Consider the following 57,671-nt stretch of genomic DNA (forward strand, 5'->3'; position numbering starts at 1 on the left):
GTTACCTGTTCGCAGAGCTTTCAACAGGAGAATCTATCGTGGTGCACCAACCCGGCCAAACGGATGTCAAAATCGGCGACGGGCTCCGCGCTGCAGTAAATTCCGATGCATTATTCGTCTTTGATAAGGCCAGCGGGCAAGCATGGTACTAAACGCTAGGGCCGTTTTTCCCGGCCTCTTATTCGCAGCGATGGTCGCAATGGCCGCGCAATTCTTGTCAGAACACTACGGCGCCCCGGTCATGTTGATGGCCATCCTGCTAGGCATTCCGTTTCAATTTCTATCAACCGAAGAACGCACTTCGGTCGGGATCGCCTTTGCGTCACGCCGCGTATTGCGGATCGGGGTGGCTTTGTTGGGGGTGCGCGTCAGCGTTGATATGGTCGCAGAGATCGGTTTTGCCAATGTGGCGCTCGTTGCATCTGGGGTGGCGTTGACCATTCTCTTGGGGTTAGTGCTTGCCCCGCTCTTTGGCCGTAGCCGTTCCTTTGGCTTCTTGGTCGGCGGTTCAGTCGCAATTTGCGGCGCGTCAGCAGCAATGGCGATCGCGTCCTTGTTGCCCAAAGGCGAAAATACAGAACGCGATGTGACCTTTACTGTGGTATCGGTCACGCTCGCCTCAACTGTGGCGATGATCGCTTATCCGATATTGATCAGCGCCATGGGCATGGATAGCCAATCAGCGGGGGTTTTCTTGGGTGGGACCATCCATGACGTCGCGCAGGTTGTCGGCGCCGGGTATTCCGTGTCGGAAGAAACGGGCGACATTTCTACTTTGGTCAAACTGTTCCGGGTCGGTATGCTGGCGCCTGTGGTTTTCATTGGCGCGTTATTCCTGCGTCAATCCGGTCAAGGTGCAGAAGGCGTGCCGCTTGTCCCGGGCTTTGTAATTGGGTTTTTGGCACTTGCGGCGATGAACTCCTTTGGGTGGCTTCCTGACTTCGCTATCCAAACTGCCGATACGGTGTCACGCGCATGTCTTGTCACCGCTGTCGCGGCCGTCGGGATGAAGACATCGTTCGAAGACTTGCGTTCCGTGGGCAGATCAGCGCCATTGATGATCTTAATCTTGACGGTCGCGCTCGCAGGTTATGTTTTAATTGGGCAGCATACCCTGCTTTGATTTCAGCCCGAAAGATGGGCTTCAATACAGGGTTTACGTTTTTATGATGCCGGGGCAAAGCGGCACCAAAATGATCACCCCTAACCGACTGAGGTGATCAAAGATCATCTGACATGACGCTGCAAGCCATTCGACAAAGAGGGCATTAGTACGTTTTTTGCAGCGAATGGCAGGCTTGAGCCCAAATTGACAAGGTTTCTGCAATGCAGCTAATGTCTGCTATCAAGGTTAGTGCAAAAATTTGACAACCACCTGAGCTTTTAACAGGGTTTATCCATGAATTCTAAAACACTTACTTCTTCGGCATTACTGTGCTTTGCCTTGGTTTGCGCCTCATCTGCCAAGGCAGACGAACCCACAATAGATGAAAGTTGCGAACTTCTTATCCAGTTTCTACCTAATGATATCCAAGATATTCCAATAAACCAATGTGAAAGCCCAACAGAATCTCAAACAGTGGTTACGGCCGCGTTAACAGTTCCCGCAAACCGTGTGTTAGATGTTCAAAGAATCCTGATTTCGTCCTACGGGATGGAGCCTTTGCAGTTCGTTTGTTGTGGTTACGAAACGTCCCCCGTTACAGTTGCACTTCCGGCAGGCCATCCACTTAGACAAAATACCCCAAGAGGAGTATATCGCGACATTTTACTATCGTTCTCCGCGCCCGGAATTTCAGATAATAACAAAGGCAACGAGTTCTTGGACGTGGGGCAAGCTGATGCCATATTGCGACTTCGACTTGTGGACTACTAGGTCTGCATCTCCCAGAAGCAGCCATTGGCGCAACCGCAGCGAATTCACGCTTTGTCCGCATAGCAGACTTCGACCACTGCTGTTTGAAGGTCATTTTGGGTGTCGGTTGCATATAGTTTGCCATGACGTAAGTTAGTGATCAAGGGTGTTGGGTTGGCTGGCTGCCTGCAGTCGGGCACACATTCGCCCCAAACACCCGAGGAACGACGATGACGCGACCGCTTTGCAATCCAAACAATTGCCATCAACATTGGCTGCTAGACACGGTACATCGCGGCTACTTGCAGATGGATGCACAGCGACAGTTCGACTTTTTTCGCCCAAGTTTGCGATCTTCCGGCGGGTTTTATGTGCTTGATCTGGACGGCGCGCCGTTGGACAGCACCGTACAAGAATTGCATACAACCGCACGCATGGTGCATTCCTTTGCGCTTGGGCAGATGGCAGGGTCCGCGGGTTGTGCCGCTGTGGTTGATCACGGTTTGAAATACCTCAATTGCCACCATCGCGACGCCGACTATGGCGGCTATGTCTGGGCGTTAGATGGCGATGACATCCATGATGGGCGTAAGCTGGCTTATGGGCATGTGTTTGTTTTGCTGGCCGCATCTTCCGCGCATATGGCGGGGCATCCGGAGGCGATGGCCATAATTGATGATGTAACAAAGGTGCTTGAAACGAAATTCTGGCAAGACGATTTCGGCTTGTTCGCAGACGAATGGAACCGCGATTGGACCCCGTTTTCGACCTATCGTGGCATGAACGCCAATATGCACGGAGTTGAAGCCTTGTTGACCGCATATGAGGCGACGGGTCGTACCGCTTATTTGGACAAAGCAGGCCGCATTTTGGATTTCTTTGTCGGGCAAATTGCCCCGGCGAACAAATGGCGACTGGCCGAGCATTACACCAAAGATTGGCAGATCGATTGGGCCTATTCTGAGAACCCGATGTTCCGCCCAGCCGGCACCACGCCGGGGCATTCGTTTGAATTGGCGCGCCTGTCTTTGCAATACTGGGATCTGCGCGGACGGCCAGAGGGAGGCGCGGTGAATGCAGCGCGTAACCTCATGCAAGCTGCACTTGATGATGCATGGGACCCTGAACGCGGCGGGTTGATCTACACGCTAAACCACGACGGAACCCCTGCGATCAAAGACCGGTATTGGTGGCCCGTTACCGAAGCCATTGGCGTTTTGGCAGCCTTGATCAAGCTGGACCCGACCACGGCAGATGAAGACTGGTATCGCAAGCTATGGCAATTCGCGGATAACCATTTCGTCGATCACGCGCGTGGCGGTTGGTATCCTGAAATTGATAGCGCAGGCGTGCCGACGGATGCGCAGTTCAAAGGGAAGCCTGATATTTATCACGCTGTGCAAGCATCTCTATTTGCATTGGCACCAGGTATTTCGAACATGGCAAAGCCGCGGGCCTAAACAAAAGCGGCGCCCCACAAATTGTAGCGCCCCGCTTTGTTGTCTATTTTGCAAAGACCGCAGGCAACCAAAGCGACACCGCAGGAATAAACGTCACCAAAACCAAAGCACCCAAAAGCGCCAGATAGAACGGCCAGATAGACTTCAGGGCCGACTCGATTTTAATTTTACCAACAGCGCAACCGACGAACAAACATGTCCCTACGGGTGGGGTACACAGGCCAAGGCCAAGGTTCACCAACATCATAATACCGAACTGTGCCGGATCCATTCCGAGTCCTACAGCTATGGGCAAAAAGATCGGCGTGCAAATGAGAATCAATGCCGCCATGTCCATGATCATCCCTAACATCAGCAAGATCAGGTTAATCATTAGCAGAATGATGATCGGATTGTCCGAAATCGTGATCAGCGCTGAGCTGAGCAACTCGGGCACCGAATAGATTGCGAGCAGATACGCAAAGGATTTGGCGAATGCGATCAAGACCATGACCATGGACGTCGTGCGCACCGTTCCGACAACGGACCGTTTAAACGAATCCAAGCTGAGGCTTTTGTAATAGAACTTGGTCAGCAACAACGCATAAATCGCGCCAAATGCACCGGATTCGGTCACAGTGAACCATCCCGACAGTGTACCACCAACGATGATCACCGCCGTAAAAAACCCAGGGATTGCGTCAAACGCGGTACTGCGGACGGTATTCCAGCCAGGAAAGGGATCAGCAGGATAGTTGTGCTTGATCGACAAAATGTAGGCCGCGATGGCGATGCATATGCACATCATAACGCCTGGAATGACGCCTGCTAGGAACATCTTGGACACAGTCACGCCGCTGCCAGCTGCCACGACATAAATGATCATGTTGTGGCTTGGCGGAATCACGATCCCTGCGATGGACGATGTCACGGTGACGTTAACGGCAAAATCTGGCCGGTAACCGCGTTCTTTCATCACTGGCACAAGGATTGAACCCAGAGCAGAAATATCGGCAACGGCAGACCCAGAAATGCCACCAAATAACATGCTTGAGAAGATGTTGACCATGGCGAGGCCGCCTTTGAAATGCCCTACCAGCGCCTGCGCCAATTTGACAAGGCGTGTCGCAATGCCGCCGTGCAGCATCAACTCCCCCGCAAAGACAAAGAACGGGATCGCCAGCAATGACTTGGCTGTGATGCCAGCAGTCGCCTGTTGGAACGTCGTCAAAAGACCGAAGCTATCGTACCACATTGCGGACGCAGCAGCGATACCCATTGCAAAGGCGACAGGCAGACCAATAACGACACCGGCGCCAAAAACGCCTAACAAAATGAGCAGGCCCATACTATAAGTTCTCCGTTTCGATCGGGTCGTTTGAGAATGGCTCTTCGGGCAACCATGTGGAAAATGTCAGGATGCGCGATATGGCGCGCATGCCCGCAAATATAAAGATCAGCCCGCCGAATATGCAGATAGCCGCTGACCGGATGCTTTCGGGAACGTCAAGCATCGGGATGAGTGAGTCCCAACCAAAGGCGACCCAACGCCAACTGGACACCATCATAACGAGCCCAAAGGCGGCAACGATCAAATCAATACTCACAATGAGTACTTTTTGAATCATTACAGGCATCATGTCGCGAAAAACTGTCACGCCGAGGTGGGTGTTATTTCTGACGCCGGCTGCGGCGCCAAGAAAGACGATATAGCAGATCAGAACAAAAGAGAGTTGTTCAACCCAGGTCGGGGAATCGTTAAGTACCTTTCGGCCAAACGCCAACCAGAAGTACGTCACGATCAGGATGACCAATGAGATTGAGGCGATAAAAATGCAGAGCTTTTCGACGGCTCCAAGCACCTTTTCGATCCAGTTAAGAACCGCTCTACGGCTAGACATACTCGCCTCGTGTGTTGTTTTGATGGGGAATTAGGAAGGGCGGCTCGCGTGAATATCGCAAGCCGCCCAAAGATGTGCCGCGCTTATTCAGCGTTGCGGATCAGGTTTACCAGATCAGTCAGGTCAGGGTTTTCTGCTAGGAAGCCTTCGTATACTGGCGCCATTGCGTCTTGGAATGGGCCTTTGTCAGCAATCGTGTTGACGACTGTTCCGCCAGCTTGAACGATTTCCATAGAAGCCGCCTCACGTGCTTGCCACAGTTCACGCTGCAAGATTGCAGAGTTGTGACCAGCTTCTTTCAGGATTTCCTGCTGCTCAGCAGACAGACCATCGAAAGTGATCTTGGACATGCACAGGCACTCAGGAATGATCAGGTGCTCTGTAAGCGAGTAGTAAGAAGCAACTTCAAAGTGACTTGTTGATTCATATGATGGCGGATTGTTTTCCGCACCGTCAACAACGCCAGTCTGGATCGACTGATACACTTCGGCGAATGCCATTGGTGTTGCGTTGCCGTCCATTGATTCAACCATCTGAACGAACAAATTGTTGTTCATAACGCGAATTTTCAGACCTTCTACGTCTGCAGGCGTGTTGATTGGACGGACAGAGTTATAGAAAGACCGTGCGCCAGCATCGTACCAGCCCAGTGGTTCGACACCACGGGCGCGCATGCCTTCAGAGATGGCTTCGCCAACTTCACCGTCCATCATTTCATACATCGCTGGGATGGATGGGAAGATGAATGGCAGTGAAACAACGTTTGCTTCTGGAACAGACGTGCCGAACGGGCCGAGGCTGAATTCACCGAAGTCGATGACGCCAAGACGCAGCTGTTCGATCGCATCAGGCTGGCTGCCCAAAACGCCGTTGTGGAATGTTTTTGCGGTCAATTCACCGCCGGTGCGTTCTGCAACTTCGGCAGCGAATGATTCCATCGCGATAGAAACCGGATAGTCTTCGACGTGGATGTTCCAGCCGCGCAGCTCTTCGGCTGAGGCCCCAGTCGCTGCAAGTGCAAGGCAGCTGCCAAGAACGGCACTGCGAAGTGTGAATGATGTCGTCATGTGATCCTCCCAGATACAAATATGGTTTGCGCCCCCCACCGGCACGGAAAAGAATCCGTCCGATTGCGCCAACAGGTATACTAGTATGCTCTTAGCGAAGCGGTGTCAAACAAACCGTTGCAAAAACCCGATTTGCGCAGCAAAATCCTTGTTAAGCAGTGCCGCGCGCGGGGCGATCATTCACTTTGGTAAAGATCATACCGTCAAGAAGTTCTGCTAAATCCGGACGCGCAGAAGGGCCATTCGAGATTGCAACAATCACAAGGCTACCGTCTGGACGAATCACAAAGATGCCCGGTTCAGCAAAGCGGCGATCTGTTTCGCCGCTCGACAACGGGTCAGACATATAGACGCCAAGCTGCGTCATATGGGCTTCTGATAGGTCATATCCGATATCAAATTCCCAGCCAAATTCGGCCTGATCAGCCGCAGCTTTTTCAAGGGGATCCGCAGATACAACCGCGATATCAAACCCTGCATCGGCCCACGCGCCGCGCATGTCGTTCAAAGTGTTCAGATACTTTTTGCAGCGCCCGCAATGCTTACCGCGATACACAACAAACAAGGTCCAGTTCTCACGCGGGCCACCGACTGTCAGCGTGCCGCCACCGAGTTTAGAAAATGACATTGACGTAAGAATGCTACCCGCGATTGGTTTTGGTGTTGGCATCTGATCTACTCCCCTTTTTTCTGATCACATAGCGGAGCCTAGCGGGTCAAGCTCTGGGATACCAGTTCACAAATTCAGTCAAAATTCACATTCTCGTTTAGGGCTCGAAATAATCGGGCTTATCTTTAAAAATCGCATCGATTGTCGCATCAAGCCGCGCCAGGTGAATGCGCCCGATTGCGACAGCCCCTTCGGCATCAGCTGCGGATACGCGCTCAGCGATTTTTGTATGATCGTCAAGCAGCTCTGGCATCCGATCCTCTTTTGATAGGCTCAGCATACACAGGCGATCAACGTTCGCTTTTTCGGCTGAGATAAGCTCAAACGCAAAGTCGACCTTGGCCGTTTTGCACAGAATGTTATGGAAGGCATAATCAAGCTTGCCAAATTTTTCGTAGCTTCCGGCCTCAACCGCTAGCGCCTGTTGCGCAAGATTCGCGTCAAGCGCAGTCTTCGTGGCAGCTGTGGCATTTTGAGCAGCACGGCGCATGACCTCAGATTCAACGCTCATGCGGACAAACCGCGATTTCGCGATTTCGCGGCGCGAGAAACGCTTCACCTCGGTTGCTTTTTGCGGCTGGATTAGCAACAGCCCCAAATTCGCCAATCGGCTGAACGCATCGCGCACTGGCTGGCGCGATACGCCAAATTGGGCCGCAATTTCCGCTTCGGAAATTTTGTCTCCGGGCAACATCTCAAGATTGTTGATCGCACCATAAAGCGTTTCAAAGACGACATCGACGCTCGTCTTGCGTTCTTTGGTGCGGGCTGTTGCTGTCATCGTCTTGTCCTCCGGTTCGGAAAGGGAATAACTTGAGTTTCAACAATTGGCCAGAGTTTCGCTGGTCGGCACATGGAAAGCTGAGGCATTTTCCCCGCCATCACATTAGCTAGCGCAAATATCGCGCATTATAGGTATCCGCCCCGCGCAACCGTTACTGTTGCTAGCCCCAAAACTCCCTCCCAAGAATTTGTGTAGTGGCTGCGCATCACAACCGCCCACGCAGCGATACTAGTATGTCACCGTCTCAAAAGCGAGCCTTCTATTTTTACTTGCAGAATTGGAATCGAAAGCGACATTTGTTTGTTACAGAAGTTTCATATCTGGGGCTACGAATTCAATTGACCTGCGACTAATTACTCCAATATTCATGAAATATGGAATCATTACTTACAGATCGCCTTTCTACCCTTAGCCACCCGCAACGCATGGCGGTCTTTCGGTTGCTCATGCGTCGGTGTCCAGATGCTTTGCCTGCGGGTGAAATCGCATCGGTGCTTAACCTCAAACCGAGCACGGCATCGGTCTATCTTTCGGCCTTGACCAAAACCCAACTGATCACGCAGCAGCGCAAAGGAACGCAACTGCTTTATTCCGTCAATCTGGCAACGGCCCGCGATGTTGTTGCTGGCCTTTTCCTCGATTGTTGTCGCGGACGGGCAGATCTTTGCCCGCCATCTTACTCAGATCTTTTAAATGGGCTTCCTCAAATGACTGACAAAAAATTCAATGTGTTGTTCGTATGTACGGGCAACTCAGCGCGATCCATCTTTGCCGAAACAATTTTGCGGGATATGGCTGGCGATCGGTTTACGGCCTATTCGGCTGGCACGATGCACCGGTCTGAACTGAACCCGCTTGCGGTGGAAATGCTTCAGGCGAAAGGCCACGACATTTCGTCGCTTCGGTCTAAAAATGTAAACGAATTCCAGCAAAACGACGCGCCAAAGATGGATTTTGTTTTCACCGTCTGCGACCAGGCTGCCAACGAAGAATGCCCAACATGGCCCGGTCAACCAATATCAGGGCATTGGGGTATGCCCGACCCGGTAAAGGCCGAAGGCACCGAAGCCGAGAAACGGCTGGTGTTCCATCAGACCTATGGCGCGCTGCATAATCGGTTGCAGTCTTTCACAGCATTGTCACTAAACCTGTTGGATCGTGCCGCATTGCAAAAACAAGTCGATGACATCGGCAAACTTGAACAAGAATAGGACGATCAAAATGGTGACTTACGCGTTGAACGGATTGGGCCGCATGGGCAAGCTGGCCTTGCGCCCATTGATTGAAAGCGGTGCCGAGATTGCATTTATTAACGACGCGCTAGGCGATCCGACGATGCACGCGCATTTGTTGGAATTCGATTCCGTTCACGGGCGGTGGCCAGCCACATTCGCCGCTGATGACAGTGCGATCACGATTGATGGCATACGTATTCCGGTCACAAACACGCGCGACTTGGCAAGCCTGCCACTTGGTGGGGTGGATGTGGTGATTGATTGCACCGGCGCGTTCAAGACTGAGGCCAAGCTTGCCCCCTATTTCGCTGCTGGCGTTCAAAAGGTTGTTGTATCTGCACCCGTCAAAGACGGGCCAACGGCCAACATCGTTTACGGGGTGAATGACGACATTTATGACCCTGAAACTCACAGCATCGTTACCGCAGCCAGTTGCACAACGAACTGCCTTGCCCCTGTGGTGAAAGTACTGTTGGAAAATATCGGGATCAAGCACGGGTCAATCACCACAATCCACGATGTGACCAACACCCAAACCATTATCGACCGTCCAGCCAAAGACATGCGGCGTGCGCGATCGGCCTTGACCAACTTGATCCCAACTACCACAGGGTCAGCGACAGCAATCACACTGATTTACCCAGAGTTGGCCGGCAAATTAAACGGCCACGCTGTACGTGTGCCCCTGTTGAATGCATCTATTACGGACTGTGTGTTTGAAATGGCGCGTGAAACCACAGCAGAAGAGGTGAATGCTTTGTTCAAAGCTGCCGCTGAAGGCCCGTTGCAAGGAATTTTGGGCTATGAAACGCGACCTTTAGTGTCATCAGATTACACTAACGATCCGCGCAGCAGCATCATTGATGCGCCATCCACAATGGTGGTGAATGGCACGCAACTGAAAATCTATGCTTGGTATGACAATGAATATGGTTACGCGAACCGACTGATTGATGTGGCGCTGATGGTCGGTAGCAAGCTGTGACACGCCCCACCGGATTTGCCGCCTATATGGTTGTGACTGCCGCCTATTGGGCGTTCATGCTGACAGATGGCGCGTTGCGGATGTTGGTGCTTTTGCATTTTCATACGCTTGGATTTTCGCCCGTGCAGCTGGCCTATTTGTTCGTGCTGTATGAAATCGCGGGTGTTGTGACCAACCTCTCTGCGGGATGGATCGCGGCACGGTTTGGGCTGACGGCAACGCTTTATGCGGGTCTAACACTGCAGGTTTTGGCACTTTTGGCGCTCGCGCAGCTGAACCCGGCTTGGGGGATCACCGCGTCTGTTGTGTTCGTTATGTTGGTCCAAGGGTTGTCTGGGGTCGCCAAAGACCTTGCCAAGATGAGCTCAAAAAGTGCCGTGAAAATCTTGGCGCCTAGCGAAGGCGCGGGGCTGTTTCGCTGGGTCGCTGTGCTGACCGGGTCCAAGAACGCGGTGAAAGGTGCCGGGTTTTTGCTGGGTGCCGCAGTGCTGGGGCTATTTGGCTTTGTGCCATCTGTACTGGTCATGGCGGCGATTTTATTTGTGATCTTGATCGGCGCTGTGATCGGGATGCCCACAGGCCTACCCGTCGGGCGAAAAGATGCGAAATTCACCGAAGTTTGGTCCAAAAATCGCAATATCAACTGGCTGAGCGTCGCGCGGATGTTCTTATTCGGCGCGCGCGATGTCTGGTTTGTCGTTGGCATTCCGATTTATTTCTATGCTGTTTTATCTGACGGCAGCCATGACGGGAACCGCAATGCCTTCTTTATGATCGGCACATTTATGGCAGTTTGGACGATCCTTTACGGGCTTGTCCAAGGGGGCGCACCTCGCATTTTGCGCGCGGCAACAAGGTCTGAGACTGAAATGCTGGCTCAGGCAAAGCGCTGGGTGGCGATGTTAATCGTGGTCCCCGCGCTATTGGCGGCTTTGGTTTGGATCACGCCGACGCCTTCCACTCCGCTCACAGCGACAATCATTGTCGGGTTGTTGATATTTGGTGCGATCTTTGCGGTGAATTCATCGCTACATTCCTATCTAATCCTGAATTTCACCGATGCAAAACGAGTCACGATGGACGTCGGATTTTACTATATGGCGAATGCTGTCGGGCGGTTGATCGGAACGGTTTTGTCAGGGCTGACCTATCAAGTCGGCGGATTGCCATTGTGTCTTGGCGCTGCCGCCGCAATGATTGGGCTAAGTTGGCTTGGAGTCGCACAGTTGCGACCCACCCAAACCCATGAGGCGCAGACATGAATATTTTTGAAAAATACCTGTCGATCTGGATTGGCTTGGCGATGGTCGGTGGGATTATTCTGGGCAATATCGCGCCGGGGTTGGTTAGCGGGGTCGCGGCGGCGGAATTTGCCAGCGTGAACCTTGTCGTTGCAGTGCTGATTTGGGCGATGGTCTATCCGATGATGGTCGGGGTTGATCCAAAATCGCTACGCGACGTCGCCAAACAACCACGCGGGCTATTCATCACCCTCGTGGTCAATTGGCTGATCAAACCGTTCACGATGGCCTTGTTAGCGGTGTTGTTTTTCAAATATATCTTTGCACCTTGGATCCCCGAAGAAGACGCGACGCAATATATTGCGGGGCTGATTTTGCTCGGGGCGGCCCCCTGCACCGCGATGGTTTTTGTCTGGTCGCAGCTCACCAAAGGCGATGAAACATATACGTTGCTGCAAGTATCCGTGAACGACCTGATCATGGTGATCGCCTTTGCGCCGATTGTTGCGTTCTTGCTGGGGGTCACTGATATCACCGTGCCTTGGTCGACGCTGGTCTTATCGGTTGTGCTGTTTATCGCGCTGCCGCTTGTCGCAGGCCTGATCACACGCGCAAAATTAAAATCTGAAACGGCAATCGCGGTGTTTCAAACCAAAGTAAAACCCTATTCCATCGTCGGCTTGATCGTGACGGTGATGATCCTTTTCGGGCTGCAAGGGCAGGTGATTGTCACTAAGCCGCTGATCATCGTGCTGATCGCAGTGCCGATTATTCTGCAAAGCTACGGCATTTTTGCAATCGCTTATGCCGCTGCTTTCGCGATGAAAGTCCCGCACCGTATCGCAGCCCCTTGCGCGTTGATCGGCACTTCAAACTTCTTTGAGCTCGCGGTTGCGGTCGCAATCAGCCTGTTTGGGCTGCATTCCGGGGCGGCGTTAGCCACGGTTGTGGGCGTGCTTGTCGAGGTGCCTGTCATGCTGACACTTGTTGCATTCGCAAACCGCACCCGATCACGGTTCGCAGCCTGATTCAAATAAAAATGCCATTATTCGTGACGATCTTAGGCCACGTCTATCTACGAAAATCCAGACTCGTGTTCATTACTTTAGCGTGATTCTATCGGCATTTCTTGAAAAAAATACCCCGAATACCCTCACCCTAGGTGTGCATTCATTTTCTAAATCTAAATTGCCGCTGGCCCTTGTCGTAGTTAAATTTCTGACGCAGATTATGCTTAATTGATTGTAATACAAAAGAAAAATTACGTATCGCATCAAAGTTAATCGTCAAGGTGTATATACCTAAGGTTGCAAAGATTTATGTTGAGCGATTGGATTAACTGATATACTAGTATGACATTCATACCTTGGGAGGGGGATTGAAATGTCTGCGCAAATCGCCAATCCACCTGTGGGTATGCCAAGCGCAGCGCGCTTGCAGGATTTGCTTGATGGGGTGGCACTTGATGCAGCCAAACCGCTTGCGTCACAGATCTATGAATTGCTGCGCAGCTTTATCATTTCGATGAAACTCACGCCCGGCTGCGCCCTTTCCGAAAAAGAGATCGGTGCGCTGCTGAACGCAAGTAAAACGCCCGTACGCGAAGCCATCATTCGGCTGGAAGGCACGGGGCTGGTCAATATTGTTCCGCAAAGCGGAACCTATGTCGCACCGCTAAATGTTGAAGGCTATATTTCGGCATGCTTCACCCGCCTGCACTTGGAAATCGGCGCAGTCCGCGCGGCCGCTAAATCAAAAGGACGGCACGCATTCGTTTCGGTTTTTGAAGACCTTTTGGCCCAGCAGCAATCAGCCTGGGACAAGGACGATTTTGAAGCGTTCTTTCATCTTGATGAAGCATTGCACAAAGAATTCTTTCGCGCAGCAGAGGTTCCTGACGTTTGGGAAACCATGCGCCGCACGCAAACAGACGTGTACCGCGTGCGCCACTTGCGGCGCATTCGAAATATTCGCAACGGTGCGAAGGTCATCGCGGACCACAAGGCAATTATTGGCGCAATTCTGGACGGCGATGCGGATGGCGCGCAGGCCGCGCTCATTGGGCATATCGGGTCGCTTGAGGAAAAAATTAAATCCTTGGCTGATCAGCCAGAGTTGATGCGCACCATCGAAATTCTAAACACAACGCGCCCACGTTCGCGGCGCAAAAAAACGAACCTGTCGGGCTCCGAACAGGTCACGGAGGAAACATGTCAGGCGTCGTACTAGAAAAAATCGTCAAAAAATATGGCGCATTTGAAGTTGTCCACGGGATCGATTTGGAAATCGCGTCGCAAGAATTTGTTGTGTTGGTGGGGCCTTCGGGCTGCGGGAAGTCCACGACATTACGGATGATTGCTGGGCTAGAGGAAATCTCTGGCGGCACATTAAAAATTGGTGATCGCGTGATGAACCGTGTGGCCCCCAAAGACCGTGATGTAGCGATGGTGTTCCAAAACTACGCGCTTTACCCGCATTTATCTGTGTCCGAAAACATCGCCTTTGGCTTGCGTATTCGGAAGGTAAAAAAGGAACAAATTGCTGAATCAGTGTCTGATGTTGCGGGCATTTTGGGATTGACAGATTACCTTGATCGGCGCCCGGCTGATTTATCGGGTGGGCAACGCCAACGTGTTGCAATGGGACGTGCGATTGTGCGCCACCCCGAAGTCTTCTTGTTCGACGAACCGCTGTCCAACCTTGATGCCAAATTGCGCACGCAGATGCGCGCCGAAATCAAACGCCTTCACAAGCGTTTGGGCGTAACGAGTGTTTATGTTACCCATGATCAGGTCGAAGCCATGACATTGGCTGATCGGATTGTCGTCATGTGCGACGGTCGGATCGAACAAATCGGCACGCCGATGGATCTGTTTAACAACCCGATCAATACTTTTGTCGCGGGCTTTATCGGCTCTCCGCCAATGAACCAAATTGATGCAACACTGGCTTATGATGCCAACGGACCTTTGGCTGAAATCGATGGCGTCTCTGTCCGGCTACCAGACATTCCAGGGCTAGAGCACAGCGAAGGTCGCAAAATTGTCGTCGGCATGCGCCCCGAACACATGTCGATTGCCCCGATTGATGGCGGCTCAAAATTACCTGTGACTCTTGATCTGATCGAGACCCTAGGGTCCGAGGCGCTGTTACATACGATGGTGTCTGACAAACCCTTTGTCGCAAAGGCGGAAACCAACGGCAAAGCGATGGAGATTGAAGATGTCACCGCGCTCAGCATTGCGGCAAGCGATATCAAAGTCTTTGACGGCGAAACGGGCATGGCCTTTGGCCACCCGGGCGCAGCATAAGGCGGTCTGGATATGGCAGATCACACCACTAGAATGACCCGGATCGTGGACCATCTACGCGCCAATTGGCAAATTTACGTCCTGTTGGCGCCGACAATTATCTGGTTCTTGGTTTTCTTGTATCGCCCGATGTACGGGCTGCAAATTGCGTTCAAGGACTACAGCGTTTTTCGCGGGATCGAGGGTAGCCCTTGGATCGGGTTTGAACATTTCCACACTTTGTTTGGCAGCGACCAGTTCATTCGGGCGTTAAAAAACACGGTCATTATCAGCATGCTGACGTTGGTGTTTGGGTTCCCGATGCCAATCATCTTGGCACTGATGTTTAACGAGGTTCTGAACCAAACCTACAAGAAGACAGTGCAGACGGTTGTTTACCTGCCGCACTTTATCTCGACCGTGATTATTTCAGGCATCGTGATTACTGCATTTTCGCCGTCTTCGGGCGTGGTCAACACGGTGCTTGATTGGCTGGGTTTTGATAAGATCTATTTCTTGACCAAACCCGAATGGTTCCGCCCGATCTTTATCGGGTCTGGCATTTGGCAAGAGGCTGGGTTTAGCTCCATCGTGTTTCTGGCCGCCATCGCCGGGGTGAACCCTTCACTGTATGAAAGTGCCGTGGTGGACGGTGCGTCGCGCTGGCAGATGATGTGGAAAATCACCATTCCATCAATCATGCCGACGATCATCATTATGCTGATCATTCGCATCGGTAACCTGCTTGAGGTCGGGTTTGAGCTGATCATCCTGCTGTACCAACCCGCCACCTACCAAACCGCCGATGTCGTGAACACCTACATCTACCGACAAGGTTTGCAGGTCGGTCAATATGATCTGGCCGCTGCGGCGGGTCTATTTAACGCTGTTGTTGCCTTTGTTCTGGTGATGACCGCGAACACAATTTCCAAGCGCTATTCGCGCACATCACTGTGGTAGGGGAATAGAAAATGGCGAACATGAATCTCTATTCGCGCGGTGACAAAGGCTTTGTCATAGCCAACATGATCTTGATTGGGCTGTTCGCGCTGTCAACGCTGTACCCGTTCATCTATATCGCGTCGCTATCGCTTAGCTCTGGGTTTGCAGCGCAAGCGGGAACCGTGGTGCTGACACCTGTTGATATGACCTTTGCCGCCTATGGCAAGGTTCTGTCTGAACCACAGTTCTGGATATCGTATCGCAATACGTTCATCTACACGATTGGCGGCACGGTGATGAGCCTGATCATCATCATTCCGGGCGCTTACGCTTTGTCACGCCCCCAACTTTACGGTCGCCGTTTTTGGAACCTGATGGTGGCATTCACCATGTGGTTTAACGCCGGACTGATCCCGTTTTTCTTGAACATGCGCGACCTACACCTGCTGGATAGCTATTTCGGGATCATCATCGCCTTTGCCTGCAACGCGTTTAACATCATCTTGCTGCGCAACTTTTTTGAAAGCATCCCTGCATCCTTTGAAGAAGCTGCACGCATGGATGGCGCGAATGATTTTCAGGTACTGCGCAAGGTCTACATCCCGCTGTCCAAACCCGCGATCGCGACAGTCACGCTGTTTTGCATTGTTGCACGCTGGAACGGGTTCTTTTGGGCGATGGTTCTGTTGCAAGACGAACAGAAGATCCCGCTGCAGGTCTATCTGCGCCACGTCATTACTGAACTTTCAGATGACGAACAATTTGCGGCAACACTGATCGACGCGCCTTATTCGGTTGATACCGTCACGGCTGCGATTGTTGTCTGCTCCATCATTCCGGTTCTGCTGATCTATCCCTTTGTTCAGAAGTATTTCAACAAAGGCATCCTTTTGGGAGGGGTGAAAGAGTGATCCGGATAACGACGTCGAACGAAACTGCATAATTGGAGGTAACTATGCGTAAAATGAAACTGGCTTCGGCCATCTTGATGACCACGGCGATTGCGCCAGTGGCACATGCGGACGGGCATCTGCAAATTGTGGATGAACCCCTCGAGCTGACGATCCACATGCACTGGCCACGTGCACAGGGCTACAACGAAGAATATCCGGTCGAATTGGCTGCCCGCGAGATGACAGGTATTCACCTGCTTGACGCGACTTCAGGCAAGAACACAACTGACCACAACGAAGCGATCAACCTGCTGTTGGCGACTGGCGATCTGCCTGACATCGTTGGCGGCCACCGGATCAAAGATGCGGTCAACCAATACGGCCCCGAAGGCGCATTTGTACCGCTGAACGATCTCATCGAAGAACATGCCCCACACATCAAAGCATTCTTTGACGAACGCCCCGACATTGCCCAAGCGATTTCATCGTGGGATGGCAACATGTACTACATCCCCTATCTGCCCGATGGTAAGTTCGGCCGCGCTTACTTCATTCGCCAAGACTGGTTGGACACGCTTGGTCTAGAACAGCCGCAGGACGTGAACGAATTGTATGACGTGCTGGTTGCATTCCGCGACAATGATCCAAATGGCAATGGCCTAAAAGATGAAATCCCGATTTTTCAGCGTCAGTGGGAAGAACTGATCCGCTATGTGACCCTCTGGGATGGCCGTTCCAGTGGCTCTGACACCTATCATGACTTTATGGTTGTGGACGGCCAGTTGCAGCACCCTTATGCGACCGAGGGCTACCGCGACGGCATGGCGCATTTGGCCAAATGGTACGCCGAAGGCTTGATCGATCCAGAAATCTTTACGCGTGGGTCCAGTTCACGTGACTATCTGTTGTCTGAAAACCTTGGTGGGATGACCCACGATTGGTTTGCGTCAACATCAGGCTACAATGCGTCGCTTGAAGGAACGGTCGAAGGCTTTAACTTTGTGCCTTACTTGCCGCCCGCATCTATCAGCGGTGTGCGTATGGAAGAACACCGCCGCATTCCGTTCAAACCCGACGGTTGGGCGATCAGCCACACCAATGAAAACGTCGTTGAGACAATCAAATACTTTGATTTCTTCTTCACTGAAGAAGGCCGTTTGTTGTCGAACTTTGGTGTTGAAGGCGACACATGGAACATGATCGACGGCGAACCAGTCTTTACTGACGAGGTTCTGAATGGCGGCATCGCGGTGAACACGCAGATGTACGAAGTCGGCGCACAAATCCAGCGTGGTTACTGGCAGGACTACCGTTACGAATGGCAGTGGACAGCAGAAGCCGCCCGTGAAGGGATTGAGCTTTACGACGCGAATGATCTGCTGATCGACCAATTCTTGGGTGTGGCGTTCAACGAAGATGAACAACGCATTTACGATCGGAACTGGACCCAAATCCAAACCTACATGCTGGAACGTCAACAGGCGTGGATTTTGGGCACGGGCGACATCGAAGCTGACTGGGACGACTACGTCGCCCAGCTGGATCGCATGGGCTACAACGACGTGATCGCAGTGATGCAAGCCGCATACACACGTCAATACGGCAATTAAGTTTCCTCCCGGACTGTCCGCCACATGTTGGCGGGCAGTCTAAACCCTTTTGAAGACTAGGACGAATTTCGATGGCTACGCGCACCACTCAAGCAGCATATTTAGACGAACCCCGTGCGGGGCGGCTCAACATTCAATACGCGCCCGATGGACAAAGCGTGACTGAAAACCCGCCCCGGTTTACATGGCTGCCCGTTGTCGCAGACGAGGCCCATTATGTCGTGCGCGTGTCCACTGACCCAACATACCCAGCCGCGAAAACGCAGCAATTCGAAGATATCGCGCTGAATTTCTTGACGCCCGACGTCGTCTTTGAGCCGGGCAATTATCACTGGTCTTACGCCGTTTGGGATACCCAATCAAACACTGTGGCCACACAATGGAGTACCTCGCGTAGCTTTGAAGTTGCAACCGACCTGCCCCAAGTACCCTTGCCAAACCGCGTCGACCGCTATGCAAACGCCGATATGGCGCATCCGCGTCTGTGGCAAAGCCCAACTGGGCTGAAACAATTTAAAGAAGACGTGGCGAAGGACGCAGATCATTGCACATGGTCCACGTTCTACGAAAAATCTGTCCTTCCATGGATGGATCGCCCTGTGATGAAAGAACCCGCAGGCTATCCCAACCATCAGCGTGTCGCGCCCATTTGGCGCCAGACCTATATCGACTGCCAAGAACTAATCTATGCGATCCGTCATTTAGCGATTGGTGGTCATGTCACCGATGATCCAGAAATGATTGCCCGCGCCAAAGAATGGTTGCTTGAGGCCGCAAACTGGGACACGGCTGGCGTCACATCGCGCGGGTATACCGATGAATGGGCGTTCCGCGTGACCGATGCTTTGGCTTGGGGGTATGACTGGCTCTATAATGATATGTCGCAAGATGAACGCGACACGGTCCGCGCGGCGCTGTTGATCCGTACCCGCGAAATCGCAGATCACATCATCAAGCACGCTAATATTCACCTGTTTCCATACGACAGCCACGCGGTGCGTGCGGTGTCGGCGGTTCTAATCCCTGCTGCGATTGCCATGCTGGACGAAGAACCCGAAGCCCGTGAATGGTTGGATTATTCGATTGAATTCCTCTTCACCGTCTATTCCCCTTGGGGTGATGCCGATGGTGGCTGGGCCGAGGGTCCACACTATTGGATGACCGGCATGGCTTACCTGACCGAGGCGGCAAACCTGTTGAAACTGTTTACCGGGATCAACCTATATGAGCGTCCGTTCTTTCAGCATACCGGCGACATGCCGCTTTACACCAAAGCACCTGACACGCGCCGCGCAACGTTTGGCGACGATAGCACGATGGGTGATCTGCCTTGCCTGAAAATTGGCTATAACCTGCGCCAGTTTGCTGGGGTCACCGGCAATGGCGCCTACCAATGGTATTATGACGAGATCAAGCGTAACGATCAGGGCACCGAAATGGCGTTCTATAACTACGGTTGGTGGGATTTCAATTTTGACGAAATGCTTTACCGGACCGACTGGCCCGTTGTGGATGCCGTGCCACCGTCTGACATTGATAAGCTAAAGTTCTTTGAAGGCATTGGTTGGACCGCGATCCAACACCGGATGGATGACCCGACGCAACATATCCAATTTGTGATGAAGTCCTCCCCGTTTGGGTCGATCAGTCACAGCCACGGCGACCAAAATGCGTTCTGCTTGGCGGCATACGGCGAAGATTTGGCTGTACAGTCGGGCTATTACGTCGCCTTTAACAGCACCATGCACCAAGAATGGCGCAAACAAACCGTGTCAAAGAACGCGATCTTGATCAACGGCAAGGGGCAATATGCGGGCCGCGACAAGTCGCTGCAAATGCAATCCACAGGCAAAATTACCGCCGCCGAGGAACGCGACGACCACGTCTATATCAAAGGCGATGCGACGGAAGCCTATAAGCTGATCACACCAGAGATCACCAAGGTTGAGCGCGAAGTGTATTTTGTGCGCGACAGCTATTTTGTGATCGTCGATAGTATCGATGCCTCTGAAGAAGTGGAAATTGAATGGCGGTTGCACGCAAACAACGCCTTTGATCTAGGCAAAAATTCTTTCCGTAACACTGGTGAACGCGCCGGATTTTACGGGCAGGTCATTTGGTCCGAAGGCACCACGCCAACCCTGACGCAAACCACCGGGTATCCGGGCGTCGATATGTCGGAAATCAAAGACCAACACGTTGGGTCATTCCTAAGTGTAAACTACACGAAATCGCGACGTCACCGGGTGGCGACATTACTTGTCCCTTACCCCAAAGATGACCCCAAACGGGTCTTTCATTTCTTGGATGACCAAGGCTATGACTGCGATCTGTATTTCACCGACGCGGACGAGAATTCGTTCAAAGTCGTCATGAAAAAGCTAGCCAGCACCGGGATATGATCCCGAAGGCATACCTACAACGCGGCGGTTCTGGATTATCAGAAACGCCGGTAAATTTTTAAAACTGGAGAGAAAAATGAAACTTCAAGGCAAAACAGCAATCGTAACGGGCGGCGGTCGTGATATCGGGCGCGCATGTGCGCTGGAACTCGCGGCACAGGGTGCAAATGTTGCGATCAACTATCATTCCAGCTCTGAAGGTGCGGATTCTGCGGTCGCAGAAATCAAAGCCGCTGGCGGCAATGCATTTGCCCTTCAAGGCGACATGACAAGCGAAGCAGACGTCAAAGAACTAGTCGCGAAAACAGTTGCTGAATTTGGCAAGGTCGACAATCTCATGCACGTCACAGGCGGCATCGTTGCGCGCGTTCAAATGAATGACATGACGCTTGACCACTGGAACAAAGTGATGACGTTGAACACAACATCGTTCATGTTGGCTGTGCGCGAATGCCTGCCACATATGGGTGCGGGATCTTCAATCGTGGCAATGGCGTCCCAAGCAGGCCGTGATGGCGGCGGACCGGGTTCCAGCGCTTATGCGGCTTCAAAAGGTGCGGTCATGACATTGACACGCAGCATGGCCAAAGAATTGGGTCCAAACATCCGCGTCAACTCTCTTTGCCCAGGTATGATCGACACTGATTTCCACAATGTGTTCACCAAACCGGAAGTCCGCACACATGTTGCGAACGTAACACCGCTAAAACGCGAAGGTCTTTCCGAAGATGTCGCCAAAGCCGCTGTGTTCCTCGCATCTGACGAAGCTGCGTTCATTACCGGCACAAACGTTGATATCAATGGCGGCATGCTGTTCTCTTAAGAACGCCATAAACGACTAAAACAGCCCCGTTTCATGGGGCTGTTTTCACCAATGCGGGCCATAGGGCCTTTGGATATCACTGCAATGCAGTCGCTCACACCCAGCACAGGTACAGTCTTGCAAATGGCTTGGCCATTGACGCTTAAGGCGATGATGCTGCACGGCATTATCGTGATTGACGCCTATTTAGTGTCTGGTTTGGGTGAACAGGCGCTCGCAGCGATGGGATTGGCTGCATCGTTGGGCGGGGTGTTGCTTGGTGTGCTTTTTGCCTTTTCAAGCGCGACGCAAATCCGATTGGCGCAAGCCTTTGGGTCGGGCAGGCCGGTGGCGCTTAAAACCGGGTTTTACGCGGGTATCATCATTAACCTTGTGATGGCGTCGATTGGATTGGTCTTGGTACTGATCTTTGGTGACCGGATCATCACTGCGTTTGCGCACACCCCAGACATCGCGACCCAAGCCCAAGCCTACTTGCACGTCTTTCTACTGGTGGTTTTGATAGAGGCTGTCGGCCAGTGTCTGGGTAGTTTTTTCAACGGTTGCGGCAATACAAAGACCCCGTTCTATAGCTATTTGATCGCATTGCCTGTGAACGTGACCGTCAGTGTGGTTCTGATCCATGGGCTTTATGGGTTGCCCGAACTCGGTGTGGTTGGCGCGGCCGTGGGGACCGTCGTTGCCGCTGTCACACGCACCATTTTTATGGGGGTGCATTTTTATAATGACACCTGTGGGTACCGCGATGTGGCAGGCTGGCTACACGCGACCCTATTTATCTCACTCAAACGGCATCTGAAATTTGCCGCCCCGATTGCGGGCACATTTGTCAGCATGACGTTGGCGACCAACGTCTGCGCGTTGATCTATGCTAAGATGAACATCAACGCCTTTGCTGCGATGACACTTATTGCGCCTTGGGTTCAGGTTGCTGGCACCTTTGGGATCGCGTGGGCGCAAGCAACGGGCATCACCGTCGCCCAATTGCTTGCCAAAGACACACCAGGCGACGCGCTTGACGAATTTCTTAGCCGCGCGTGGCGCATGGCCTTTGTCGCGGCAGGCGTCGTGTCGGTGACCTATCTTATCTTATGTCTCGCGTCGGGCCGCCTCTATGCGGACCTCCAAGACGAAACGCGGGCCGCATTGTTCAGCTTTCTGCCTGTTTTACTGCTTTTGCCGTTCCCCAAGGGATCCAACGCGATCTGCGGGCAATCGCTGCGGGCGGGTGGCGATACCCTGTATGTAATGCATATTTTCATTGTCGGGTCATGGTTGTGCAAAGTGCCGCTAACGGTGCTTTTTGTTGTTTACCTTGAATTACCCGTGTTTTGGGTCTTTTCGCTGTTCCTCGCCGAAGAGCTTGTCAAATTTCCTTTGTTCCATCTGCGGTTTTACAGCGGGAAATGGAAATTAGGCGGGAAAGACGACGAATAGCGATCCCCATACAAAGATGGCGTTTACGCAAATTTCACTCCGACGCTGTAGCTTCACTTTATAGCATGTGCTCGCTGGCTGCGCGTGTTGTGTGAATTGAATGCAAGAGGCGAATTCTTGAATGCATACTCTTTCGTCTACGAACAACCCTGCCGGATCAGCGGTTTGAGGATACAATGTTTCATTACGTAGATCGTTCAACGCGCACGCAAGAACCCTATGTTCTTTTGCTACAAGGGCCGGTCGGTCCCTTTTTCCGCGACCTCCAAGAGGAGCTAAATGCACATGGCTTTCGCACGAAACGTGTCACATTTAACGCAGGTGATGAACGGTTTTCAGCGGGCCAAATGACCCAGCCGTTTTCAGGCTCGCTTGATAACTGGGCGCAATTTTTTGACGCTGAAATGCGTCAGAATTTACCAGACTTCGTTGTGATGTTTGGGGTGATGCGGCCGGCCCATCATATCGCGCGGCAAATTACCGCGACCTATGGTGTCCGGGTAATTTGCCTAGAAGAAGGGTATTTAAGATCCGGATATGTGACCTGCGAAATTGGTGGCAACAATGACAGTTCACCTTTGTGCCAATGGGCCCCCGGTCAAGACTGCGCGGGCGATTATCCCGCGCCAGTAACGCCACCAAACGCCTATCTTAAAATGTGTTTTTGGGCGGCGCTATATTACATGCGCCGTGATTTTCGGGCAACCTGGTACCAGCAATCTCTTTTTCACCGCAAACGCGAAGGGGTGTTCAGCCTCGCATACACATGGGCCAGCCATGCCGTGGTGCGCGGCATAGCGCGGCACACCAGCGGCCCTTTGTTACGCCGCCTTCGGGGAAAGCTGCGCAAGAATTTTGTACTGGTCATTTTGCAAGTCCCAAGCGATAGCCAGCTTTTGTATGCCGCGCGCGGTTGGTCGAATGAAAAATTAGTACAAGAGACGCTCAGCGCATTTCGGCACACGCACACCTCAGAAACCCTCGTATTTAAACTTCATCCATTGGACCGGCAGGCGCGTCAAACCCAACGGCTCATTAAAAGAACTGCACGGGATCTGGGGATAGAAAGTCAGGTACACATCCTCAAATCTGGCGCAATTGGCGATATTGCAGCCCATGCGTCGGGCATGATCGTGATCAATTCCACCTCCGCATTTTCGGCATTGCGTCACAATATCCCAATTCTCGCGATGGGCGATGCCATCTATCGTCATGACGCCGTGGTGACAGTGGGAAACAGCCCATATGACATTTGGGAATTCCTGAACGACCGCAGTGTAAAGCCCGCAGATAATGTGGCGATGTTTTTGCGGGCGGTGAAAGCCACGGCCCTTTTACCCGGCGACTTTTATTGCATTACCGGTCGCCATGTCGCGGCCGCCGCGATTGCAGACAAACTCAAACAAGAATTACAGCAAACATCGCGACCGATACCGGCAGCCATTCGATCGGGTGCGGCCTAATGGGCATCGGCGCAAGTTTCACAAATTCATCATCACGTTTTTCGCACCGTTTTTCGGCGGTGTCACAGGCGCATAAAAACTAAGGAACCGAATGTCGTATATCACCAGACCTGATCAAGAGGCCAAGCCGCATAACCTTTTTGACGTTGTTCACAAGGCGTTAGAAATCGAAGCATCAGCGCTACTGGCATTGCGCCGATCGCCTCCAGCGCAGCTTTGCGACGCGGCACAGTTGATTCACACTGTGCGCGGTCCGCTTGTCATCGCCGGCGTTGGCAAAAGCGGCCACATTGCGCAGAAGATCTCAGCGACATTTCGATCGCTGGGCAAGCAGTCTATCTTCCTACACGCCGCAGAGGCGAGCCATGGTGATCTTGGCGCTATCGCCACCGACAGTGTTGTCTTAGTGATATCAAATTCGGGCGAGACCGCAGAATTAGGCGACTTGCTTGCCTATTGTGCCAAATACCGCGTGCCGGTGATTGGCATCACCGCAGACGCGCAAAGCACCTTGGGCAAAGCGAGTCAAATTGTGATCCCACACGGCAAATTGAAAGAGGCTTGTTTGCACGGGCTTGCCCCAACGACATCAACCACAGTGGCTTTGGCCATCGGCGATGCATTGGCCGTGGGCGTCAGCCATCTGTCCAATATTGCGCCACATGACTTCCGTCGTTACCACCCCGGTGGTAAGCTGGGCGCGCAATTGCTGAAGGCCGAAGATCTCATGCATCGCGGGGACGCTCTGCCGATCGTTGCCCCCGATGCTAAGATGCAAGACGTCGTCATCACAATGTCCAGCAAAGGGTTCGGTGCCGCGATTGTCTGTGAAGATGACGTGCTGATCGGTCTCATTACGGATGGCGATATGCGTCGAAATGTGAACCGGCTCTGGCAATCATGTGCCAAAGATTTGGTGCTTGGTAGCCGATGACAGTCTCACCGGATATCCCTGCCTCTGTGGCGCTCGCACTGATGAGCAAACAAGCGATTACAGCTATCTTGGTGGTGGATCGCGCGTCTAAATTACTGGGGTTGCTTCAGATTCATGATTGCGTCCGCGCTGACGTCGGGGGGCAACCCGTCATTGTCTTCGCGTTCAACGAACCCCGGTTGCATGGTGGAATCCAAGAATATCGCAAGCGTGCTTAGGATTATCTGAGGATCATTTTTGGGCATCATGAGTTTGAGCCCACGCGCCATCGCGATCATACCCATCGCAAGTTGACGTGCAGGAGCGCGCAGCTTCAGTTGGCGCGCATCGGCGGATTTTTGGACGATATGTGCCATCTTGTCCGCTTGTTCATCGAACAATGAATAATAGCTTTCTGCGAAGGTCGGATCGCGCAATGCATGCAGGCTAATCTCCGCTTCGAGCTGCGCTCTTTCGCTTGATCCACAGATTTCGCGCAACCATTGTGACGCCTCGCTGACTATTTCTGTGGTCGATTTTGAGGTATCTCTGCTCAGAACTTCCATTGACGCGTAAGCGTATTGGAACTGGCTGCGCATGATCTCAAGAACAAGGTCATTTTTGTTTCGAAAGTTTGAATAGAAGGCACCTTGCGTGTACCCCGCTCGCGCGGCGATATCGCGCACAGAAGCGCCAGAAAATCCGTTTTGCGCAATCAATTCAGCGCCAGCCTGGGTGAGGGCGTCGCGTGTTTGTTGTTGGGATGTGGTGCGTTTAGATTGCTTTGCCATGGGCAGTCAGATAGCAGTTGTAATCTGAATGTTCCAGCGCTATGTCGCCCAGATAGCAATTGTTATCTGATGCGGGCTGTCGCGCGGATTGCAAAGACCATGATGATGAAATGGACATACCTATGCGCCGCATTCCCGTATTTGTTTTGTTTGCAGGGCTGTTTTTCTCAGCCCCAGTTGCCGCTGATGAACCGCTGGTCGTTTCGGTCGTCACCACGCAATCTTCTGTTTCGACCCGCAACATTGCCCTCACCGGCGAGATTGTAGCGCGCGATGCGCTTGCGTTGTCATTCCCAAGCGGCGGACGCATCGACAGTATTGATGTGCACGAAGGCGATGTTGTCGAAGCTGGCGCCATCTTGGTGCGCATTACGTCTATTCAGCAAGAACAAGCCCTGCGCGCAGCACGTGCTGGCGTTTCAACAGCGACAGCAGATCGGGATCAGGCAGACGAAGATTTGCGACGCCAGGAAGCGCTGCTCGAACGGGGGGCCACGACCCGCGTGGCCCGTGATGCCGCAGCCGATCAAACCCGCGTCAAAGAGGGCGTACTTGCCCAAGCGCAAGCAGACCTAGAGCTAGCAGAAAAGGCGCTGGAAGATGCCACGATTGTCGCACCGCAGGCGGCCACAGTGACTGCCCGACTTGCGGAACCCGGACAGGTCGTGGGTGCGGTTCAGCCGGTGGTGGAATTGGCTCTGGGTGGCGCTGTTGATGCCGTGTTCGAAGTGCCCGAAAGCCTCTTTACTGGCACGACCTCGATCGGGGGTGTGTCCCTTGCCCCATTGGATCACCCTGATCAGATTTTTTCTGGCACCGTTCGCGAAGTCTCGCCATTGGTTGACCCTGCGACTGGAACCGTCGCGGTGAAAGTGCAAATCGACGAAAAGCCATCAGGTGTCGAATATGGTGACCCTATCCGTGGCACCACAACGGAAGCCATTTCCGACCGGATCGTGCTGCCATATCGCGCGATGTCCGCGTCCCGGCTTGGCCCCGCCGTTTGGGTGGTTGATCCTGAAACCATGCGCGTTTCGTTGCAGCAAATTACAGTGGATCGGTTTGAAACAGGCAATATCCTTGTCTCAGATGGATTGGCTGACGGTGTTTTGGTCGTCACGGCCGGCGCTCAGCTTTTGTACCCTGGCCGGTTAGTGCAGGCTCAAGCGGAGACAAACCAATGAAACGATTAGCGCTGTTGATCACATTTGCCGCCCACCCAATGTTTGCGGAAACTGCACCCGCAGCGTCAGATATCGTGTCCGATGTACCGCGCCCAGTGGTGTCGATGCATGTGGGAAATGGCAGCGTCCAAGAGACAACCTATATCGGCACGGTCGCAGCCGGAAATGAGGTCGCACTGGGATTCCCAATTAGCGGCACGTTGGTCGAACGCCGCGTTGATTTAGGCGCATTGGTCGCAAAAGGCGAAATCCTTGCGTCACTTGACCCCAAAGACCTACAAGCCGAGGTCCGTAGTGCAGAGGCTGGCGTGCTGGTCGCCCAGACAAACTTGGGTTCCGCAGAACAGGCTTGGAACCGTGCAGTTGAACTCGCCGAGCGCGGTGTCGATTCTGAGACCCGCCAAGAAGACGCGCAGCGTACACTTGTTGCCGCGCAAGCCGGGCTTGAACAAGCACAGGCCAACCTTGCGGGTGTGCAGGATAAACTTGATCTTGCGGTCCTGCGCGCGCCCCAAGACGGGGTTATCACAGGCGCTTACCAAGAGGTTGGCGCATCGGTGTCACCCGGGCTAGAGGTCTTACGCCTTGCAAATACGGACGAACGCGAAATTGTCGTGGATATTAGCGAACAAGGCCTCGCGACGCTTGAAATCGGCACGGTTTTTGACGTGGCGCTTGTGGCCAATCCTGAACTGACCACCACCGCGCGACTGGCACGAGTTGACCCCGTCGCGGAAAGCCTCACCCGGAACCGCCGCGTGCATTTGGTGTTGTCAGATGCGCCCGCGGGGTTTCGGTTTGGCGCGCTTGTCCAGCTCCAAGCAGTCGGTGACGGCACGACGCTTATCTCGGTGCCTCTGAGCGCGGTTCTACATCCCGACGCAGATGCCGCCGTATGGATCGTCGACCGTGACCAGAATGTCGTGAACCTGCGCACGATCAGCTTAGGCGCACAATTTGGCGATCACGTCAGGGTGGTATCAGGTATCGAACCCGGCGATGAGGTCGTCTTGCGCGGCATTCATTCTTTGCGTGAAAATCAAACCATCGGCCGGAGTGTATCGCAATGAACCGTTTTAACCTGTCCGATTGGGCACTATCGCACCGGTCTTTTGTATGGTTTTTGATGATTGTTTCGGTCGTTGCGGGGGCGATGTCATATGTGAATATTGGCCGTGAAGAAGACCCCAATTTCGCCATCAAAACGATGATTGTCTCGGCAGCCTTGCCGGGCGCCGACGTGGAACAGACGCTATCACAAGTTACCGACCGTATTGAAAAAAAGCTCGAGGAATTGCCAGAGCTTGATTTCACGCGCTCGGTGACTGCTGCGGGGCAGGCGATTGTTTACGTCGAACTTCTTGCGTCGACTGATGCCGAAGAGTTGCCACGCATCTGGCAACGTGTTCGAACTATGATGAGCGATATCAGTGGTGATTTCCCTGAAGAATTCCTTGGCTTCCAGTTCAACGATGACTTTGGCGATGTGTTCGGCAATCTTTACGCCTTCACCTATGACGGTTTCACCCCGCGCGAAGTCCGTGACTATGTCGAATTGGTGCGCCGCGAAATTCAAGGGCTTGATGACGCGGGTAAGGTCGAAATCTACGGTGTGCGCGACGAAGTCATCTATCTGGAAATTTCAACAGAGCGGATGGCCGCGCTTGGCATTAACCAAGAAACATTACAAGCGACGCTTGCTGCGCAAAACGCGATTTTGCCTTCAGGTGTGATTAAGGCCGGTCCAGAACAGGTGCTCGTGCGGATCGACGGGCAGTTTGATGACGCGCAAAGCATCGCTGACATTAACCTGCGCGTCGGGGACCAGTTTTTCCCGCTCACCGATATTGCCGATATCCATCGTGGCTATGAAGATCCACCTACTGAACTGTTCCGCTACGAAGGCCAAGAAGCGATCGGTCTGGCCGTCGGCATGCGCGTCGGCGCGAATATTGTCGAATTTGGTGGTGAACTGGACGCGGTGATGGCCCATGCGATCACGCAGTTGCCCATCGGGATTGATATCCACCAAGTTGCCAACCAACCGCATGTTGTGAATGGGGCCGTGAATCACTTTCTACAAGCGCTACTTGAAGCGGTTTTGATCGTCCTCGCCGTTAGCTTTGTCAGCCTTGGTATGCGCGCCGGATTCGTGGTCGCGCTGACCATTCCACTGGTGCTAGCGATTACATTTGTGATCATGGAATACACCGGTTTCACGTTGCAACGGATTTCGCTCGGGGCGTTGATCATCGCGTTGGGTTTGCTGGTGGATGACGCCATGATCGCCATTGAAACGATGATGTCGCGGCTAGAAAAGGGCGAAAGCCTTGTTAAATCTGCGTCTTATGCCTGGACGTCGATTGCCTTCCCAATGCTGACCGGCACCTTGATCACGATGGCGGGCTTCATTCCGATTGGCTTGAACTCCTCGGCGGCGGGCGAGTTTACGTTTTCGCTGTTTGTTGTGATTTCGGTCTCTTTGTCGATCTCATGGATTGTTGCTGTGCTGTTTGCGCCGCTGATTGGTGTGACATTACTAAAAGAAAACATCGGACATCACGAAGTCAAACCCGGTCGTTTCCGCCGCGCTTTCCACGTTCTTTTGCGTAGTGCGATGCGGTTCCGCTGGGTTACGATTATCGTGACAGTCATCGTGTTCGGTGGATCGATTTATGGGATGCGCTTTGTTGAGCAACAGTTTTTCCCAAACTCCGACAGACCTGAATTGCTAATTGATATGGCCTTGCCGCAAAACACCGCGATCAGCGAAACCCAAGCGCAGCTTGATCGGCTTGAATCCTATCTGGACGATGATGAAAACGTATTGTTCTGGACATCCTATGTTGGTCGCGGCGCGCCACGGTTTATTCTGGCCTTTGACGTGCCGACACCCGGCCCGCAAACCGGTCAGATCGTGATCCAAACCCCATCCGTCGCAGCCCGCGACGCGCTTCGTGCTAAGATGCAAACCATCGCCGAAACCGAATTTCCCGGCGCAGATATCTTTGTGAAGCTTCTCGAAATTGGCCCGCCCGTTGGTCGCCCTGTGCAATACCGGTTGAGCGGTCCTGACCCCGATACTTTGCGTGACCACGCTCGCGATTTGGCCGCCGTGTTGGCAACAGATGACCGTTTGACCGGGATTGTGCTTGACTGGAACGAACCTGCACGGGTCGTGCGGATCAATATTTTGCAAGACAAAGCCCGCCAGCTTGGGTTGTCGTCAAGCGATATCGCCCAGTCACTTTACACCATCTATGATGGGAACACAGTTACAGCGCTACGCGATGATGACTATTTGGTTGATGTTCGCGTCCGCGGAAGCGCTGCTGATCGGCAATCGGTCGAGGCATTGTCAAACCTGCAATTGTCTACGCCAAGCGGTACAGCGATTCCGTTGCGGTCGATTGCGACCTTTAGTTATGAAACCGAACAGCCCGTGATCCACCAACGCGACCGGATGCCGACAATCACCGTCAAAGCAGCGATTGCCACCAACGACCAACCCGCAACGATTGTCACGCAACTTACGGACCAAATCGCGGCCTACAACGATGCGCTTCCGCTTGGCTATAACGCTGTGGTTGGCGGTACCGTCGAAAGCAGCGCAGATAGCCAAGCCCCAATCGCGGCGGTTGTTCCTGTGATGCTCTTGATCATGCTGACGTTGATCATGGTGCAAATGCAAGGGTTCCGGCTGGCATTCATCGTGTTCTGTGTCGCGCCTTTGGGACTGATCGGTGTGGTTGCCGCGCTTGTACCATCTGGCGCGCCGCTTGGCTTTGTCGCGATCTTGGGCGTGCTGGCACTCATGGGTATCTTGATCCGCAACTCGATCATTCTTGTCTCTGAAATCGAAGTTCTCCGCGACAAAGGCCGCAGCGCATGGGACGCGGTATTCGAGGCGAGCGATTCTCGGGCACGTCCGATTTTGCTGACTGCTGCGGCGGCCAGCCTTGCACTGATCCCAATTTCGCGCCAAATTTTCTGGGGGCCAATGGCCTATGCGATGATGGGCGGGATCATTGCCGGGACAGTCATTACCCTGGTATTTGTGCCTGCGCTTTACTTGGCGGTTTTCCGTGTAAAACGCTAAATGTGCCTGCGACATTACAAGCCTTCCATCATCGCAAAAAGGATGATCTAAAAATACGCGGGCGGCTATTATGCGCCGCGTATTGAGCTAAGGAAGATCAAAAAATGACCGCGACATTCGCGCAACCCGACACCATTCGTGCTGATTTTTCTGCGGCGATGTCCGCAATGTACCGTACAGAGGTTCCAGCCTACGGCGACCTGCTTGAAATTGTACATGACACCAATACCACGACGCTGGATAGCCCTGCCGCTGAGATTTTAAATCTGACGCCCGACGAAGACACCACGCGCATTTCGCAAGAGCGCCATGGCGCGATCCGTTTGGGCACAGCGCAAGAATTGGCGATGATGGCTCGGGTTTTTGCGGTGATGGGCATGTTTCCGGTTGGCTATTACGACTTGTCACCAGCGGCGGTTCCTGTCCATTCGACGGCCTTTCGCCCAAAGACGCGCGCGGCACTGGCCGCAAACCCATTTCGTGTATTCACATCGCTATTGCGGCTTGAGTTGATCACGGATGAAACCCTGCGCGCGCAGGCCATGGAGATTTTGGCAAAGCGACAGATTTTCACCAAAGATGCGATTGCCCTGACTGAAAAAGCCGAAGCCAATGGCGGCTTAACCCCGGCAGACGCCACGCAATTTGTTGCCGAGGTTCTGGAAACATTCCGTTGGCATGCGGATGCTTGCGTGGATATCGCAACCTTTGATCAGCTGAACGCGGCACACCGTCTGATTGCCGATGTTGTGTCGTTCAAAGGGCCTCATATTAACCACCTGACCCCGCGCACGTTGGACATTGACGCAGCGCAGGCTGCCATGATCACGCGCGGCCTACCCGCAAAAGCCATCGTCGAAGGTCCGCCTCGCCGCAATTGCCCGATTTTGCTGCGCCAGACTTCATTCAAGGCGCTCGAAGAGGTGGTGAATTTCCCTGCCAATGACGGCGGTGCAGCCGTTGGCAGCCATACCGCCCGCTTTGGTGAAATAGAACAGCGCGGCGTTGCGCTGACCCCCAAGGGGCGTGCGCTTTACGATGAAACGCTGGCGTCCGTCCGGGCGCAGATTTTACCTGCTGGCGATGGATCAAACGCACAGGCCTATATGGATGCGCTGGTGAAAGGTTTTGACGTGTTTCCAGATGATTGGCGTCGGTTGTATGATCATGGGCTGGCGTATTTTAAATTCGTTGTCGCGCAACCAGATGCAGAGGCAACCGATCATAGCGCTGCCGCGCTTTTGGATGCGGGCGTTTTGACGCTAAGCCCGATCATTTACGAAGATTTCCTCCCGGTCAGTGCTGCGGGGATTTTCCAGTCGAACCTTGGTGATGACGCCGACCAAGACAGCCACAGCGCGTCGAGCCAAGCCGCGTTTGAGACAGCGCTTGGTACAGCCGTCGCGGATGAATTTGCGCTCTATCAACAGATCGCAGATGCATCGCTTGCGGATTGTCTGAACCGTTTAAATTAAGTCACACGTCTGCGTAACTGTGCGGGGCGACCAGATAGATTCAAGGTCGCATCCCCACGGGGGCTGCGCGCGATGACTTTGCCCTTAGCAACCACCGCAAGCCGGGCAGGGCGCAGACGTAACGCTTCGATCGGGTTTGCAGCATCTAAGACGACCAGCGACGCGACGGCGCCCTTGTGTAACCCGTAATCCTTTAGACCAATAATCGCGGCATTGGTCTCTGTAACCATCGTAAAACAACGGGTCATTTCGTCAGGGTGGCTCATCTGTGCGACGTGAAGCCCCATAAACGCCACATCAAGCATATCCGCCGTGCCGAGACTGTACCAAGGGTCCAGCACGCAATCTTGCCCCCAGCCAACGCGAATGCCCATCGCCTGCATTTCCTTTACCCGTGTCAGGCCACGCCGTTTGGGAAATGTATCGTGCCGCCCTTGCAGCATGATGTTGATCAGCGGGTTCGGGATAGCGGATATTTCAGCCTCGGCAATCAGCGGCAACAGTTTGGAAACATAGTAGTTATCCATCGAATGCATAGATGTCAGATGCGAACCGGCGACGCAGCCTTCTAGCCCCAATCGGGTGGTTTCAAGCGCGAGCGTTTCGATATGGCGGGAATTGGGATCATCAGTTTCATCGCAATGAATATCGACCATCAAGCCGCGCTCGGCGGCGATTTCGCAAAGATCTTGCAGACTATCCGCGCCGTCTTGCATGGTGCGTTCGAAATGGGGGATGCCGCCGACGACCTCGACCCCCATATCCAACGCACGGATCAGATTTTCGCGGCCATTTGGAGCGCGGTACAACCCGTCTTGCGGGAACGCGACCAGCTGTAGGTCCATGTAGTCCTTCACCGCCTCTTTCACAGCCAGCATGGCAGTGACAGTGTTCAGGTGATCGGGCGTGGTGTCGACATGGCTGCGAATGGCCAGCAACCCCATCGAGGCCGCCCAATCGCAATAGCGCAAGGCACGCGCGATCATTTCATCCACGGTTGCGATATCACGCAGTTCGCCCCAAAGGTTGATACCTTCCAGTAATGTCCCCGATGCGTTTACCCGTGGTGTGCCGTAAGACAGCGTCGCATCCATATGGAAATGCGGATCAACAAATGGCGGTGATACGAGATCACCGGTGGCATCAATCGTTTCAGCGGCGTCAGCGGTGATATTTGGCGCAATTTCAGCGATCCGGTCGCCATGCACGGCGATGTCAGACACGGTGCCATCGGGCAGGGTGCCCCCTTTGATCAGCAGATCAAACATTAGCGCTCTCCTTTGTTGAATGGCACCATAAGCGCGGCGGGAACCTCGGCGCGGCGCGACATCACGATCAGCGCCATGATAGACAGAATATATGGCATCATCAGGAAAACTTGATAGGGCACAACAGCGCCGATGCCGGTTTGTTGCAAGCGAATTTGCAGCGCGTCAAAGGCGGCAAACAAGATCGCGCCAAACAGAGCCTTGCCGGGGCGCCATGCACCAAAAACCACCAGCGCAATACAAATCCAACCGCGCCCATTCACCATGTCAAAAAAGAAGCTGTCAAAGGCGGACATGGTAAGAAATGCGCCCCCTACGGCCATACACCCGCTGCCGATCATGACGGCACCCATACGGATGGCTGTGACCGATAGGCCTTGCGCTGCGACAGCTGCCGGGCTTTCCCCTGCGGCGCGGACAGCCAAGCCGAGCGGCGTACGGTATAATGTGAAGGAAACGACACCAACCAAAATGAAGGCCAGATAAGTTAGCGCGGTTTGCTGAAATAATGCAGGGCCAAAGAACGGAATTTCTGAAAGAAATGGGATGTGAAACGGTTGAAACGCGTCAATTTTCGGGGGCGTCGATACCTCGGGCAGCATCACGCGGTAGGTGTAAAAAGTCGCGGATGTGGCAAGCAACGTCAAACCAATGCCAACCACATGTTGCGACAATCCGAATGGCACAGATAGGATAGAATGGATGCCGCCAAGACCGACGCCGACCAAAAATGCAACACTAACACCGCCCCAAAGTGGTAGGCCGGCCCAAACGGCGATCCAGCCAGCGAATGCGCCGGCCACCATGATCCCTTCGATGCCAAGGTTCAAAACACCCGCACGTTCACAGATCAATTCGCCCATGGTTGCAAAAATCAGCGGCGATGCGATGCGGATGGCCGCCGCCCAAAACGCGGCTGAGGTCAGGATTTCGAACAGCTCCATCAGTCTCTCCGCACACGAAATTTAGTGAGTAGGATTGCGAGCACCATACATAAGAGCGCCGTGGCTAGCATGATATCGGCAAGGTAGCTCGGTACGCCAATTGCGCGGCTCATACTGTCAGCGCCCACAAAAATCGCGGCGACGAACAGGGCGGCGACGACAACGCCCAGCGGATGCAAAAGCGCGAGCATCGCAACAACGATCCCGGTGTAACCAAACCCCGGCGATAGATCGAGTGTGAGCGATCCCTTTAGCCCCGCGACTTCAGAAAACCCAGCGAGCGCGGCCAAGCCACCCGATAGCAACGCTGTTTTTAGGATAACTTTGGTGACGGGAATACCCGCAAATCGCGCGGCCTCGGCGTTTTGACCGACCGCACGCATTTCGAATCCTAAGGTGGTCTTTGCATCGACTACCCAAACGATAATGGCCGCGATCAAGGCAATCGCAAACCCCCAATGGAGCCGCAACCCATCAACAATACGGGGCAGCCGCGCTTCTGGGATCAGCCGTGCGGATTTGGGCCACCCCATACCCATCGGGTCTTTGAGCGGCCCTTCAAGAAGATAGGACACAAATAGCAAAAAGATGAAGTTGAACAAGAGCGTGGTCACGACCTCATCGACGCCCAATCGGGTTTTGAGCAGGGCGGGGACCAAGAGCAAGAAAGCGCCAGCCATCATCGCAGCAAGCGCCATAATCGTTAACAATGCTGGCGCAGGCAGTTGCAACGCGCCTGTGCCCAGAACCGCGACGACAACAGCGCCCGCGTATAATTGCGCCTCTGCGCCGATGTTCCACAGCTTTGCACGAAAGGCGACGGCGATCGCAAGCCCTGTGAAGATAAGCGGCGTGGCGCGATTTAGCGTCTCTAATAGGGCGAATTTTGATCCGAATGCGCCGATCAGGATTTGCCCTAACACGGCCATTGGGTTGCCTCCGGCAATCATGGCAAGCAACGATGCGATCAAAATCGTCGCGACAATTGCGAGTGCAGGTAGGGTTAATCGCCGCGCGAGGCTTGGGTTTGCAATCGGTTCAAGCCGCATGGTCGTGCCCTTCAAACCCGTCGCCCGCCATCCACACGCCAAGCTGCTCTGGCTGCATGGTCCCGCGTACGAATTCAGGGCTGAGCCGCCCATCGCTGATCACATGGATCACGTCTGACAGGCGCATAATTTCGTCAAGGTCCTCAGAGATAAGCAAGACCGCAGCCCCAGCATCGCGTGCGGCCGCCAACCGTCCGTGGACATAGTTTACCGCGCCAATATCAAGCCCGCGCACGGGTTGATTGGCCAAAATGATGCGCGGTGCGTTTTCTAACACACGCCCCAAGATCAGCTTTTGCATATTCCCGCCTGACAGCAGCCGAATGCGTGCGTCGGGGCCGGAACACCGCACATCATATGTTTCAATCAGGCTTTCCGCATGGGCTTTGGCCTTGCGCCAGTTCATCCAGCCGCGTTTTGAAAATTGGGTCGCGTATGTTTCTAAGATGGTATTTTCGGTCAGATCGAAATCCGCAATCGTCCCGGTTTTGTGGCGGTCTTCTGGGATACGCGCGATCCCTTGGCCGATGGCGTTGCGCGGTGACCACGTGGTGACTGTGTTGCCGGCGATTTCAAACTGACCAGATTGCGGCGTCACCAAACCTGAAATCAAATCCGAAAGCGCGGCTTGCCCATTCCCTGAGACGCCTGCCAGTCCGGTGATTTGTCCGGCACGCAGCGCAAGGTTCGCGTGACGCAATCCCGGAGCGGTGCCGATGGATGGTGTCGAGAGATCACAAAGCGTTAATAAAGCCGCGCCTGGCGTTGCAGGGGCCAGATCTGGGGCGCTGGTTTCTGCGCCAACCATCAATGCTGATAATTCAGCACGATCAGTGTCTAATGTTGCCCTTTCGGCGACTAATTTGCCGTGTCGCAAGACCAATACCCGGTTTGAGATGGCCATCACCTCGTGCAGTTTATGCGAAATGAAGACGATAGAGAGCCCGAGGTCGATCGCGGTCCGCAGGGTGGCAAATAGCGCGTCAGTTTCTTGCGGCGTCAGAACAGCGGTGGGTTCGTCCAAAATCAGAATGCGGGCATCACGGTAGAGCGCTTTGAGAATTTCAACGCGCTGACGTTCCCCGACCGTCAATGCCCCGATCTTGGCGTCTGGGTCGACCTTCAGTTGAAACTCTTCGGATAGGGCGCGAATTTTTGCCTTAGCCGCCCCTGCACGCAATCGGGGGGCATGGAGCGGTTGTGCGCCCAATACGATATTTTCCCAAACTGTCAGATTCTCAGCGAGCGTGAAATGCTGGTGAACCATGCCCACGCCTGCATCCAGCGCCGCGCGCGGGTTGCCGGGTGGCAACAGGTTGCCAAAGACCGTGACGGTGCCTTCGTCGGCGGTATATTGGCCAAAAAGGATATTCATCAACGTGGTTTTACCCGCACCGTTTTCACCCAAAAGCGCAATAACCTCGCCCTTGGCCAGATCAAAAGTCACCGCCTCATTGGCGGTGACTGATCCAAAACGTTTGGTGATGTTTTGCAGGCGCAGAACGGGGTGCGCCGATTCTACGCCTGACATTTATGACGACTTTGGCTCTTCGTCGTTGATCACAACAGTATATGATCCGTCTTTGATCGCCGCTTCGCGCGCAGCAACCAAATCAAGCGCTTCTTGCGGGATTTTACCTTCGAAAGTGCCGAATGGGGCCAAGTAGCAACCACCCATGTTCATGAACGAATAGGTGCCGTAGTCAGCAGCGGTAAACGTTCCTGCTTGCACTGCCGCAATTGCAGCATCCATTGTCGGGCCAAAGTCCCAAATCGCGGAGGCCACGACCGTTTCGGGATAATCGGTTTGCGTATCGATGACATTCCCAATCGCAAGCACACCTTTTTCCTGCGCGGCATCTGACACGCCAAAGCGTTCCGCGTAAAGCATATCAGCGCCGTTTTCGATCATCGCAAAGGCGGTCTCTTTCGCCTTGGGCGGATCGAACCAAGATCCGATGAACGAGACTTGGAAGGCGATGTCTGGGTTCATCTCTGATGCACCGGCCATGAATGCGTGCATCAAGCGGTTTACTTCGGGGATAGGAAAGCCGCCAACCATGCCGATATTGCCAGATTCTGACATGGCACCGGCGACGATACCAGACAGGTAAGCAGCGTCTTGGATGTAGTTATCAAAGACCGACAGGTTCGGCAGGGCGGGGTCTTCTTTGAACGATGACCCCAGCAAGAATGCGACGTTGGGGTATTCTGCCGCGACTTCGCGTGCTTCAGCCTCTGCGCCAAAGATTTCGCCGACGATCATGTCATAACCCGCTTCAGCGTATTCACGCATGACGCGCGGATAATCGGTGTTGGCGGTGTTTTCAGAATAGGTATATGCGATGTCGCCGCGATCTTGGGCGGCAAGGGCAGCAATATGGATGCGGCTGACCCATTGTTGTTCGACTGGAACGGTGTAGATGCCAGCGACCTTAATCGGGTCTTGGGCAAACAAGGCGGTTGGCGCAGAGAGTGCGGAAACCGACAGCGCTCCCAGCGCTGTTGTGGTTAGAAATCGGCGGCGCGTTGGATGCTGCGCTTTGACGTGGCTCGTCATGATAAATGTCCCTTTTGATGCAAAAATTTCTAGACCAATTGGTCAAATTGAAGGTGCATTGGTCAAACGCAATCATGGCACACGCATTTAGGATATGAGTCAATGATTAATCGTTGAGCATAAATATGGGATCTGCCACAAATTGTTGCGGTTCGTTCGATTGACCTTACACCCCGCGCTGGTGCGCATTGGCTTCAATCAATTCAGGATGGGTGTCACGAACCTGTGCGAGCACCTTCAAAATCCGCGCGAGATGCTTGCGCAACTCCTTTTCGGCGCGGTCGGCATCACGGTTTCTGATGCAATCCATAATCGCCACGTGGTCGTCCAGCGCGGATTGCGCCCCAATCGTCAGCGACAGATACCGCAACCGATCCAGATGGACCTTTTGGTCATGGATGATCACCCAGGCCTTTGGGTGCCCGGCAATGTTGCAAATTAACTCATGAAAACTGTCATCAAGTCGATGAAATTCGATTTTATCGTCCGCTTGAAGGGCCTCATCTTGCGCGGCGACAAGCGCGTTAAGCTCTGCATTATCGTCGCTGGTCACGCGGTCAATGGCCGCGCGCAGACATTCGACCTCTAGTGCGCACCGAATGAACCGCGCATCCAAGAGCGCTTGGGGCGAGATATAGGTGACCGTCGTGGCGCGTTGTGGCCGGATCAGCATAAATCCTAGTTCCGACAGGCGGTAGAATGCATCACGGACAGGTTGACGTGACACCCCAAGGCTGCGCGCAATTTCAGCCTCGGACACTTTGGCACCCGGCGCCAATTCCAGCGTGACGATCTTGGAATAGAGCGCATGAAAAACCTGATCGGTCGCAGTGGCCGCAGGCGTGAGGGTTAGTGAATTGTGCGCGCTCATCTCATATTCCAGTTTGACCTATCTGCCAGACTAGCATATTAGAAGATCAGAGGTATCTCAAGACCTTTCGGGAGGACACCGCATGCCATTGACCGACCCAGACCGCCTGCTTCCGGTGGAACCTTCGGTGCGCAAACACGCGCGCGACCTATACGAAGGCATCGCGGCTTTGCCGATTATCAGCCCGCACGGCCATTGTGACCCGAGTTGGTTTGCTAAAAACGACCCCTTTCCGGATCCTGCGCAATTGCTTGTTGTACCGGATCACTATGTTTTTCGGATGCTCGTTTCTCAAGGTGTCCCCATGGGGGATTTGGGCGTGCCACGCGCGGATAGCAGTGTAATAGAGACTGATCCGCGTCAAACCTGGCGCCGTTTCGCGCAGAACTATCACTTGCTGCGCGGCACCCCGTCGGCAATGTGGTTGGATCATTCTTTTGAACATGTCTTTGGAATTGATGAACGGCTGAACGCAGATACAGCGGATAGCTATTACAATCACATTGATGCGCAACTGGCGCAAGACAGCTTCCGGCCCCGCGCCCTGTTTGATCGTTTCGGGATAGAGGTTTTGGCAACCACTGAAAGCGCGCTGGACAACTTGAGCTGGCATAAAATGACAGCAGACAGCGATTGGAACGGGCGGGTGGTGACAACCTATCGTCCTGACAATGTGGTTGATCCGGACTTCGAAGGGTTTGCGGAAAACGTCGCGGATCTTGGTGGGCTCACTGGTGAAGACACATCTACATGGGATGGGTATTTGCGCGCCCACCGCGTGCGCCGCGCCTTCTTTAAAGCGCATGGGGCAACGGCCAGCGACCACGGTCATCCCACGGCCCGCACCGAAGATATGCCGAAAGCGCAGGCTGCCGCACTGTTTGCAAAGGCGCTTGCCGGGACATGTACCACTGATGAGGTCGACGCGTTCCGCGGTCAGATGCTCACTGAAATGGCCCGGATGAGCCTTGATGACGGATTGGTGTTACAGATCCATCCGGGATCGTTCCGCAACCATTCCGCTGACGTGTTCGCCAATTTTGGCCGCGACAAAGGGTTCGATATCCCGACCCAGACGAATTACGTGCAAGCGCTCAAACCTCTTTTGGACGCTGTAGGGATGGAACCGAGCCTGACGATCATCATCTTTACGCTTGATGAAACCAGCTATAGCCGTGAACTTGCGCCGCTTGCCGGGGCTTATCCGGCGTTGCGCCTTGGTCCGCCTTGGTGGTTCCATGATAGTTATGAAGGCATCAAGCGGTTCCGCGAAGCCACCACCGAAACCGCCGGGTTCTATAACACCGTCGGCTTCAACGACGACACCCGTGCTTTCTGTTCCATTCCAGCCCGCCATGATGTCGCCCGCAGGTCAGATTGCGCCTATTTGGCCAATTTAGTGTCTACTGGGCGGCTCAGCTTAACAGATGCACATGAGGTCGCGCACGACCTTGCCTACGGCCTTGCCAAACACGCTTACAAGCTTTGAAGGAGATCAAAATGATCAAAAGTTTTCCAGTTATTCAAGCCGACACGGGTGTTACCCGTCAGGTGCTTTCTGACAGTCCTGAATTGATGATTGTTGCCTTTACGTTTGATGAAGGCGGCGAAGGAAAGCTGCATAACCACCCGCATGTGCAATCCACCTATGTCGAAAGCGGCGAGTTCATGTTTTCCGTTGATGGGGTCGAGACCAAGGTTGGCCCCGGCGACAGCTTTGTGATCCCAACACAGGCGGTTCACGGTTGTCACTGCCTCTCTGCGGGCCGTCTGATCGATGCGTTCACCCCACGCCGCGACGATTTTCTCTAATTTAGGACGGTCCCCATGCTCAAAACTGAAACACGTTATGCAATTGACCCGGTCGCGGCCAAAAGCTTTGATACCGAAGCGCTCCGCAATCATTTTCGCGTCGGCGATCTGTTCGCCGATGATGAAATTCGCATGATCTATACCCATTATGACCGCTTAATCGTCGGCTCTGCCGTGCCAACCAATGGCCCTCTCACGCTGACTGCGATGGCTGAAACAGGCACTAAAGCGTTTCTTGAACGGCGTGAAATGGGTGTTTTGAACATCGGTGCGGCGGGTGATGTCACCGTTGACGGGGAAACCCATACCCTTGAAAGAGGCGAAATTCTTTACATCGGCATGGGCAGCGGTGCGGTGACATTTTCAGGCGCTGGGCGTTTTTATATCTTGTCCGCACCCGCGCATCACAGCTACCCGACCACACATATCAAAGAATCAGACGCCCGCCGGATCGAATTGGGATCGCCCGAGCAGGCAAATGAACGCGTGATTATTCAACTGCTGCACCCTGACGTTTGTAAAAGCTGCCAGCTCTTGATGGGCTACACAAAGTTTAAACAAGGCTCTGTCTGGAACACAATGCCAACCCACGTGCATGACCGCCGGATGGAAGCCTATCTTTATTTCGACGTCGACGCTGACCAGCGCGTATTTCACATCATGGGCGAGCCCACTGAAACCCGCCACATGGTAATTGCCAATGAAGAGGCGATTATTTCGCCGCCGTGGTCTGTCCATTGCGGTGTTGGCACCGGGTCGTATTCTTTCTGCTGGGCGATGGCGGGCGACAACGTTGATTTCACTGACATGGATATGGTCGCAATGGGGGATTTGCGGTGAACCCGTTTGATCTGACAGGCAAACGCGCACTTGTGACAGGTGCCAATACTGGCATTGGACAAGCGATTGCCATTGCCTTGAGTAACGCTGGCGCCGAAGTGATCTGCGCGGGCAGGTCCGGCATGGATGAAACTTTAGCGCAGGTCCCAAACGGAATGGCGTTGCAGCTTGATTTCGCAGATCCGATGGCCGCCCGGGATGTATTCACTGATCAACATATCGATATCTTAGTGAATAACGCTGGCATCATCCGCCGCAATGATAGTGTCGATTTTTCCGAAGCGGATTGGGATGACGTCATGGATGTGAACCTGAAGGCTGTGTTTTTCACCTGTCAGGCCTTTGCCAAAGCAGCACTTGCACGCGGAACCGGCGGTAAGATCGTCAACATTGCGTCATTGCTGTCATTCCAAGGGGGCATTCGTGTGCCGTCATATACGGCGTCCAAACATGGCGTTGCGGGTCTAACAAAGCTGATGGCGAACGAATGGGCTGCCAAAGGGATCAATGTGAACGCATTGGCCCCCGGCTATATCGCGACCAATAATACCGCCGCGCTGCGCGCCGACAACGACCGCAACAAAGCGATCCTCGACCGCATACCGGCAGGGCAATGGGGCGATCCATCTGACATGGGGGGTGCTGCCGTGTTCCTAGCTTCTTCCGCTGCGAATTATGTGCACGGAGCTATTCTTAATGTCGATGGAGGCTGGCTTGCCCGCTAATCCGATCCTTAGAAGATCAAACGCCCCGCGGCCCAAGGTTGGCATTGTCCATCTTGGGCCGGGTGCGTTTTTTCGCGCCTTTAGCGCGCCATTCACATCAGAGGCGGTTGCGCAATCGGGTGGTGATTGGGGTATCCTGACGGTCAGCCTGCGCAGCCCCGGCATCCGCGACAAGCTAAAGCCGCAGGATTGCGCCTATACTTCGGTGACGCTCGCGCCGGATGGGGCAGAATATGCAGTGATCGAAGTGATCGACGACATTCTGGTTGCCCCTGAAAACCCACCTGCTGTATTGGACGCGATGGCGGACCCGGCGATGAAAATCCTCTCGCTAACAATCACCGAAAAGGGCTATTGCTCTAACCCTGCTACTGGCGGCCTGCTACTAGATCACCCCGATATTGCGCATGATTTGGCGCACCCGAGCACCCCGAAATCCGCAATTGGCTATATCGTGCATGCGTTGAACCTGCGCCGTTTGGCGGGCGCTGCCCCGTTCACAGTGATGTCTTGCGACAATCTTCCCAATAACGGCCCGCTGACCCGCGCAGTTGTACTTGATTTTGCGCGCGCGTTTGACGTTGATCTTGCCGATTGGGTCGCCACAAATTGCCGTTTCCCGGCCACCATGGTTGACCGTATTACCCCCGCAACGACCCAAGCCGACGTTGATGCGTTGGCGGCGGCCCAAGGGTACGTGGACAACGCCTGCGTGATGCATGAACCGTTTCGCCAATGGGTGATCACAGACGATTTTGTCGATGGTGAACGCCCTGATTGGGGGGCGGTCGGTGCGCAGTTGGTCAGCGACGTTGAAGCGTTTGAGTTGATGAAGCTGCGCTGCCTGAATGGCACACATTCCGCTCTGGCCTATTTGGGGTATCTCGCGGGGTACGAAACGATTTCAAAAACCGTGGCCGACCCTGCCTTTGCGCGTTTTATCAAGACCCTCTGGGCGGATGAAATCATTCCAACCTTACCCCAGCTCGAGGGCGAAGACCTAACCGCGTATGCGCACAGCCTTCTGACCCGCTATCAAAATCCCGCCATTCGCCACAAAACGTGGCAGATCGCAATGGATGGCTCGCAAAAACTACCGCAACGGTTGCTTGGCACCATTGCGGATAATTTGGAAGCTGGGCGTGATATTGCTGGGCTATCTTTGGCGGTTGCCGGGTGGATGCGTTATGTCGGGGGCGTCGACGAAAAGGGCGCGCCGATTGACGTCAAAGACCCGCTGGCCGCCCAATTGCGCGCCGCCTATGACAGTCATGACACCCCTGAAACTAAGGTCGCGGCACTTTTGGCGATCGGTGATGTTTTCCCGGCTGATCTGGCCAAAAATGCGACCTTCCGTGCGGCAGTGACAGGCGCATTCACACAGCTTTGCGCAAATGGTGCACGCGTAACCGTCCAAGGAATGACCTGATGCAAGAAACGTGGCGCTGGTACGGGGCACTCGATAAAATCACACTGTCTGATGTGGCTCAAACAGGGGCCTCTGGCATTGTGAATGCCTTGCACGAAATCCCTTATGGAGAGGTCTGGGAACCCGAGGCAATCAACGCGCGCGCAGACGATATTCGCTCTGCCGGATTTGATTGGTCTGTTGTTGAAAGCCTGCCCATTCACGAACGGATCAAACGTGGCGACGGTGATCTGAAGCAGCTTTTCGCGAATTACCGACAATCCATGGCCAATCTGGCCGCCGCTGGAGTGCAGGTTATTTGCTATAACTTCATGCCGCTTTTGGACTGGACGCGCACCGATCTAGCGGCACCAGTCGCGCGCGGCGGGACATGTCTGCGGTTTGAAACCTACCGTATGGCCGCGTTTGAAATTCATATGTTGGGCCGCACCGCTGCCGAAGACGATTATCCAGAAGACGAACGCAAACGTGCCGCCATATGGTTCCAACAATCGACGCAAGCCGACCGCGATGCGTTGTTACACGCAATCATGTCAGGGCTTCCCGGTGCCTATGACCGTTATGATGTCGATGGGTTGAAACAAGCGCTGACGCTGTATGAGAGGCTTGATCGTGCGGCATTGCGGGCGAATTACAAACGGTTCCTTGACGAAGTAATTCCCACCGCCGAAGAACTGGGCATGCGGTTTTGCGTACACCCCGATGATCCGCCCCGCGATATTTTGGGTCTGCCGCGTATTGTATCTAATGCGGATGATATTGATTGGATCATGTCCTCGGTGGACAGCAATGCCAATGGTCTGACGCTTTGTTCGGGATCGTTAGGCGCGAACCCGACCAACGATGTGCCTGCAATTGCGGCGGCCCACGCAGACCGCATCCACTTTGCGCACTTGCGTAACGTGCGCAAAGACCCCGACGGCGCATTTGAAGAGGCCGCGCATTTGGCAGGCGACACCGATATGGTCGCGCTGATCAAAGTGCTGCTTGACGAAGAAGGCCACCGCCGCGAAACGGGCCGTGCGGATCACAGCATCCCATTTCGCCCCGATCATGGGCATGAGTTGTTGACCGATATTGGGCAAGGCACCTTTCCCGGCTACCCGATGATCGGGCGTTTGCGTGGGCTGGCGGAACTGCGCGGCGTCATCTCGGCGCTGTCGCATGGTGTTTAGCTGCGAGCAGCGCTAAAAGGACCTGACTGTGGGCAAAATCGCCCGCGCCCTGAATGAATATGAGGTCCCAGGTGACAGCTACCAGTTCATCCGGCGCAGAATTGCGCGGTGCAAAAATTGCGATTGTTGGCGTGGGTAAAATCGCCGTTGATCAGCATATTCCGGCCATCGCTGGTCTTGAGGCCTTTGAACTTGCGGCGACAGCCAGCCGTGCGGGCGGCGTTGACGGCATTGAAAACTATTCCGATATCACGGGGCTTTTGGCGGCCCATCCCGATATTCCCGCCCTGTCACTGTGTATTCCACCGGTTCCGCGTTACGACATCGCAGTAAAATCGTTGATGGCGGGCAAGCATACGATGCTGGAAAAGCCGCCGGGTGCCACCGTGAGCGAAGTGCGCAAGCTAGAAAAGCTTGCGCAGGCCAAAGGCGTCACATTGTTTGCTACATGGCATTCGCGCTATGCAGACGGGGTTGCTGCCGCACGCGCATGGTTGTCCGACCGCAAGATCACATCGGTGCAGATTGATTGGAAAGAAGACGTCCGCCGCTGGCATCCAGGCCAAGAATGGATATGGCAGCCCGGCGGTTTGGGTGTGTTTGACCCGGGAATTAATGCGCTTTCGATCATGACTGAAATATTGCCTAATCCGGTGCACCTGACCGCGGCTGAGCTGTTTTTTCCAAAAAACCGCAGCACGCCAATTGCCGCAAACCTAAAATTCGCAGGCCCCGCTGGAATGGCGGTCACAGCTGATTTTGATTGGCGCCAAGAAGGTGAGCAATCGTGGAATATCACGGTTGAAACCACCGAAGGTCTGCTGCGGCTCACCGATGGTGGGGCTAAACTATCAATCAATGGTGTGGATCAAACCTTGCCGGGTGTGGGTGAATACCCCGGCCTATATCACCGCTTTGCGGAACTGATTGAAACCGGAAAGTCTGATGTCGATATCAGCCCGCTGTTGCACGTCGCAGACGCATTCATGCTTGGCGATCGCAAGACAGTTGATGCTTTTCAAGACTAACCAAAGCCATATAGTCTTGATCCGACAGGTGCAAAACCCGAATAAATCTGTTGCCTACATGTACTAACGGCTCTTACAGTCATTTGGTAGACTCAATTTATTTTACGTATCACATTGGATTTGGAAATCAGCATGAATACATCACGCCTTGCCGCTTTCGCGGCGTTCTTATGCATGGCCGCAACCACAGCCGCCGCACAAGCGCCATGTCATTTGACAACACCAGACCGTCTTGCGGGTTTTTCTTCTTTGGACGCAATGATTTTTGTGGACCTTCCTGACCCAATTGCAACCCGCGCAACATCCACCGTCGAAAGCAGTTTTGTGGACCAAGTTATCAGCGAGGAAATTTCCGCATTTTCGAAAACTTGGTGCGAAATCGGCCTGCAAACTATGGTCGTCGATTTTGAAGTACCGGTCGAAGACGACGCCGTAAAAAGCATTCTGACACGTGCCGTTTATATTTGGGATACACAAATGGACCCAGTCGGTTGGCGTCTTGATGCTATTGGTGAGCGGCAGCTTTGTGCACGCGGCAACGACCCTTTTGCAGAAATTTGTCCTTAAGAAAACATAACACGGGAACCATTTTTATGATTATGCAACATTTCTTCCACGCGTCACGTAGCGCGTTTTCAATTCTATTTTTGGCAACACCAACGTTCGCCCAAGACGTTTTAGCCCAACCCTTGATGTCGGAGCCTTATGCGGCTGAAAACGCCCAAACCGCGATGGATGAAATCAAGCTGCGCTGGGACGCAGCACAACAAGAACAACAGGACAGATTTGCGGCATTTTCGGGCGACTATAATGATTTTGTGAGGTCCGACCCGATCCTACAAAATGTAACTTGGCCCTATGAGGCCTGTACGGATCTGATCAGTTTGATCCCGCCCCCATTAGATGGTTGGGGGGTGCGCAGTGACGCCCCGTTTACCCAAAACCCCATCGAGGATAAGCGTGCCGAATTTGGTCTCGTGACTTTTGACGCGGATGTTCCGACAAATGACCCTGCGTTTTTTGGCAGCGAAGACAGTGTGTCTATCTCGCTCAGCGCATCTGTAGATAATGTGGTTCTGTGGAACATGATGTACGGCGAACCCACGATGCGCGAGTCCATGTATGTGCCCGGTCCCTATAACTATCCGGTCAGCAACATGGATGGGAGCGTCCTGTTTGGCGACGTTTTGGTGCGGATCTCTGCGACGGACGAAACCAACGCACAACTGTATCTTGAGACGATGATTGGCTGCGCGATTGCGGGTGGGATGATCGCAGAAGGGATCGATGTCACAACACTGCGCGACCAGCCTTAGCAGCGGGGTTAGCCTAAGTGTACTGTCGTTTAGGCCGTAGCGAGCATTTGCTTCAATTGTGTTGCGGCCTGCATTTCCAGCGGGCAGTCGCCCGGTAGCACCAAATCAAATAGGGGCGCAATCACTTGGCTAACTTCACCATTGCGCCCAGCACTGTGATAAAGTTTGGCCAGATCGATTGCTGCGCGAATTTCCCAAAGCGTACCGCCACCGAGCTGCGCCAAGCTAATCGCCGCTTTAAGGTGATCTTCTGCGCGGCCCATATCGTGCTCTGCAATCGCAAAGCCTGCGCGCAAGCGGTGTAAATCGGGCAACCAGCTTTTCTCTCCGGTTTCGTTCATCATGTTTTCGGCGTCATCCGCGAGCGCTTTAGCATCCTTCACGAGGCCAAGCGCCAGCGCACGGCGCGCGGCGACCACACGATTACCCGGGACAAGTAGGCGAATGCCGACATCGAGCATTTTTGCTTCGGTTATGCGGAAAGCATCAAGCCCTAAAGCGTCTCCGTCGGCCATCCGAAGCAAAGCATATGTCGCCTCGGCCCACAGATGCGAGGACGCGACGTTGTGCTCATTAATCAGCGGTCGCAAGATGCTTAAGTGACGCCTTTCGGCGGTGACATCATTCGCCACATGGGCGCAAATTACAAAAAGGCCAAGCATCGCACAGGTCGTGTTCGTATGCCCGATGATCCGTGCGCGATCTTCTGCATTCTTCCGATAGATGTTGGCACGTTGGGTTTGGCCGCGAAACGTCGCCCCAAGTGATTGATAGATTTGCAGCCCAACAATCGGGTCATGACCAAAACGGGCCGCAAGGTTTTCGCTCGCGACTTGTTCGCTCAGTGCTTCGGCCTCGTCGAGATAAGGTTGGGACTCAATAAAGCGTCCCATCTTAAGGCGCCCAATTGCGGCTAACCTTTTCGCGACCAGAAGTTGCGCGGTGTCCCCGGATACTTCGGCCAATCCCTTAAGCTCATCCGCACGGGCAATGCTCGTTTCAAGTCGGCCTCGGAAATAGCTGCTCATCAGAAGGCCATAGATAATATCTCCACGCAGGGGTGTTTCGCCAACTTTGTCGGCCATATCCAATGCTTCTTCGAGTGTTGCGACGGCCTCGTCTGACCAGAGGCCTTTGCCAGGAGAAAGCGCCACAAACAACTGCACTTTAAGCGCAATCGCGGTTGCCAAAGCTGCCTTATCGTCGGTCGCGACCTTAGGCGCATTCAACGCGATCGCGCGGCGTAGGTGTGTCTCGCCTTCTTTATAGGCTGGGCGCGAAATGGCGGCCTTCCCCGCCGCCTGCCAGAGCGTGATGGCGCGATCAGTGAGCCGCGCAGCTTCTGCGTGGGTCGCTAAAAGCTCGGGGGCGGTGTCTGGTTCTGCCTCGAGTGCCGCAAGAATACGTTTATGAAACACAGTTCGGCGTTCTTTGACCAGACTTTCATAGGCTGCGTCGCGCACCAACGCGTGTTTGAATATATATTGCACCTGCGGGGCGACCCCGTGTTGATGGATCAGCTCGGCGGCAACCAACTGGTCGAACGCGTCGTCTAATTCAACCTCAGGAATTTCGCAGATTTTGGTCATCAATTGATGGCTGAACACGCGCCCGACGCAGGCGGCGATTTGCGCAATTTCTTTGATTGGAGCCAGACGATCAAGCCGCGCCATCAAACTGTCTTGGAGCGTCGCAGGTATAGCAAAATCGCCAAGTGAATCGTTGACCAGATAGCCACTTTCACCTTCCGTGAGCGCCCCGGATTCAAGAATGGTCTTTGTAAGTTCTTCAATAAACAAGGGCACGCCATCAGTGCGGCGCACGATGATATTCATGATCTTTTCTGGCAGGGGTTTCTCGCCAGTTAGCTTAGCAACAATTGCGTAGGTCATTCCCTTGGTCAGGCGGTTAAGCTGTAGACGCGTGATATTGGGAACGGGACCAAAATCATGATCGAACGGGGGGCGGGCGGTAGCCAGGATCAGAATGCGTTGGCCCGGCAGCGCTGCAAGAATAAAATCCAACAGCTCTAGCGATGTTGGATCAATCCAATGCAAGTCTTCAAAAACCAGTAGCACCGGCTTTCTTCGGGCCATACGCAGCAGTATTTCGACCAAAGCCTGCATCATGTGGGCACGTTGCTGCGCCGGTGTTCCGTCGGTTTTGCCATAGCGCGTGCTTCCGTCGAGCCCAAGAAGAAGCGCTATCACCCCATGGATCGCCGGCGACCCGTTAAAGAGCGCTTCGATCTTATCGAGCCGATCTTCGGTGGTGTCCTCTGTTGTGAACCGCGCTGCGTCGCTAAGCTGTTGAACAAATGGATAAAATGCACTTTCTGTGTGATACGGAGAGCATTGATATATCAGCCGCGTGTGATCATCTGCTAGGCTCGCGTCCATAACAGCTTGGACGGTACGTGATTTGCCGATACCAGCCTCACCGCTCAACAGGATCATTTGGCCCTGTCCAGTCTGCGCCTGTGCCCAGCGGTTCAAGACGGTTTCAATCTCGTTTTCGCGCCCCACAATTGGGATCAGCGATCCGGTTCTGCGCGCTTCAAACCTACTTTTCGCGCTGGTTTCGCCGTCCACCACAAACGCCTCAATCGGGCGACCAATTCCCTTCAGGTCATGTGCGCCAAGCGACGTAATTTTGAAAGTTGCGCCCAAAAGCGGCAGCATTTCACCAGGTATCACCAGCTGATTGGGTTCCGCCACTGATTGCAATCGCGCTGCCAAATTGGGGGTTTCTCCGATCGCTGCAGCCTCTTGCCGAGCGCCGCCGCCGGTTAGGTCGCCCACAACAACGACCCCGGACGCAATGCCTACCCGCGACGCAAGCGCCGCACCATCCGGGGTGGTGATTTGTTGAGTTGCCTCAATAACCGCCAAACCCGCGCGCACTGCCCTGTCTGTGTCGTCTTCGTTTGCATGGGGCCAGCCGAAATAGCACAGCATTCCATCCCCCAAAAGAGTGGCAACAAACCCAGCATATGCGTCGACGACGCTCGCAACGGCTTGCTGATACTGCGTGATGACCTCGCGCATATCTTCGGCGTCCAACCGCATGACCATTTCAGTCGACCCAACAAGATCAACGAACATAACGGTCAGATGCCTCCGCTCAGCGGTAGCGGCAAGCGGCATTTTGGCGTCTTCGCGTAATATATCAGGTTGACTAGCCGCGACGGCCCGTGTGATCGCGCCCCAGATTTTCCGGCGAGGACCTAAGGGTAGGCCAAGTTCTTTGAGATCTTCTTCAAGCAGTTCAGGCAAGGTGTCGACATCGATCTCGGCCTCTTCAAAGACCTTTGCATATCTCTGAAGGCCAATGTCAGCCAACCAATTTTCAATGCCTGACACCGCGGTCAATTCCCCAAAGCGCTATTGGTCTTACCCACATAGGCCATTTTCTAAGTTTCTCTCGGTTTCCTAACACATGGAAGACACGCAAACTAGTTTCTGATGGGGCTCGCGGTCAAGAATTGGCGGCACCTTCAAAATGCGAACGATCGTGATGCATTGTTGCGAAATCAACCGCCTTGAGAGTTTGACCAAAACGTTAATTTGTGCAAGGCTTTGCCCAACAAAGTAATTTTTTGGGAACCATTATGACTGATAACAACGATACAAAAAGCCTTGAGATGCGTGTCTCCGATCTGGAAGACAAGTTAGGCTGCGGAAACTTCAGCGAAGCAGAGCTTGCAGCATACCACAAGGTTGCTGCCGCATTGGGAGCATGTATGACATCTGCGAACGCGTGCATGGGGGCGTGTATGCCTGCCGCAGGCGCTTGCATGGGGTCTGGCGCGTGTATGAACACGGCTTGCATGCCTGCCTCTGGCGCATGCATGGGTGCCGGGGCATGTATGACATCAGGAGCGTGCATGCCGGCAGCTGGCGCATGTATGGGATCGGGCGCGTGTATGACCTCTTCTGTAGGTGCATGTATGAACATGGCCTGCATGCCTGCCTCTGGCGCATGCATGGGTGCCGGGGCATGTATGACATCTGCCAACGCTTGTATGGGGGCATGTATGCCTGCCGCTGGCGCGTGTATGGGTGCTTGCATGCCCGCTACAGGTCCCGCTGGCGATAAAAAATCAGACGACGATTAATCTTCATCGCCGTATTGCATCAAACTTGGCCTGCTGATTTCAGCGGGCCAAAATATGTGAGGCGCTGTTCATTCTAGGCCTAAAAGATTTGATACGGGGCAAGAAATAAATGCAGCTTCACAAACCTATGCTGCCAGCGTGTTTTTTGCATTGGACAGACCCGGCACGCACGAGTGATGACGACGTCTTTCGGATAGTGTCGTGGCGGCGTAGCTTGACGCTGAAGGGTAAGTCGTTTCAAGCTTTCGAAGACAGTGTATTACCGCTGCTGACCGGTGCGCACACCGTTGACCAGATATGTGAAAAAGTCGCGCATGTGTTTCAAAAGGATGATGTTGTAGCATCACTCAATATGCTTGCTGCGCAGGGGATTGTGGTGGAAGGCGACGGCCATCAACCGGGCCGTGTACCACAACTTGGTTGGCTTGGCGAAGCCGCCCCCGAAGGCCGCGCCGCCCAGCGCAAATTGACTGATGCGCATGTGGTGATCGTGGGGGCCGGATCACATGGGGCAATAACCGCACGGGCGATGATCGCGGCGGGTATTGGCAAGCTGACAATTGTCGATCCTGCACCTGTTGCCACGGCTGATCTATATTTTTCTGGCATCTACAAGCCCGACGACATTGGCGAAAACCGCGCAGAAACGCTGGCATCGGCGCTGGCACAAAACGATAGCACGACCACGTTGACCGCCATTGGCTCGCGCCCTGCCGATGTCACCGCGATGAAGCAGCACGTGGAGGGCGCGTCGCTGGTGCTATGCTGCGTTGAATCGGGGGAACTGAACCTCGCGCTTCTGCTCAACCTTGCATGCCGTGAATCGCGGGTGCCGTGGATTGCCGCATCTCTTGAAGGCACCGAACTTGTCATCGGACCCGGTTTTTTCCACAGCGCAAACGCGCCTTGCTATATGTGTTGGCGGCTGCGCGAAATTGCAGGGGCAGCGAACCCGCAATCGCGATTTGCCGTTGAACAATATCTTGACCGCCTGCGCACAGACCTGTCTGGGCGGCGCGAAAACCTTGCACCCTCTGCGGATATTGTTGGCGGCATGCTATCCGTCGAAGCTTTGACATGGCTGACCGGGGCCAGTGCCCCGAACCTTGACGGGCGCTTTATCGTGGTTGGTTTGCCCGGCCTGCGGATGGAAAAGCACATGGTTTTGCGCAAGCCCGGCTGCCCCGTTTGCAGTGGTAATCAGGACAGTACGCAATGAATGATCGCGTTGATGCCGCAAAGCTGACCGAGGCACTGGTGAGCCGCCGTTGCGGGATCGTAACCGACCTATCCCCGCAAGCACGTGGCCCCGAAGAACCCAGCCCGCCGCATCTGTGGAACGCGACACTCACAAATTACAATTTTCAGACTGTGCCGCTCGCGATGCGCCTCACCGGGGGCAAAGGGTTGACCGAAGAAGCTGCGAAACTTGCAGCCCTGGGCGAAGCGATGGAACGCTATTCGGCCTTTCACTGGGACCCAGCACGCCTGCATGTCGGGCCAGCGTCGGACACTGCGATTACCCCAGCGGAATCCGTGCTGTATTCTGCCGATCAATACGCTGCCGGGTTGCCCTATCAACCGTGGTCGCGGACAAACCAAACGAGCTGGATCAAGGGAACGGAGCTCCCCCCTGGCGCTGCGGTCGATATGCCCGCTTCGCTGGTTTATTTGGTGGGTCCGCCGCCCAATCCAGCGGATTATTTCACCGCTGTCACGTCAAATGGGTTGGCTGCGGGCCGGGATTTGCCCCACGCGATTTTGGGAGGGCTGAACGAGGTGATCGAGCGCGATGCGTTTATGATCACGTGGTTGAACCGGCTCCCGGCCACCACAATTGCAACACCGCAAAGCGGTTGTAACGCCGCGCAAATCATTCGCCATTATGATCGGTTCGGGGTCAAAGTTAGACTCTTGTCGCTATATACCGATCAAGCCCCCTATGTGATCATGGCTATCGCCGAAGAGCCGACAGGCTACCGTCTGGTCGGGTTAGGCTGTGATCTCGATCCGGCCGGGGCCGTTGATAAAGCAATGTTTGAGCTGTGCCAATTGCGCCCAGGAATGGCCGCGCGGATGCATGGGAACGATTATCAGACCCGGTTAAAATCCTATAAGGATGTGCAAAGCATTGATGACCATCCGCTTTTTCACGCAATCCCTGCAAACGCGGGTGAATTTGATTTTCTGACGCAAACGGGCGCAACCGTAACGTTAGACGACATGCCACGACCATCATACGCGACAAACCAAGAGGCGCTTACGTTAACAGTAGACGCCGCCGTGAAAACAGGCGCACGTGTGGCCTATGCCGATATTACGGCGCCCGATATTGCGCCGCTTGGGCCACGGGTTGTGCGGGTGATCGCGACAGGGATGCAGCCGATCCACTTTGGACACGACCAAGGCCGGTTTGGCGGCGCGCGTCTGTACGATGCGCCAGTGACTTGGGGTTTGCGGGACACCCCGCTGACCAAAGCCGGGCTTAACCCATGCCCGCATCCATTGGCCTAGCATATGAGCAGTGACGTCAACGATACCACCGGTCTTTCGCGCCTGTTTCACCTGAATTCAGAACCGTGGGTTAATGAAAATCAGCGACCCAACGCGCCGTTTTCGCAAGAGACCAAAAACGACCCCCAGACTGCGCGCATTGCCTTGCCGGATACAGCTGCTGGTACCATTGATCAGCTTGCCGCCGCACGCAGATCAACACGCACCTTTGCTGATACGCCGCTTGCCTTGCACGATTTCGCGGCATTGCTGCGCGCCGGGTATAAAACGCTTGGGCCCGATAAAATGGAGGGTGGCATGCAAGCCCTGCGGCGTCCGGTGCCATCGGCGGGCGGGTTGTATCCGCTAGAGATTTATGCGCTGGTTCGAAACGTCGATGGGCTTGCCAAGGGGATTTACCACTACGACAGCAAGGCCGACGATCTTGAGATCATGCACGAGGGACCATGGGAAAATCAGGCGTGTAAGGCGTTCTTGACGTGGTCATTTGTCGCCCAAGCACCAGTTGTTTTGTGCATTGGGGCCGTTTTCGCGCGGACGCAGCGCAAATACGGGCCACGCGGGTATCGCTATATCCTGATCGAAGCGGGGCACGTCACCCAAAACCTGTGTTTAGCCGCGACAGATATGGCGCTATCAAGCCTCTGCTTAGGCGGATATTCCGATAGCGTGCTGAATGATCTCATTGGTTTGGACGGCCAGAAAGAGGCGATCATCTACGCGGTCGGACTCGGGGCCGCAGCGCATAGCGATTAGCTACATTTCTCTAAAATACACTGTCGCAGGTTTGCAACGATTGCCAATTTGCACGCCTTCTCCCTCTTGTGGGTAAACCCGCATTAATGGAATGGGAACCTAGACCAAGGCAGCTATGCATTCGCTCAGCCCCCTAATTTACCACCTAGGGGAATGAGTAATGAAACACCTAAGATTAACGACCTGTATTTTACTTGGCATGGGGCCTGCCAGCCTTTCTGCGCAAGATACAACAGCAAATTCGTCTGACGCGCCATTTATGCTGGGCCGCATTTTGCTATCTACGGCATTAAACCCAGAAGCAGAGGACGGTGTATCCGTCACCAGCGAGGGTCTTGCACTCGCGAATCCAGCCGATCTATCAGAACTTTTTGTGGCAGAACCAACGCTGGCTGTCGGTAGTTCTATTCCGATGTCACAAAAACTGTATGTCAACGGCATCGAAGAAAACAACCTCGCGATTTCGATTGATGGCGCGCGCCAAAACAACCGTGTGTTCCACCACAACACAACGACCCTGATTGATCCGTCTCTGCTACAAGCAGTCAGCATTGATCCCGGCGTAGCCCCCGCAGATGCAGGCCCTGGCGCGCTTGCTGGTGCGCTCGACTATGAAACACGTGATGTTGCGGATCTATTGGATGCAGGCGACAATTTTGGCGGTGCATACAAACTTGAATATGCATCTAACGGTGACATCCTTACCAACAGCCTGACGCTACTTGGCCGCGAAGGCGGACTCGAAGTGCTTGCGTTCGCACGCTACGCGACGGGTGACAATCGTTTCGATGGTAACGGCGACGAGATCGTGGGTTCCAGCACGGAACTGCTGAGCCTGTTAGGTAAGGTCGCATATGAAAGCGAAGAAGGTCACCGTTTTGAATTCTCGATGGAGGATATCGGCGATGACGCCGCGCGGCCCTACCGTGCAAATATTGGCACAATCATCGGTGGACGACCTGTGCCAGAAACGCGGACCTATGATCTGACGCGCACAAACTATAGCCTTGAATACACGAACACCCGCGCGACAGGGCTTTGGGATCCTTACATTCGCTTGTCATACAGTGGCACGGAACTGATCAATGACGAATATGACCTGTCTACAGAACAATACGCATATGGTGAAACCACGAGCCTGAACGGTGAGATTTCAAATAAATTCGTTCTGACAAATGGCGACGTGAACGTCGGCATCGACTTCTTTAGTGATGAGGCGTCATACGAATTCCTCTACGCGCTCTACCCATCTTACGATGACGTTGGGCAAGAAGAACTGGTGAATGTTGGGCTGTTTGCACAGCTTCGCCTTGAGCCGACAGAACGGATGCGCCTGTCAGCTGGGTTTCGTGCCGATTTTCAAGACTTCACTGGTATTGATGGATCAACCCAATCGACCGAAGGCCTTTCTTTCAATGCCTCGGGCGAGGTTGATCTGAACGACCGTCTGACCATTGGCGCGGGGTATTCACAGGTTTGGGGCGGAATCGCGCTCGCTGAAAACTACATCATGAACTCGGCATGGGACTATTCAACCGACGACATCGAAGATGTCACTTCTGAAAACCTATATGTTGCTGCGACTTACGCAACTGGCAGATGGGTCATCGACGGTAAAGTATTCTCAACAGATATCGATAATTCACGCGCAGCTTCTTGGGGCGGCGGCCCTGCATTGACGGCAGATGTTTCATCGACTGGCTATGAAATTGGGTTCTCAACAAATTGGGATAGCGGTTTCTTCCGGATCGGATACGCAAATATCGAGACAGAAGTGAATGACGCGGCCGCAGATTCCTACACCGGGAACTACCTGACAATTCCGATGGGCGAGATCATCTCCTTGCAGACAGCACATGAATTCGCAAATGGCGTTGTATTTGGTGGGGATGCCGAAATCGCGCTTGACTATAGCGGTGCTGCTTCGGGCGTAACGATTGCTGGATATACGGTTGTAAACACATTCGTTGAATACGAACCGGAAAGTATCGAAGGGCTCAGCCTGCGTGCGGAGATCAACAACCTGTTTGATGAGCAATATGTTGCGCGGGCAACGTACGGGCAGGATTTCGATACTGTCGAGCCGCTCTATGAAACAGGCCAATCCCTAAGATTTTCTGCAGAACTGACGTTCTAAACCAAACGAACGCCCTTTTTGCACCATAATGGTACGAGAAGGGCACAACTCGCGCCGGAAATACATTGAAAACCTAGCTTTTGCAGGTACGTTCTTAGCGTGGATTGACAATTCTGACTATTTCACTAAGAAAATAGCTGAGCCTGCTGCATCGACAGTCAGTTCCAAAGACAGACACACCCATACGCAGGGGCAACAGGATGCAAAAAAGTAGACCTGATACAGACTTCACACCTGGCCCATATCCTCAGGTAACACGGCAGCGGGTCAATGCGCTTGAAATTCTAGATGCGGCATATGTCGCGAATAGGATACCCATTGAATGGATATTGGATCACGCAAAACGGCTCACTGAGAACTTTGAAACGCTATTTGCTCTGAACTACCGAACCGCAGGGAACTATTCCGACGGGGACGGAAATGAGATTGCGGGGTCCAAATTTGATGCTGTTTCCGGACTTGTTAAATCGCGTCTGACCTTTGGTGATGACGGTGCGCAGGCATTGACGATGTCATATACCCGTTGGGACAGTGATCTTGATGATACGGAATATTCGCAAACCGGCACCTCAGGGTTTGGAACAGTTGATCGGGAAATCATCGATGATACGCTTGCCATTCGGTATGAAAA

At 53.8% G+C, this 57,671-nt stretch carries 50 protein-coding genes (2 of these 50 cut by a window edge); 37 read left to right on the forward strand and 13 right to left on the reverse strand.

The annotated features are described in order from the left end of the window. From DS901_RS17035 to DS901_RS17045, 4 genes are all read left to right on the forward strand, one after another. On the forward strand, positions 1-152 hold the end of the coding sequence (locus DS901_RS17035) for an ABC transporter ATP-binding protein (RefSeq protein ID WP_113778131.1). Its footprint begins 913 nt before the window's first position; only the last 152 of its 1,065 coding nucleotides appear in the window; its start codon lies off the left edge, out of view; it ends in the stop codon at positions 150-152. After that, complete coding sequence (locus DS901_RS17040; protein ID WP_113778132.1) at positions 143-1,123, forward strand: YeiH family protein; 981 nt, start codon at positions 143-145, stop codon at positions 1,121-1,123. The genes DS901_RS17035 and DS901_RS17040 overlap by 10 nt, the downstream gene beginning before the upstream one ends. Positions 1,124-1,399: 276 nt before the next feature. Further along, positions 1,400-1,876 carry a hypothetical protein gene (locus DS901_RS18605; RefSeq protein WP_147249960.1) on the forward strand — a complete coding sequence of 159 codons (477 nt, stop codon included), beginning with the start codon at positions 1,400-1,402 and terminating at the stop codon, positions 1,874-1,876. 209 nt (positions 1,877-2,085) lie between these two features. Next, the gene (locus DS901_RS17045; protein WP_113778133.1) at positions 2,086-3,315 is read left to right on the forward strand and encodes an AGE family epimerase/isomerase; all 1,230 of its coding nucleotides are present in this window, start codon (positions 2,086-2,088) and stop codon (positions 3,313-3,315) included. Between the two features lie 43 nt (positions 3,316-3,358). Here DS901_RS17045 and DS901_RS17050 read toward each other — a convergent pair whose 3' ends face one another. The 5 genes from DS901_RS17050 to DS901_RS17070 all read right to left on the reverse strand — a co-directional run bounded on the left by DS901_RS17050 (position 3,359) and on the right by DS901_RS17070 (position 7,713). After that, positions 3,359-4,642 carry a TRAP transporter large permease gene (locus DS901_RS17050; RefSeq protein WP_113778134.1) on the reverse strand — a complete coding sequence of 428 codons (1,284 nt, stop codon included), beginning with the start codon at positions 4,640-4,642 and terminating at the stop codon, positions 3,359-3,361. A 1-nt stretch (position 4,643) separates the two neighbouring features. Then, positions 4,644-5,156, reverse strand: a complete 513-nt coding sequence (locus DS901_RS17055; protein WP_258546778.1) for a TRAP transporter small permease — start codon at positions 5,154-5,156, stop codon at positions 4,644-4,646. Between the two features lie 122 nt (positions 5,157-5,278). Beyond that, positions 5,279-6,262, reverse strand: coding sequence for a TRAP transporter substrate-binding protein (locus DS901_RS17060; protein ID WP_113778136.1), 984 nt, complete (start codon positions 6,260-6,262; stop codon positions 5,279-5,281). A gap of 151 nt (positions 6,263-6,413) precedes the next feature. Further along, a complete protein-coding gene (locus tag DS901_RS17065; protein WP_113778137.1) occupies positions 6,414-6,932 on the reverse strand; it encodes a peroxiredoxin family protein in 519 nt (172 codons plus the stop codon). Positions 6,933-7,029: 97 nt separating this feature from the next. Continuing rightward, on the reverse strand, positions 7,030-7,713 hold the full coding sequence (locus tag DS901_RS17070; RefSeq protein ID WP_113778138.1) for a GntR family transcriptional regulator: 684 nt from the start codon (positions 7,711-7,713) through the stop codon (positions 7,030-7,032). A gap of 377 nt (positions 7,714-8,090) precedes the next feature. On the opposite strand from DS901_RS17070, the gene DS901_RS17075 reads away from it, so the two are divergent. The 14 genes from DS901_RS17075 to DS901_RS17140 all read left to right on the forward strand — a co-directional run bounded on the left by DS901_RS17075 (position 8,091) and on the right by DS901_RS17140 (position 24,971). Next, on the forward strand, positions 8,091-8,927 hold the full coding sequence (locus DS901_RS17075; protein ID WP_113778139.1) for an arsenate reductase/protein-tyrosine-phosphatase family protein: 837 nt from the start codon (positions 8,091-8,093) through the stop codon (positions 8,925-8,927). 10 nt (positions 8,928-8,937) lie between these two features. After that, positions 8,938-9,936 carry an ArsJ-associated glyceraldehyde-3-phosphate dehydrogenase gene (locus DS901_RS17080; RefSeq protein ID WP_113778140.1) on the forward strand — a complete coding sequence of 333 codons (999 nt, stop codon included), beginning with the start codon at positions 8,938-8,940 and terminating at the stop codon, positions 9,934-9,936. Beyond that, on the forward strand, positions 9,933-11,198 hold the full coding sequence (gene arsJ, locus DS901_RS17085; protein ID WP_113778141.1) for an organoarsenical effux MFS transporter ArsJ: 1,266 nt from the start codon (positions 9,933-9,935) through the stop codon (positions 11,196-11,198). The genes DS901_RS17080 and arsJ overlap by 4 nt, the downstream gene beginning before the upstream one ends. Then, on the forward strand, positions 11,195-12,205 hold the full coding sequence (gene arsB, locus DS901_RS17090; protein ID WP_113778142.1) for an ACR3 family arsenite efflux transporter: 1,011 nt from the start codon (positions 11,195-11,197) through the stop codon (positions 12,203-12,205). The genes arsJ and arsB overlap by 4 nt, the downstream gene beginning before the upstream one ends. A 355-nt stretch (positions 12,206-12,560) precedes the next feature. Continuing rightward, on the forward strand, positions 12,561-13,406 hold the full coding sequence (locus DS901_RS17095) for a GntR family transcriptional regulator (RefSeq protein WP_113778143.1): 846 nt from the start codon (positions 12,561-12,563) through the stop codon (positions 13,404-13,406). After that, the gene (locus tag DS901_RS17100) at positions 13,388-14,488 is read left to right on the forward strand and encodes an ABC transporter ATP-binding protein (RefSeq protein WP_113778144.1); all 1,101 of its coding nucleotides are present in this window, start codon (positions 13,388-13,390) and stop codon (positions 14,486-14,488) included. The genes DS901_RS17095 and DS901_RS17100 overlap by 19 nt, the downstream gene beginning before the upstream one ends. 12 nt (positions 14,489-14,500) lie before the next feature. Then, entirely contained in the window at positions 14,501-15,427 is a 927-nt protein-coding gene (locus DS901_RS17105) for an ABC transporter permease (RefSeq protein WP_113778145.1), read from the forward strand. Between the two features lie 11 nt (positions 15,428-15,438). Beyond that, positions 15,439-16,320: a carbohydrate ABC transporter permease gene (locus DS901_RS17110; RefSeq protein WP_113778146.1), complete on the forward strand. Its 882-nt coding sequence runs from the start codon at positions 15,439-15,441 to the stop codon at positions 16,318-16,320. A 44-nt stretch (positions 16,321-16,364) separates the two neighbouring features. Next, positions 16,365-17,912 carry an extracellular solute-binding protein gene (locus DS901_RS17115; RefSeq protein ID WP_113778147.1) on the forward strand — a complete coding sequence of 516 codons (1,548 nt, stop codon included), beginning with the start codon at positions 16,365-16,367 and terminating at the stop codon, positions 17,910-17,912. A gap of 71 nt (positions 17,913-17,983) precedes the next feature. Further along, complete coding sequence (locus tag DS901_RS17120; protein WP_113778148.1) at positions 17,984-20,314, forward strand: DUF4962 domain-containing protein; 2,331 nt, start codon at positions 17,984-17,986, stop codon at positions 20,312-20,314. A gap of 76 nt (positions 20,315-20,390) precedes the next feature. Continuing rightward, entirely contained in the window at positions 20,391-21,137 is a 747-nt protein-coding gene (locus DS901_RS17125) for an SDR family NAD(P)-dependent oxidoreductase (RefSeq protein WP_113778149.1), read from the forward strand. A gap of 84 nt (positions 21,138-21,221) precedes the next feature. Continuing rightward, positions 21,222-22,574: an MATE family efflux transporter gene (locus tag DS901_RS17130; protein WP_181820920.1), complete on the forward strand. Its 1,353-nt coding sequence runs from the start codon at positions 21,222-21,224 to the stop codon at positions 22,572-22,574. Positions 22,575-22,750: 176 nt separating this feature from the next. Further along, the gene (locus DS901_RS17135) at positions 22,751-24,037 is read left to right on the forward strand and encodes a capsular polysaccharide export protein, LipB/KpsS family (RefSeq protein ID WP_113778151.1); all 1,287 of its coding nucleotides are present in this window, start codon (positions 22,751-22,753) and stop codon (positions 24,035-24,037) included. 91 nt (positions 24,038-24,128) lie between these two features. Then, positions 24,129-24,971 carry a KpsF/GutQ family sugar-phosphate isomerase gene (locus DS901_RS17140; RefSeq protein WP_113778152.1) on the forward strand — a complete coding sequence of 281 codons (843 nt, stop codon included), beginning with the start codon at positions 24,129-24,131 and terminating at the stop codon, positions 24,969-24,971. Positions 24,972-25,063: 92 nt separating this feature from the next. On the opposite strand, the gene DS901_RS17150 is transcribed toward DS901_RS17140, so the two are convergent. Continuing rightward, the gene (locus DS901_RS17150; protein ID WP_113778154.1) at positions 25,064-25,741 is read right to left on the reverse strand and encodes a TetR/AcrR family transcriptional regulator; all 678 of its coding nucleotides are present in this window, start codon (positions 25,739-25,741) and stop codon (positions 25,064-25,066) included. Positions 25,742-25,863: 122 nt separating this feature from the next. Here DS901_RS17150 and DS901_RS17155 point away from each other — a divergent pair, with 122 nt between their 5' ends. The 4 genes from DS901_RS17155 to hglS all read left to right on the forward strand — a co-directional run bounded on the left by DS901_RS17155 (position 25,864) and on the right by hglS (position 32,499). Continuing rightward, a complete protein-coding gene (locus tag DS901_RS17155; protein WP_181820921.1) occupies positions 25,864-26,925 on the forward strand; it encodes an efflux RND transporter periplasmic adaptor subunit in 1,062 nt (353 codons plus the stop codon). After that, entirely contained in the window at positions 26,922-27,995 is a 1,074-nt protein-coding gene (locus DS901_RS17160; RefSeq protein ID WP_113778156.1) for an efflux RND transporter periplasmic adaptor subunit, read from the forward strand. Before DS901_RS17155 ends, DS901_RS17160 begins: the two co-directional genes overlap by 4 nt. Continuing rightward, a complete protein-coding gene (locus DS901_RS17165) occupies positions 27,992-31,024 on the forward strand; it encodes an efflux RND transporter permease subunit (protein ID WP_113778157.1) in 3,033 nt (1,010 codons plus the stop codon). The genes DS901_RS17160 and DS901_RS17165 overlap by 4 nt, the downstream gene beginning before the upstream one ends. A 104-nt stretch (positions 31,025-31,128) precedes the next feature. Further along, on the forward strand, positions 31,129-32,499 hold the full coding sequence (gene hglS, locus DS901_RS17170) for a 2-oxoadipate dioxygenase/decarboxylase HglS (RefSeq protein WP_113778158.1): 1,371 nt from the start codon (positions 31,129-31,131) through the stop codon (positions 32,497-32,499). Here hglS and DS901_RS17175 read toward each other — a convergent pair. The 6 genes from DS901_RS17175 to DS901_RS17200 form a co-directional block, all read right to left on the reverse strand. Further along, positions 32,496-33,767 (reverse strand): amidohydrolase family protein, encoded by a 1,272-nt coding sequence (locus DS901_RS17175; protein WP_113778159.1) that lies wholly within the window; start codon positions 33,765-33,767, stop codon positions 32,496-32,498. The genes hglS and DS901_RS17175 overlap by 4 nt on opposite strands. Further along, entirely contained in the window at positions 33,767-34,711 is a 945-nt protein-coding gene (locus DS901_RS17180; RefSeq protein ID WP_113778160.1) for an ABC transporter permease, read from the reverse strand. Before DS901_RS17180 ends, DS901_RS17175 begins: the two co-directional genes overlap by 1 nt. Next, positions 34,711-35,760, reverse strand: a complete 1,050-nt coding sequence (locus DS901_RS17185; protein WP_113778161.1) for an ABC transporter permease — start codon at positions 35,758-35,760, stop codon at positions 34,711-34,713. The genes DS901_RS17180 and DS901_RS17185 overlap by 1 nt, the downstream gene beginning before the upstream one ends. Next, the gene (locus DS901_RS17190; protein ID WP_113778162.1) at positions 35,750-37,291 is read right to left on the reverse strand and encodes an ABC transporter ATP-binding protein; all 1,542 of its coding nucleotides are present in this window, start codon (positions 37,289-37,291) and stop codon (positions 35,750-35,752) included. The genes DS901_RS17185 and DS901_RS17190 overlap by 11 nt, the downstream gene beginning before the upstream one ends. After that, the gene (locus tag DS901_RS17195; protein ID WP_113778163.1) at positions 37,292-38,320 is read right to left on the reverse strand and encodes a BMP family protein; all 1,029 of its coding nucleotides are present in this window, start codon (positions 38,318-38,320) and stop codon (positions 37,292-37,294) included. A 166-nt stretch (positions 38,321-38,486) separates the two neighbouring features. Continuing rightward, positions 38,487-39,191, reverse strand: a complete 705-nt coding sequence (locus DS901_RS17200; protein WP_113778164.1) for a GntR family transcriptional regulator — start codon at positions 39,189-39,191, stop codon at positions 38,487-38,489. 82 nt (positions 39,192-39,273) lie between these two features. On the opposite strand from DS901_RS17200, the gene uxaC reads away from it, so the two are divergent. The 9 genes from uxaC (at position 39,274) to DS901_RS17245 (ending at position 47,516) form a co-directional block, all read left to right on the forward strand. Beyond that, complete coding sequence (uxaC, locus tag DS901_RS17205) at positions 39,274-40,680, forward strand: glucuronate isomerase (RefSeq protein WP_113778165.1); 1,407 nt, start codon at positions 39,274-39,276, stop codon at positions 40,678-40,680. Between the two features lie 11 nt (positions 40,681-40,691). Further along, on the forward strand, positions 40,692-41,003 hold the full coding sequence (locus DS901_RS17210; protein ID WP_113778166.1) for a cupin domain-containing protein: 312 nt from the start codon (positions 40,692-40,694) through the stop codon (positions 41,001-41,003). Positions 41,004-41,018: 15 nt separating this feature from the next. Continuing rightward, positions 41,019-41,843: a 5-dehydro-4-deoxy-D-glucuronate isomerase gene (gene kduI / locus DS901_RS17215; protein ID WP_113778167.1), complete on the forward strand. Its 825-nt coding sequence runs from the start codon at positions 41,019-41,021 to the stop codon at positions 41,841-41,843. Beyond that, complete coding sequence (gene kduD, locus DS901_RS17220; RefSeq protein WP_113778168.1) at positions 41,840-42,568, forward strand: 2-dehydro-3-deoxy-D-gluconate 5-dehydrogenase KduD; 729 nt, start codon at positions 41,840-41,842, stop codon at positions 42,566-42,568. Before kduI ends, kduD begins: the two co-directional genes overlap by 4 nt. Then, complete coding sequence (locus DS901_RS17225) at positions 42,546-43,997, forward strand: mannitol dehydrogenase family protein (RefSeq protein WP_113778169.1); 1,452 nt, start codon at positions 42,546-42,548, stop codon at positions 43,995-43,997. Before kduD ends, DS901_RS17225 begins: the two co-directional genes overlap by 23 nt. After that, positions 43,997-45,172, forward strand: a complete 1,176-nt coding sequence (gene uxuA / locus DS901_RS17230) for a mannonate dehydratase (protein ID WP_113778170.1) — start codon at positions 43,997-43,999, stop codon at positions 45,170-45,172. Before DS901_RS17225 ends, uxuA begins: the two co-directional genes overlap by 1 nt. Before the next feature lie 71 nt (positions 45,173-45,243). Continuing rightward, on the forward strand, positions 45,244-46,200 hold the full coding sequence (locus DS901_RS17235) for a Gfo/Idh/MocA family protein (RefSeq protein WP_258546779.1): 957 nt from the start codon (positions 45,244-45,246) through the stop codon (positions 46,198-46,200). A 132-nt stretch (positions 46,201-46,332) separates the two neighbouring features. Then, the gene (locus DS901_RS17240; protein WP_147249962.1) at positions 46,333-46,767 is read left to right on the forward strand and encodes a hypothetical protein; all 435 of its coding nucleotides are present in this window, start codon (positions 46,333-46,335) and stop codon (positions 46,765-46,767) included. A gap of 26 nt (positions 46,768-46,793) precedes the next feature. Further along, entirely contained in the window at positions 46,794-47,516 is a 723-nt protein-coding gene (locus tag DS901_RS17245; protein ID WP_113778172.1) for a hypothetical protein, read from the forward strand. A 29-nt stretch (positions 47,517-47,545) separates the two neighbouring features. Here the strand turns inward: DS901_RS17245 and DS901_RS17250 are convergent, their stop codons facing one another. Continuing rightward, the gene (locus DS901_RS17250) at positions 47,546-50,878 is read right to left on the reverse strand and encodes an ATP-binding protein (protein WP_258546780.1); all 3,333 of its coding nucleotides are present in this window, start codon (positions 50,876-50,878) and stop codon (positions 47,546-47,548) included. Between the two features lie 248 nt (positions 50,879-51,126). Here DS901_RS17250 and DS901_RS18610 point away from each other — a divergent pair, with 248 nt between their 5' ends. From DS901_RS18610 to DS901_RS17280, 6 genes are all read left to right on the forward strand, one after another. Then, on the forward strand, positions 51,127-51,633 hold the full coding sequence (locus tag DS901_RS18610; RefSeq protein WP_147249963.1) for a hypothetical protein: 507 nt from the start codon (positions 51,127-51,129) through the stop codon (positions 51,631-51,633). 109 nt (positions 51,634-51,742) lie between these two features. Beyond that, entirely contained in the window at positions 51,743-52,852 is a 1,110-nt protein-coding gene (locus DS901_RS17260) for a TOMM precursor leader peptide-binding protein (protein WP_113778175.1), read from the forward strand. Next, positions 52,849-54,147 (forward strand): YcaO-like family protein, encoded by a 1,299-nt coding sequence (locus tag DS901_RS17265; protein ID WP_113778176.1) that lies wholly within the window; start codon positions 52,849-52,851, stop codon positions 54,145-54,147. Before DS901_RS17260 ends, DS901_RS17265 begins: the two co-directional genes overlap by 4 nt. Before the next feature lie 3 nt (positions 54,148-54,150). Continuing rightward, positions 54,151-54,903 (forward strand): SagB/ThcOx family dehydrogenase, encoded by a 753-nt coding sequence (locus DS901_RS17270; RefSeq protein ID WP_113778177.1) that lies wholly within the window; start codon positions 54,151-54,153, stop codon positions 54,901-54,903. Between the two features lie 160 nt (positions 54,904-55,063). Then, complete coding sequence (locus DS901_RS17275) at positions 55,064-57,040, forward strand: TonB-dependent receptor plug domain-containing protein (protein ID WP_113778178.1); 1,977 nt, start codon at positions 55,064-55,066, stop codon at positions 57,038-57,040. Positions 57,041-57,240: 200 nt separating this feature from the next. Next, positions 57,241-57,671: the 5' end (the start) of a TonB-dependent receptor domain-containing protein gene (locus tag DS901_RS17280; RefSeq protein WP_113778179.1), read on the forward strand. 1,156 nt of this gene lie beyond the right edge of the window; only the first 431 of its 1,587 coding nucleotides appear in the window; its start codon is at positions 57,241-57,243; its stop codon lies off the right edge, out of view.

Origin of the sequence: Loktanella sp. D2R18, assembly GCF_003318235.1 — a bacterium.
Classification (GTDB): domain Bacteria; phylum Pseudomonadota; class Alphaproteobacteria; order Rhodobacterales; family Rhodobacteraceae; genus Yoonia.

Coding starts and splice junctions, on each gene's coding strand:
- DS901_RS17040 (WP_113778132.1), top strand. CDS start 143: ATGGTACTAAACGCTAGGGCCGTTTTTCCCGGCCTCTTATTCGCAGCG.
- DS901_RS18605 (WP_147249960.1), top strand. CDS start 1,400: ATGAATTCTAAAACACTTACTTCTTCGGCATTACTGTGCTTTGCCTTG.
- DS901_RS17045 (WP_113778133.1), top strand. CDS start 2,086: ATGACGCGACCGCTTTGCAATCCAAACAATTGCCATCAACATTGGCTG.
- DS901_RS17050 (WP_113778134.1), bottom strand. CDS start 4,642: ATGGGCCTGCTCATTTTGTTAGGCGTTTTTGGCGCCGGTGTCGTTATT.
- DS901_RS17060 (WP_113778136.1), bottom strand. CDS start 6,262: ATGACGACATCATTCACACTTCGCAGTGCCGTTCTTGGCAGCTGCCTT.
- DS901_RS17065 (WP_113778137.1), bottom strand. CDS start 6,932: ATGCCAACACCAAAACCAATCGCGGGTAGCATTCTTACGTCAATGTCA.
- DS901_RS17070 (WP_113778138.1), bottom strand. CDS start 7,713: ATGACAGCAACAGCCCGCACCAAAGAACGCAAGACGAGCGTCGATGTC.
- DS901_RS17075 (WP_113778139.1), top strand. CDS start 8,091: ATGGAATCATTACTTACAGATCGCCTTTCTACCCTTAGCCACCCGCAA.
- DS901_RS17080 (WP_113778140.1), top strand. CDS start 8,938: ATGGTGACTTACGCGTTGAACGGATTGGGCCGCATGGGCAAGCTGGCC.
- arsB (WP_113778142.1), top strand. CDS start 11,195: ATGAATATTTTTGAAAAATACCTGTCGATCTGGATTGGCTTGGCGATG.
- DS901_RS17095 (WP_113778143.1), top strand. CDS start 12,561: ATGTCTGCGCAAATCGCCAATCCACCTGTGGGTATGCCAAGCGCAGCG.
- DS901_RS17100 (WP_113778144.1), top strand. CDS start 13,388: ATGTCAGGCGTCGTACTAGAAAAAATCGTCAAAAAATATGGCGCATTT.
- DS901_RS17105 (WP_113778145.1), top strand. CDS start 14,501: ATGGCAGATCACACCACTAGAATGACCCGGATCGTGGACCATCTACGC.
- DS901_RS17110 (WP_113778146.1), top strand. CDS start 15,439: ATGGCGAACATGAATCTCTATTCGCGCGGTGACAAAGGCTTTGTCATA.
- DS901_RS17115 (WP_113778147.1), top strand. CDS start 16,365: ATGCGTAAAATGAAACTGGCTTCGGCCATCTTGATGACCACGGCGATT.
- DS901_RS17120 (WP_113778148.1), top strand. CDS start 17,984: ATGGCTACGCGCACCACTCAAGCAGCATATTTAGACGAACCCCGTGCG.
- DS901_RS17125 (WP_113778149.1), top strand. CDS start 20,391: ATGAAACTTCAAGGCAAAACAGCAATCGTAACGGGCGGCGGTCGTGAT.
- DS901_RS17130 (WP_181820920.1), top strand. CDS start 21,222: ATGCAGTCGCTCACACCCAGCACAGGTACAGTCTTGCAAATGGCTTGG.
- DS901_RS17135 (WP_113778151.1), top strand. CDS start 22,751: ATGTTTCATTACGTAGATCGTTCAACGCGCACGCAAGAACCCTATGTT.
- DS901_RS17140 (WP_113778152.1), top strand. CDS start 24,129: ATGTCGTATATCACCAGACCTGATCAAGAGGCCAAGCCGCATAACCTT.
- DS901_RS17150 (WP_113778154.1), bottom strand. CDS start 25,741: ATGGCAAAGCAATCTAAACGCACCACATCCCAACAACAAACACGCGAC.
- DS901_RS17155 (WP_181820921.1), top strand. CDS start 25,864: ATGCGCCGCATTCCCGTATTTGTTTTGTTTGCAGGGCTGTTTTTCTCA.
- DS901_RS17160 (WP_113778156.1), top strand. CDS start 26,922: ATGAAACGATTAGCGCTGTTGATCACATTTGCCGCCCACCCAATGTTT.
- DS901_RS17165 (WP_113778157.1), top strand. CDS start 27,992: ATGAACCGTTTTAACCTGTCCGATTGGGCACTATCGCACCGGTCTTTT.
- hglS (WP_113778158.1), top strand. CDS start 31,129: ATGACCGCGACATTCGCGCAACCCGACACCATTCGTGCTGATTTTTCT.
- DS901_RS17175 (WP_113778159.1), bottom strand. CDS start 33,767: ATGTTTGATCTGCTGATCAAAGGGGGCACCCTGCCCGATGGCACCGTG.
- DS901_RS17180 (WP_113778160.1), bottom strand. CDS start 34,711: ATGGAGCTGTTCGAAATCCTGACCTCAGCCGCGTTTTGGGCGGCGGCC.
- DS901_RS17185 (WP_113778161.1), bottom strand. CDS start 35,760: ATGCGGCTTGAACCGATTGCAAACCCAAGCCTCGCGCGGCGATTAACC.
- DS901_RS17190 (WP_113778162.1), bottom strand. CDS start 37,291: ATGTCAGGCGTAGAATCGGCGCACCCCGTTCTGCGCCTGCAAAACATC.
- DS901_RS17195 (WP_113778163.1), bottom strand. CDS start 38,320: ATGACGAGCCACGTCAAAGCGCAGCATCCAACGCGCCGCCGATTTCTA.
- DS901_RS17200 (WP_113778164.1), bottom strand. CDS start 39,191: ATGAGCGCGCACAATTCACTAACCCTCACGCCTGCGGCCACTGCGACC.
- uxaC (WP_113778165.1), top strand. CDS start 39,274: ATGCCATTGACCGACCCAGACCGCCTGCTTCCGGTGGAACCTTCGGTG.
- DS901_RS17210 (WP_113778166.1), top strand. CDS start 40,692: ATGATCAAAAGTTTTCCAGTTATTCAAGCCGACACGGGTGTTACCCGT.
- kduI (WP_113778167.1), top strand. CDS start 41,019: ATGCTCAAAACTGAAACACGTTATGCAATTGACCCGGTCGCGGCCAAA.
- DS901_RS17225 (WP_113778169.1), top strand. CDS start 42,546: ATGGAGGCTGGCTTGCCCGCTAATCCGATCCTTAGAAGATCAAACGCC.
- uxuA (WP_113778170.1), top strand. CDS start 43,997: ATGCAAGAAACGTGGCGCTGGTACGGGGCACTCGATAAAATCACACTG.
- DS901_RS17240 (WP_147249962.1), top strand. CDS start 46,333: ATGAATACATCACGCCTTGCCGCTTTCGCGGCGTTCTTATGCATGGCC.
- DS901_RS17245 (WP_113778172.1), top strand. CDS start 46,794: ATGATTATGCAACATTTCTTCCACGCGTCACGTAGCGCGTTTTCAATT.
- DS901_RS18610 (WP_147249963.1), top strand. CDS start 51,127: ATGACTGATAACAACGATACAAAAAGCCTTGAGATGCGTGTCTCCGAT.
- DS901_RS17260 (WP_113778175.1), top strand. CDS start 51,743: ATGCAGCTTCACAAACCTATGCTGCCAGCGTGTTTTTTGCATTGGACA.
- DS901_RS17265 (WP_113778176.1), top strand. CDS start 52,849: ATGAATGATCGCGTTGATGCCGCAAAGCTGACCGAGGCACTGGTGAGC.
- DS901_RS17270 (WP_113778177.1), top strand. CDS start 54,151: ATGAGCAGTGACGTCAACGATACCACCGGTCTTTCGCGCCTGTTTCAC.
- DS901_RS17275 (WP_113778178.1), top strand. CDS start 55,064: ATGAAACACCTAAGATTAACGACCTGTATTTTACTTGGCATGGGGCCT.